Origin of the sequence: Salmonella bongori NCTC 12419 (genome assembly GCF_000252995.1) — a bacterium.
GTDB lineage: Bacteria > Pseudomonadota > Gammaproteobacteria > Enterobacterales > Enterobacteriaceae > Salmonella > Salmonella bongori.
On sequence record NC_015761.1, the window covers coordinates 403,700 to 461,370 of the forward strand.

The 57,671-nt window shown below is 52.2% G+C and carries 53 protein-coding genes (2 of these 53 running past the window's edge); 29 read left to right on the plus strand and 24 right to left on the minus strand.

The window, feature by feature from the left end; all coding sequences use genetic code 11:
- Positions 1-10, minus strand: partial view of a recombination-associated protein RdgC gene (gene rdgC / locus SBG_RS01810; protein ID WP_000964299.1) — the start only. The gene continues 902 nt to the left of window position 1, outside the view; 10 of the gene's 912 nt are visible here — the first part of the coding sequence; the start codon lies at positions 8-10; its stop codon lies beyond the left edge, outside the window.
- A gap of 124 nt (positions 11-134) precedes the next feature.
- Here rdgC and mak point away from each other — a divergent pair, with 124 nt between their 5' ends.
- Positions 135-1,043, plus strand: a complete 909-nt coding sequence (gene mak, locus SBG_RS01815) for a fructokinase (RefSeq protein WP_001219257.1) — start codon at positions 135-137, stop codon at positions 1,041-1,043.
- Positions 1,044-1,069: 26 nt separating this feature from the next.
- Here mak and araJ read toward each other — a convergent pair whose 3' ends face one another.
- The 3 genes from araJ to sbcD all read right to left on the minus strand — a co-directional run bounded on the left by araJ (position 1,070) and on the right by sbcD (position 6,738).
- A complete protein-coding gene (gene araJ / locus SBG_RS01820; protein WP_000755612.1) occupies positions 1,070-2,242 on the minus strand; it encodes an MFS transporter AraJ in 1,173 nt (390 codons plus the stop codon).
- A 156-nt stretch (positions 2,243-2,398) separates the two neighbouring features.
- Complete coding sequence (gene sbcC / locus SBG_RS01825; RefSeq protein ID WP_013991380.1) at positions 2,399-5,539, minus strand: exonuclease subunit SbcC; 3,141 nt, start codon at positions 5,537-5,539, stop codon at positions 2,399-2,401.
- Positions 5,536-6,738 carry an exonuclease subunit SbcD gene (gene sbcD, locus SBG_RS01830; protein ID WP_001221240.1) on the minus strand — a complete coding sequence of 401 codons (1,203 nt, stop codon included), beginning with the start codon at positions 6,736-6,738 and terminating at the stop codon, positions 5,536-5,538. The genes sbcC and sbcD overlap by 4 nt, the downstream gene beginning before the upstream one ends.
- A 214-nt stretch (positions 6,739-6,952) precedes the next feature.
- Between sbcD and phoB the strand changes: the two genes are divergently transcribed.
- The 5 genes from phoB to malZ all read left to right on the plus strand — a co-directional run bounded on the left by phoB (position 6,953) and on the right by malZ (position 14,173).
- Positions 6,953-7,642, plus strand: a complete 690-nt coding sequence (gene phoB, locus SBG_RS01840; RefSeq protein ID WP_000113942.1) for a phosphate response regulator transcription factor PhoB — start codon at positions 6,953-6,955, stop codon at positions 7,640-7,642.
- Positions 7,643-7,713: 71 nt separating this feature from the next.
- Complete coding sequence (gene phoR / locus SBG_RS01845) at positions 7,714-9,009, plus strand: phosphate regulon sensor histidine kinase PhoR (RefSeq protein WP_000893651.1); 1,296 nt, start codon at positions 7,714-7,716, stop codon at positions 9,007-9,009.
- A gap of 408 nt (positions 9,010-9,417) precedes the next feature.
- Complete coding sequence (gene brnQ, locus SBG_RS01850) at positions 9,418-10,737, plus strand: branched-chain amino acid transporter carrier protein BrnQ (RefSeq protein WP_000149616.1); 1,320 nt, start codon at positions 9,418-9,420, stop codon at positions 10,735-10,737.
- A 74-nt stretch (positions 10,738-10,811) separates the two neighbouring features.
- On the plus strand, positions 10,812-12,185 hold the full coding sequence (gene proY, locus SBG_RS01855) for a proline-specific permease ProY (RefSeq protein WP_013991381.1): 1,374 nt from the start codon (positions 10,812-10,814) through the stop codon (positions 12,183-12,185).
- Positions 12,186-12,355: 170 nt separating this feature from the next.
- Entirely contained in the window at positions 12,356-14,173 is a 1,818-nt protein-coding gene (gene malZ / locus SBG_RS01860) for a maltodextrin glucosidase (protein ID WP_000910066.1), read from the plus strand.
- A gap of 71 nt (positions 14,174-14,244) precedes the next feature.
- On the opposite strand, the gene SBG_RS01865 is transcribed toward malZ, so the two are convergent.
- Positions 14,245-14,847: a peroxiredoxin gene (locus SBG_RS01865; RefSeq protein WP_000244730.1), complete on the minus strand. Its 603-nt coding sequence runs from the start codon at positions 14,845-14,847 to the stop codon at positions 14,245-14,247.
- Between the two features lie 206 nt (positions 14,848-15,053).
- Positions 15,054-15,635: an ACP phosphodiesterase gene (acpH, locus tag SBG_RS01870; RefSeq protein WP_013991382.1), complete on the minus strand. Its 582-nt coding sequence runs from the start codon at positions 15,633-15,635 to the stop codon at positions 15,054-15,056.
- A 351-nt stretch (positions 15,636-15,986) separates the two neighbouring features.
- Between acpH and queA the strand changes: the two genes are divergently transcribed.
- The 6 genes from queA to yajD all read left to right on the plus strand — a co-directional run bounded on the left by queA (position 15,987) and on the right by yajD (position 22,041).
- Positions 15,987-17,051, plus strand: coding sequence for a tRNA preQ1(34) S-adenosylmethionine ribosyltransferase-isomerase QueA (gene queA, locus SBG_RS01875; protein ID WP_001266517.1), 1,065 nt, complete (start codon positions 15,987-15,989; stop codon positions 17,049-17,051).
- A 209-nt stretch (positions 17,052-17,260) separates the two neighbouring features.
- On the plus strand, positions 17,261-18,388 hold the full coding sequence (gene tgt / locus SBG_RS01880; RefSeq protein WP_000667309.1) for a tRNA guanosine(34) transglycosylase Tgt: 1,128 nt from the start codon (positions 17,261-17,263) through the stop codon (positions 18,386-18,388).
- Between the two features lie 22 nt (positions 18,389-18,410).
- Entirely contained in the window at positions 18,411-18,743 is a 333-nt protein-coding gene (yajC, locus tag SBG_RS01885; RefSeq protein ID WP_000007630.1) for a preprotein translocase subunit YajC, read from the plus strand.
- 27 nt (positions 18,744-18,770) lie between these two features.
- A complete protein-coding gene (gene secD / locus SBG_RS01890) occupies positions 18,771-20,618 on the plus strand; it encodes a protein translocase subunit SecD (RefSeq protein ID WP_000934805.1) in 1,848 nt (615 codons plus the stop codon).
- 10 nt (positions 20,619-20,628) lie between these two features.
- Positions 20,629-21,600, plus strand: coding sequence for a protein translocase subunit SecF (gene secF, locus SBG_RS01895; RefSeq protein WP_000046647.1), 972 nt, complete (start codon positions 20,629-20,631; stop codon positions 21,598-21,600).
- Positions 21,601-21,693: 93 nt separating this feature from the next.
- A complete protein-coding gene (gene yajD / locus SBG_RS01900; RefSeq protein WP_000974819.1) occupies positions 21,694-22,041 on the plus strand; it encodes an HNH nuclease YajD in 348 nt (115 codons plus the stop codon).
- A gap of 76 nt (positions 22,042-22,117) precedes the next feature.
- On the opposite strand, the gene SBG_RS01905 is transcribed toward yajD, so the two are convergent.
- Positions 22,118-22,981, minus strand: coding sequence for a nucleoside-specific channel-forming protein Tsx (locus tag SBG_RS01905; RefSeq protein WP_000751945.1), 864 nt, complete (start codon positions 22,979-22,981; stop codon positions 22,118-22,120).
- Between the two features lie 297 nt (positions 22,982-23,278).
- A complete protein-coding gene (locus SBG_RS01910; RefSeq protein WP_000198493.1) occupies positions 23,279-23,818 on the minus strand; it encodes a SadB/YajI family lipoprotein in 540 nt (179 codons plus the stop codon).
- Between the two features lie 150 nt (positions 23,819-23,968).
- On the opposite strand from SBG_RS01910, the gene nrdR reads away from it, so the two are divergent.
- From nrdR to pgpA, 6 genes are all read left to right on the plus strand, one after another.
- Positions 23,969-24,418 (plus strand): transcriptional regulator NrdR, encoded by a 450-nt coding sequence (nrdR, locus tag SBG_RS01915; protein WP_000543533.1) that lies wholly within the window; start codon positions 23,969-23,971, stop codon positions 24,416-24,418.
- A gap of 3 nt (positions 24,419-24,421) precedes the next feature.
- On the plus strand, positions 24,422-25,525 hold the full coding sequence (gene ribD, locus SBG_RS01920; RefSeq protein ID WP_001150236.1) for a bifunctional diaminohydroxyphosphoribosylaminopyrimidine deaminase/5-amino-6-(5-phosphoribosylamino)uracil reductase RibD: 1,104 nt from the start codon (positions 24,422-24,424) through the stop codon (positions 25,523-25,525).
- Positions 25,526-25,613: 88 nt separating this feature from the next.
- Complete coding sequence (gene ribH, locus SBG_RS01925; protein WP_001021369.1) at positions 25,614-26,084, plus strand: 6,7-dimethyl-8-ribityllumazine synthase; 471 nt, start codon at positions 25,614-25,616, stop codon at positions 26,082-26,084.
- Between the two features lie 20 nt (positions 26,085-26,104).
- Entirely contained in the window at positions 26,105-26,524 is a 420-nt protein-coding gene (nusB, locus tag SBG_RS01930; protein WP_000801128.1) for a transcription antitermination factor NusB, read from the plus strand.
- 78 nt (positions 26,525-26,602) lie between these two features.
- Positions 26,603-27,580 carry a thiamine-phosphate kinase gene (gene thiL, locus SBG_RS01935; protein ID WP_000752143.1) on the plus strand — a complete coding sequence of 326 codons (978 nt, stop codon included), beginning with the start codon at positions 26,603-26,605 and terminating at the stop codon, positions 27,578-27,580.
- The gene (pgpA, locus tag SBG_RS01940) at positions 27,558-28,073 is read left to right on the plus strand and encodes a phosphatidylglycerophosphatase A (protein ID WP_000154069.1); all 516 of its coding nucleotides are present in this window, start codon (positions 27,558-27,560) and stop codon (positions 28,071-28,073) included. Before thiL ends, pgpA begins: the two co-directional genes overlap by 23 nt.
- Before the next feature lie 121 nt (positions 28,074-28,194).
- Here the strand turns inward: pgpA and SBG_RS01945 are convergent, their stop codons facing one another.
- Genes SBG_RS01945 through xseB form a run of 4 tightly spaced genes read right to left on the minus strand, consistent with a single transcriptional unit; the run spans position 28,195 to position 32,253 of the window.
- The gene (locus tag SBG_RS01945; protein ID WP_001199770.1) at positions 28,195-29,169 is read right to left on the minus strand and encodes an aldo/keto reductase; all 975 of its coding nucleotides are present in this window, start codon (positions 29,167-29,169) and stop codon (positions 28,195-28,197) included.
- Positions 29,170-29,224: 55 nt separating this feature from the next.
- On the minus strand, positions 29,225-31,087 hold the full coding sequence (gene dxs / locus SBG_RS01950) for a 1-deoxy-D-xylulose-5-phosphate synthase (protein WP_000006838.1): 1,863 nt from the start codon (positions 31,085-31,087) through the stop codon (positions 29,225-29,227).
- Between the two features lie 23 nt (positions 31,088-31,110).
- The gene (gene ispA / locus SBG_RS01955) at positions 31,111-32,010 is read right to left on the minus strand and encodes a (2E,6E)-farnesyl diphosphate synthase (protein ID WP_000347018.1); all 900 of its coding nucleotides are present in this window, start codon (positions 32,008-32,010) and stop codon (positions 31,111-31,113) included.
- Positions 32,011-32,253: an exodeoxyribonuclease VII small subunit gene (gene xseB, locus SBG_RS01960; protein WP_001124945.1), complete on the minus strand. Its 243-nt coding sequence runs from the start codon at positions 32,251-32,253 to the stop codon at positions 32,011-32,013. It abuts the gene before it with no gap.
- A 209-nt stretch (positions 32,254-32,462) separates the two neighbouring features.
- Here xseB and thiI point away from each other — a divergent pair, with 209 nt between their 5' ends.
- Complete coding sequence (gene thiI / locus SBG_RS01965; RefSeq protein ID WP_000668640.1) at positions 32,463-33,911, plus strand: tRNA uracil 4-sulfurtransferase ThiI; 1,449 nt, start codon at positions 32,463-32,465, stop codon at positions 33,909-33,911.
- A 94-nt stretch (positions 33,912-34,005) separates the two neighbouring features.
- Here the strand turns inward: thiI and yajL are convergent, their stop codons facing one another.
- Positions 34,006-34,596, minus strand: coding sequence for a protein deglycase YajL (gene yajL, locus SBG_RS01970; protein WP_001275812.1), 591 nt, complete (start codon positions 34,594-34,596; stop codon positions 34,006-34,008).
- A complete protein-coding gene (panE, locus tag SBG_RS01975) occupies positions 34,559-35,470 on the minus strand; it encodes a 2-dehydropantoate 2-reductase (RefSeq protein ID WP_000705827.1) in 912 nt (303 codons plus the stop codon). Before panE ends, yajL begins: the two co-directional genes overlap by 38 nt.
- A gap of 172 nt (positions 35,471-35,642) precedes the next feature.
- On the opposite strand from panE, the gene SBG_RS01980 reads away from it, so the two are divergent.
- Positions 35,643-36,134, plus strand: coding sequence for a YajQ family cyclic di-GMP-binding protein (locus SBG_RS01980; protein WP_001138915.1), 492 nt, complete (start codon positions 35,643-35,645; stop codon positions 36,132-36,134).
- 49 nt (positions 36,135-36,183) lie between these two features.
- Here SBG_RS01980 and SBG_RS01985 read toward each other — a convergent pair whose 3' ends face one another.
- The 9 genes from SBG_RS01985 to SBG_RS02025 all read right to left on the minus strand — a co-directional run bounded on the left by SBG_RS01985 (position 36,184) and on the right by SBG_RS02025 (position 46,593).
- Entirely contained in the window at positions 36,184-37,548 is a 1,365-nt protein-coding gene (locus SBG_RS01985) for an MFS transporter (RefSeq protein WP_001000918.1), read from the minus strand.
- 499 nt (positions 37,549-38,047) lie between these two features.
- A complete protein-coding gene (locus tag SBG_RS01990; RefSeq protein ID WP_013991383.1) occupies positions 38,048-38,917 on the minus strand; it encodes a hypothetical protein in 870 nt (289 codons plus the stop codon).
- Between the two features lie 333 nt (positions 38,918-39,250).
- Positions 39,251-40,141 (minus strand): heme o synthase, encoded by an 891-nt coding sequence (cyoE, locus tag SBG_RS01995; protein ID WP_000971354.1) that lies wholly within the window; start codon positions 40,139-40,141, stop codon positions 39,251-39,253.
- Positions 40,142-40,152: 11 nt separating this feature from the next.
- Positions 40,153-40,482 carry a cytochrome o ubiquinol oxidase subunit IV gene (locus tag SBG_RS02000; protein WP_001016762.1) on the minus strand — a complete coding sequence of 110 codons (330 nt, stop codon included), beginning with the start codon at positions 40,480-40,482 and terminating at the stop codon, positions 40,153-40,155.
- Positions 40,482-41,096, minus strand: a complete 615-nt coding sequence (locus SBG_RS02005; RefSeq protein ID WP_000179833.1) for a cytochrome o ubiquinol oxidase subunit III — start codon at positions 41,094-41,096, stop codon at positions 40,482-40,484. The genes SBG_RS02000 and SBG_RS02005 overlap by 1 nt, the downstream gene beginning before the upstream one ends.
- Positions 41,086-43,077 (minus strand): cytochrome o ubiquinol oxidase subunit I, encoded by a 1,992-nt coding sequence (cyoB, locus tag SBG_RS02010; RefSeq protein ID WP_000467165.1) that lies wholly within the window; start codon positions 43,075-43,077, stop codon positions 41,086-41,088. The genes SBG_RS02005 and cyoB overlap by 11 nt, the downstream gene beginning before the upstream one ends.
- 10 nt (positions 43,078-43,087) lie before the next feature.
- Positions 43,088-44,044 (minus strand): cytochrome o ubiquinol oxidase subunit II, encoded by a 957-nt coding sequence (gene cyoA, locus SBG_RS02015; RefSeq protein WP_001239451.1) that lies wholly within the window; start codon positions 44,042-44,044, stop codon positions 43,088-43,090.
- 451 nt (positions 44,045-44,495) lie between these two features.
- On the minus strand, positions 44,496-45,971 hold the full coding sequence (gene ampG / locus SBG_RS02020) for a muropeptide MFS transporter AmpG (protein WP_001132830.1): 1,476 nt from the start codon (positions 45,969-45,971) through the stop codon (positions 44,496-44,498).
- Positions 45,972-46,014: 43 nt separating this feature from the next.
- Positions 46,015-46,593, minus strand: coding sequence for a lipoprotein (locus tag SBG_RS02025; protein WP_013991384.1), 579 nt, complete (start codon positions 46,591-46,593; stop codon positions 46,015-46,017).
- Between the two features lie 303 nt (positions 46,594-46,896).
- Here SBG_RS02025 and bolA point away from each other — a divergent pair, with 303 nt between their 5' ends.
- The 9 genes from bolA (at position 46,897) to SBG_RS02075 (ending at position 57,340) form a co-directional block, all read left to right on the plus strand.
- Positions 46,897-47,214, plus strand: a complete 318-nt coding sequence (bolA, locus tag SBG_RS02035; protein ID WP_000973434.1) for a transcriptional regulator BolA — start codon at positions 46,897-46,899, stop codon at positions 47,212-47,214.
- Between the two features lie 347 nt (positions 47,215-47,561).
- Positions 47,562-48,860 carry a trigger factor gene (gene tig, locus SBG_RS02040; protein WP_001198399.1) on the plus strand — a complete coding sequence of 433 codons (1,299 nt, stop codon included), beginning with the start codon at positions 47,562-47,564 and terminating at the stop codon, positions 48,858-48,860.
- A gap of 246 nt (positions 48,861-49,106) precedes the next feature.
- Entirely contained in the window at positions 49,107-49,730 is a 624-nt protein-coding gene (clpP, locus tag SBG_RS02045; RefSeq protein ID WP_000122257.1) for an ATP-dependent Clp endopeptidase proteolytic subunit ClpP, read from the plus strand.
- Positions 49,731-49,856: 126 nt separating this feature from the next.
- Positions 49,857-51,128 (plus strand): ATP-dependent protease ATP-binding subunit ClpX, encoded by a 1,272-nt coding sequence (gene clpX / locus SBG_RS02050; RefSeq protein WP_000130293.1) that lies wholly within the window; start codon positions 49,857-49,859, stop codon positions 51,126-51,128.
- A 185-nt stretch (positions 51,129-51,313) separates the two neighbouring features.
- Positions 51,314-53,668, plus strand: coding sequence for an endopeptidase La (gene lon, locus SBG_RS02055; protein ID WP_001067726.1), 2,355 nt, complete (start codon positions 51,314-51,316; stop codon positions 53,666-53,668).
- Between the two features lie 190 nt (positions 53,669-53,858).
- On the plus strand, positions 53,859-54,149 hold the full coding sequence (gene hupB, locus SBG_RS02060; protein ID WP_254888479.1) for a nucleoid-associated protein HU-beta: 291 nt from the start codon (positions 53,859-53,861) through the stop codon (positions 54,147-54,149).
- Positions 54,150-54,440: 291 nt separating this feature from the next.
- Positions 54,441-56,312 (plus strand): peptidylprolyl isomerase, encoded by a 1,872-nt coding sequence (gene ppiD, locus SBG_RS02065; protein ID WP_000969419.1) that lies wholly within the window; start codon positions 54,441-54,443, stop codon positions 56,310-56,312.
- A 149-nt stretch (positions 56,313-56,461) separates the two neighbouring features.
- Positions 56,462-56,836, plus strand: coding sequence for a helix-hairpin-helix domain-containing protein (locus tag SBG_RS02070; RefSeq protein ID WP_000680329.1), 375 nt, complete (start codon positions 56,462-56,464; stop codon positions 56,834-56,836).
- 105 nt (positions 56,837-56,941) lie between these two features.
- The gene (locus SBG_RS02075) at positions 56,942-57,340 is read left to right on the plus strand and encodes a YbgC/FadM family acyl-CoA thioesterase (RefSeq protein WP_001194549.1); all 399 of its coding nucleotides are present in this window, start codon (positions 56,942-56,944) and stop codon (positions 57,338-57,340) included.
- A 108-nt stretch (positions 57,341-57,448) separates the two neighbouring features.
- Here SBG_RS02075 and queC read toward each other — a convergent pair whose 3' ends face one another.
- On the minus strand, positions 57,449-57,671 hold the end of the coding sequence (queC, locus tag SBG_RS02080) for a 7-cyano-7-deazaguanine synthase QueC (RefSeq protein WP_000817215.1). It continues 473 nt past the right edge of the window; only the last 223 of its 696 coding nucleotides appear in the window; the start codon falls outside the window, past its right edge; the stop codon is at positions 57,449-57,451.

A 57,671-nucleotide genomic window follows, 5' to 3' on the forward strand; every position in this document is an offset into this window, starting at 1 on the left:
ACCACAGCATGATAATTTCCACGGCCTTGTCGTTAAATCCAGACGGTATAGTAACGAATTGTCGGCAGGCTTGCATTGCCAATCAGAACGGTGGGTTCTACCCTGTTGATATTCCCAAAAATGAGGAGCGGTATGTGCGTATTGGTATCGATTTAGGCGGCACAAAAACGGAAGTCATTGCGCTGGATGATGCAGGAGAGCAGCGGTTTCGCCATCGTCTGCCTACGCCGCGGGAGGATTATCAGCAAACGATAGAAACCATTGCTGCGCTGGTCGACATGGCGGAACAGGCGACCGGCCAGACCGGTAGTGTCGGCATTGGCATTCCTGGGTCTATCTCGCCTTACACTGGTGTTGTAAAAAATGCCAACTCTACGTGGCTTAACGGCCAACCGTTCGATAAAGATATGAGCCGTCGCCTGAACCGCGAGGTGCGTTTGGCCAACGATGCCAATTGTCTGGCGGTCTCAGAGGCGGTAGACGGTGCGGCGGCAGGAGCGCAAACGGTGTTTGCGGTGATTATCGGCACCGGGTGCGGCGCGGGCGTAGCGCTAAATGGCCGGGCGCACATCGGCCGCAACGGTACGGCAGGCGAATGGGGCCATAATCCGCTGCCGTGGATGGATGAAGACGAGTGGCGTTACCGCGAAGAAATCCCGTGTTATTGCGGTAAACAAGGCTGTATCGAAACCTTTATTTCTGGTACGGGGTTTACCACGGATTACCAGCGTTTGGGCGGTAAGCAACTAAAAGGTGATGAAATTATTCATCTGGTTAAGGAGCAGGATGCGGTGGCGGAACTGGCGTTAAGCCGTTATGAGCGACGGCTGGCGAAAGCGTTAGCCCACGTGGTGAATATTCTTGATCCGGATGTGATTGTGCTGGGTGGAGGCATGAGCAACGTTAAACGCCTGTACAGCACGGTGCCTTCATTGATGAAATCGTTTGTTTTTGGCGGCGAATGCGAGACGCCGGTGCGTAAGGCGCAGCATGGCGATTCAAGCGGCGTGCGCGGCGCGGCCTGGTTATGGCCTCTGGCGTAATGTTGTTTACTGGATAAGCGTTGGTGTCATTCGGCAACAGGTGCAACGGGGGACCGCTTGCGCCTGTTGCTACCGTAGGCCAGCAGCGAAGACATGGCGGAAAAGGACAGCAGTGCGGCGGGAAGCGCCACGTAGTTGTACGCTAACCCCAGTGTCAGCATCAGCCCGCCGCACCAGGCGCCAATCGCGCTGCCAAGATTAAACGCGATTTGCCCTCCCGCCGCGCCCAGCAACTCGCCGCCTTTGGCATTTTGCAGTAACAAGATTTGCAGCGGAGCAGAGAGCGCAAACAGGCCGGCACAGCAGATAAATGCAAAAGTCAGTGATGCCATTTTGAACTCGCCGAAGAAAAAGAGCGCTGCCAGAGAGAGGACGATAACGAGGTCAGTCACCGCCGCAATACGTAGCGGGGTATATCTGCCGGAGAGTTTACCGCTTAACAGATTACCCAGCACCATCCCCAGCCCGACCAGCATCATAATTAACGTCATCAGTGTTTCCGAAAAACCGGAGATATACAACATAAACGGCTTGATATAGCTGAACCAGGCAAAGACGCCTGCATTACCGAACATAGTAGCGGCAAAGATGAGCCATGGCGCGAGACTGCGCAAAAAGTGGAATTGTTCACGCAGGCTGTTTTTGGCTTCGTCGCGAATATCCGGCACCCAGAAGAAAATGGCGGTAAGGACGGCTATGTTGAAAATTGCGATCAGCAAAAAGGTGTAGCGCCAGCTAAATTCTTGACTCAGGTAAGTACCGAACGGGATACCAACCAGATTCGCTACCGTCATCCCGGAAACCATACCCGCGACGGCGGCGGTGACTTTCCCGGGGCGAATAATCTTTGACAGGACGATGGCGCCGACGCCAAAAAAGGCACCGTGGGGAAATCCGGAAACCAGCCTGCCGATGGCGAGCATCAGATATGACGATGAAAGGGTAAACATGGCATTGCCAATCACACACAGAGTGACCAGAAACAGCAGAATAGATTTAAGCGAAAAGCGGTTGGAAAAAAGCGCCATAATAGGGGCGCCCAGCACCACTCCGCAGGCGTAAAACGAGATCATATGCCCGGCTGCGGGAATGGATATGCCAGCATCGCGCGCCAGTTCCGTCAGAACGCCCATAATGCCAAATTCGGCCATTCCCAGTCCGAACGTACCCAGCGCCAAAGAAAAAATGACTTTTTTCATACCACCTGCCGAAAATAAAGGCGCATACGCCGCGGCTGTGAACCGTCGCAGCCAATCAACGTATAGCTTGCGGATAATCGTAAGGTAATACCATTCCTTATCCGCCTTTGTGTATTCATTATTATGCTACGTCACCAGGTGGTGTCGTGCGTGTTGCTACTCTACTGCAAATGTTTTGTCCAGTTTGCTATAACCAAGACCATTGATTTTTTTCACTTTTATTTGCACTGGAATACGTTCTTTCATGGCTTCCACATGGCTAATAACGCCTATGGTCTTCCCGGTGGCATTCAGAGCGTCGAGCGCATCCAGCGCGGCGTCCAGTGTTTCGCTATCGAGCGTGCCGAAGCCTTCGTCCAGGAACAAGGAATCAATGCGCGTTTTATGGCTTACCAAATCGGATAACGCCAGCGCCAACGCCAGGCTGACCAGGAAACTTTCGCCGCCGGAGAGCGTACGCGTATCGCGTACGGCGTCGGCCTGCCAGGTATCCACGACTTCCAGCTCCAGCGCGTCGCTGGCTTTGCGTTGTAATAAATAACGGCCATGCAGACGGGTGAGCTGATGATTCGCCAGCCAGACCAGATTATCCAGTGTGAGTCCCTGGGCGAATTTACGAAATTTATCGCCCTCTTTAGAGCCGATAAGCGCATTGAGATAACCCCAGTCTTCAACCTGCTGAGAGGCCTTTTCAATGGCCGCCATTAGATTCCGGTGATGCTGCCGGTTATCCACATCCTGTTTAATTTGTTGGCGAATTTCTCCCTGACGCGTGGTGGTGTCACGCAGTTGCTGCGCCAGTTGCGTCAGTATCACCGGGATATGCTCCGCGGGACTGGTCGGATCAAGCCCGGCGGGCGGGTGTTGTTGGTGTAGAGCCAGCGCCTGCGCAGATTGCGCGCTTAACGCCTTCGCTTGTTGTAACTGGCTTTCCAACGCCTGCTGCTGTTTTTCCAGACGAGCGATCGTCTCTTCATCCAGCAGAGCCGCCAGAAACGCGGCCTGGTTGTCAAATGGGCTCTTTGTTAGCGCGGCGTCAAAATGCGCTGTCGCTTCAAGGGCGCGCTGCTGTTCCTGCGACGCTTGCTGCTGTAAGGTGTGTAACTGGCTTTGCAATGATACGCACTCATCATGTACCTGTCGCCAGTTATCCAGCGGCAGGTCGTCGTCCGGCGTTATGGTATCCGTCTGCGGCAGCGTTTCCAGCAGTGGGGAAAGCCGGTCGATCTGCATTTGTAAATCAGCCAGCTCCGCCTGGCGTTGCTGCCACATTTTGGCGTCTTCGGCACGTGTGTGCAGCCACAGCGACTCGTCTTCTGGTGCAGGAAAAGGAAGTTTATATCGTGATAACTCGGCCATCAGCGCCATCTGACGCTGTGCAATTCGCGCCGTAAACTGGGCTACCTGTCCGGTATGGGCGGCGATTTGCGATTGTAGAGCGTGGCGCTGGCTTAGCTGATAGAGTTGCTGTTCATGTTCTTCCGCGGCAGCCAGCCAGCCAGAAAGATCCTCCAGCGGCTGAAGCTGAACGCCCAGCGCGGCGCATAGCGTTTGCCATGCTTCAGTAAGTGCTTGCTCCTCCTGCAAAAGCGAACGCGCCTCGCTTTCGTCCCGCTGTAATTGTTGTGTTAAGGCGTCTAATTGCCCTCGCAGCGCTGCACCTTCTTCCGCCAGAGTGTTGACCTCTTTTTCCAGCGTTTCGCGGCGGGTTTGGTTTACGCTTAATTCCAGATCCCGATAGGCGGCGACGGCAGGGTGCGTCGTTGATCCGCAAAGGGGACACGGCTGGTCCGGCTGTAAACGCGCCCGCTGGCTTTCCAGATCTTTGATGCGAGTTTCCTGTTCGCAAATTATACGCACATCCGCAAGTTCCTGCGCTTTGGCTTTATAACGTTGTCGCTTATCCGTCAGCCGCTGGGTGAAGTGCGCCTGTTCCTGCTGATAACGCGCGATGGCTGCCTGTAGCAGCGCCTGGCGCTTTTGGTTCGGCGCGATTTGCCCCTGAAGCGCGGCGAGACGCTGGCGTAGCGGACGTTGTCTGGTATGTAATGCTTTGGCTTCAGCCAGCGTTTGTGGCGTGAGGTTGAGTGTGGTTGGCGGCAGTGTGTCAAGTTGCCGGGTATCGGCTGCCAGTTGCTGTTGCCATTGGCGCAACTGTTCCCTGTCGCTGGATTGCTGCGTTAATAACGCCCGCCAGCCTGCCAGTTCGCTGTGCCACTCGCGAATACCATCGTGTTCCTCCAGCCATGCTTTTAGCTGCTGTCCGGCGACCTCCAGCAGTGCGGATTGCCGATGCGCACAGGCGCGGATACGCTGGCGCTGACGAAGCGTGTTTTGTAAGCGAGCGTTTACTTCATTAATTTGCTGACGCACCCGCTCAACGGCGATGGTTTGTTCCTGAATGCGTTCCCAGTGTGGGCGCAACTGGCGGGCAGGTTGCGCCAGTGTCAGCGCCGCTAACTGGGGCTGCGCTTTTTCGTGTGCCTCTTGTACTGCGTACTGCGTTTGTTGCCGGGCGTGTAACTCAGTCTGCAATTCATTTCTTCTGGTCAGCCAGTGAAGATGCTGTTGCTGCGTCTGCTGGCGGGCCAGCAGACGTTTCTCTTCGTCAGTAAGCGCCTGCAAACTGACTTCAAGCTGTTGTAATTGTTCTTCTGCCAGCAGCGATACGCCGTTGGCCTGCGCCTGTAACTTTTCCAGTTCGAGACGGGCGGCTTTGTGTCTCTCAAACACTTGTGCGGAAATCTGCCCGTAAATCTCAGTGCCCGTCAGTTCCTCCAGCAGCTCCGCGCGCTCTTTCGCTTTGGCGTTAAGAAAGGCGGCGAACTGCCCCTGCGATAACAGCATCGAACGGGTAAAGCGACCATAGTCCAGCCCGGTCAGGGCGGCGGTCATCTCCAGCTTATCCTTGACCTTATCTGCAAAAATTTTCCCGTCTGAACAGCGCGCCAGCTCTACGCGCGGGGCTTGTAGATTGCCGTCAGGCTGATTACGGGCGCGATTCTGGCTCCAGAAGGCGCGCCAGGCTTCGCCTTTGACCTCAAATTCCACTTCAGCCAGACACTCTGCCGTATCGCGTGTCATTAAATCGTTCTGCGACTGCGATACCGTATTCAGGCGCGGCGTTTCGTGGTACAGCGCCAGGCAGATGGCATCAAGCAGGGTTGTTTTTCCTGCGCCGGTCGGGCCGGTAATGGCGAATAATCCATTACTGGCAAAAGGTTCGGCGGTAAAGTCGACCTTCCATTCTCCTTTCAGCGAGTTTAGATTTTTCAGCCGCAAACTGAGAATTTTCATGCCTCATGCTCCTCGTTCAGCGCGTAGAGCGTGGTGGAAAAGAGCTGATTCAGGCGCTCTCGTTGCGGAGTGTCTAATGTTTCCAGCGCCAGGCGCCGCGCAAAAACGTCTTCTACACTCAGCTCGCTTAACGTTTCCCGACGTTCGTTCGCCAGGGCGCGTTCACGCTGCTCGCGGCTACGGCGCACCAGTAACACGTCTACCGGCAGGGACTCCGTTAGTGCCTGAATTTTTCGCTGAATATCATGCAGATAGTTATCGGTAGTGATTTCAATATCCAGCCAGACGGGAGGTGATTGTTCCACGCCGCGCCATTGCTCAAGCTGTTCAGTAATTGACGCCAGATCGCCTTTTAACACCGCCAGCGGCTGAGTTACAGGAATGGGCAGACTCTCGGTGCTTTTCCATTTCCCCTCGTCGAACGTCACCAGGTGTACACATTTGCTTTTGCCGCACTCATCAAAGCTGAGTGCGATGGGGGAGCCGCAATACCGGATATGCTCCGTACCGCCGACACATTGCGCGCGATGAATATGTCCCAATGCGATATAATCCGCTGGCGGGAAATGCTGTGCCGGAAAGGCATCCAGCGTGCCGATATAAATGTCGCGCACCGCATCGCTTTTACTGGCGCCGACGGTAGTTAAATGCCCTGTCGCAATAATTGGCAACGTCCTGTCGCCGCGCAGTTGGCAAGCTTGCTGGTACTGCTGCTGGTAATAATCGGCGATCGCATGAAGAAGCTGTTGCTGTTTTTCGTGGCCGGACAATCCGGCCTGACTGGTGATAATGTCGCGCGGGCGCAAAAAGGGAATAGGACACAGTACAGCACCAGGCGAGCCATCGCGACAATGAAGGAGTCGCGGCGCATAGCCCGCGCTGGCGATCACGGTTGTATTGAGAAACGCCAAAATTTCACGCGACTCGTTTAACGTGGCGACGGAGTCATGATTACCGGCCAGTACCACCAGATGGCAGCCTGTTTGCTGTAAATTGACGACAAACCGGTTATAAAGTTCCCGGGCATAGCTTGGCGGTGAACCGGTATCGAAGATATCGCCTGCGACGATAATGGCATCCACCTGGTGGGATTGCGCGGTATCCAGCAGCCAGTCCAGAAAAGCCTGATGCTCCGCGGCGCGGCTTTTGCTGTAAAAGTTTTGTCCCAGATGCCAGTCAGAGGTGTGGAGGATGCGCATAACGGTTCCATGCAAAAAAAGCGTGAGCGCGATTATACACGTCATCTCCTCTCTTTTTGGGCGCAATTTATCGTTTGTACTTTGTCATGAAGTGTTTTAACTGTGTCATAAATCATCAACATGCAGTCAATACCGCTGCTTTTTTTCATAAATCTGTCATAAATCTGACGCATAATGGCGCGGCATTGATAACTAACGACTAACAGGGCAAATTATGGCGAGACGTATTCTGGTCGTAGAAGATGAAGCGCCGATTCGTGAAATGGTGTGCTTCGTGCTCGAGCAAAATGGCTTTCAGCCCGTAGAAGCCGAAGATTATGACAGTGCAGTGAGTCAATTGAATGAACCCTGGCCGGATCTCATCCTTCTTGACTGGATGCTCCCCGGCGGGTCAGGGCTACAGTTTATTAAACATCTCAAACGTGAGGCTATGACCCGGGATATTCCGGTGGTTATGCTGACGGCAAGAGGGGAAGAAGAAGATCGCGTGCGCGGTCTGGAAACCGGCGCCGACGATTACATTACCAAGCCGTTTTCCCCTAAAGAACTGGTGGCGCGCATTAAGGCCGTTATGCGGCGAATCTCGCCGATGGCGGTCGAAGAGGTGATTGAGATGCAGGGATTGAGCCTCGATCCTGGCTCTCACCGTGTGATGACCGGCGACAGTCCGCTGGATATGGGGCCGACCGAATTCAAATTACTCCATTTCTTTATGACGCACCCGGAGCGTGTTTACAGTCGTGAACAGCTACTTAACCATGTCTGGGGCACCAATGTGTACGTCGAAGACCGGACTGTCGACGTACATATTCGTCGTTTGCGTAAGGCGCTCGAGCACAGCGGCCATGACCGGATGGTGCAAACGGTACGCGGGACAGGGTATCGTTTTTCGACCCGCTTTTAATGCCTTTTCCGACCGCAGAACCAGTGTGTTCCTGGCGGAGAAGGCTTTCCATTCTTGAGGGAGTATGACGCGTGCTGGAACGGCTGTCATGGAAAAGGCTGGTGCTGGAGCTGGTGCTCTGTTGCATCCCCGCGCTTATCCTTAGCGCTTTTTTGGGTTATCTGCCATGGTTTTTACTGGCGGCGGTGACAGGGCTGCTTGTCTGGCATTTCTGGAATTTATTACGTCTCTCCTGGTGGTTATGGGTTGACAGGAGTATGACGCCGCCGCCGGGACGGGGAAGCTGGGAACCGTTGTTATACGGTTTACACCAGATGCAATTACGCAATAAAAAGCGTCGCCGCGAGCTGGGTAATTTAATTAAACGCTTTCGCAGCGGCGCGGAGTCGCTACCTGATGCGGTCGTACTGACCACGGAAGAGGGCGGTATTTTTTGGTGTAATGGTTTAGCGCAACAGATACTGGGGCTACGCTGGCCGGATGACAACGGGCAGAACATTCTCAACCTGCTGCGTTATCCTGAGTTTACGCAGTATTTAAAAACGCGGGATTTTACCCGTCCGCTCCATCTGGTGCTGAATACTGGGCGGCATCTGGAGATCCGTGTTATGCCCTATACCGATAAGCAGCTCCTGATGGTGGCGCGCGATGTGACGCAAATGCACCAGCTCGAAGGGGCGAGGCGTAACTTTTTTGCCAACGTTAGCCATGAGTTGCGTACGCCCTTGACGGTACTGCAGGGGTATCTGGAAATGATGCAGGAACAGGCGCTGGAAGGGGCGACGCGCGAGAAAGCGCTGCATACAATGCGCGAGCAGACGCACCGCATGGAAGGGCTTGTAAAACAATTACTTACGTTGTCTAAAATTGAGGCGGCCCCGGCGCTGTTGTTAAATGAAAAAGTAGATGTACCGATGATGCTGCGGGTTGTGGAACGCGAAGCGCAGACGTTAAGCCAGCAGAAGCATACTCTTACGTTTGAGATAGACGATAGCCTTAGTGTATTAGGCAATGAAGAGCAGTTGCGCAGCGCGATCTCAAACCTGGTGTATAACGCGGTAAACCATACGCCGGCGGGGACGCATATTACAGTGAGTTGGCGCCATGCTGCGCAGGGCGCCGAGTTTTGCGTACAGGATAATGGCCCGGGAATCGCCGCTGAGCATCTTCCTCGCCTGACCGAACGCTTTTATCGCGTCGATAAAGCGCGTTCGCGGCAAACAGGCGGTAGCGGCCTGGGGCTGGCGATTGTCAAACATGCTCTGAATCATCATGAATGCCGTCTGGAGATCGATAGTTCACCTGGAAAAGGAGCGCGATTTAGTTTTGTTTTGCCGGAACGTTTAATTGCCAAAAATAGTGATTAATTGCCTTTTGTAAGTATAACTTTCCATAAGCCAGCGGATGCTGGCTTATTTTCTTTGCAGCTAATACGGGCTCGCTAAAATTTTCGACGTCTGGTGATTTTTTGTTCGCATGATTAGCCATAACTTTTTCGTGAGAATGGTGTTTTATTCTGGTTGTAAATTTCATATCGCTATATTCATCTGGTTTTTAGATCCCGCCTTGCTTTAAAACGTTATAAGCGTTTAAATTGCGCTTCAGGTGCTGTCATTACGACTGCATTTTTGCGGTAAATCGAAAAACAATTCTTCGCCGCATCGGTCCGGGAGTTTTTCCCGCTGAAATTGATAAAAAACGCCGCGCTATACTCCTCCGGGAAAGGCAAAAATTTTAATGTTTACAACATCACCATCCACAGGCAGTAAGACTTTATGACCCATCAGTTAAAATCGCGCGATATCATCGCCCTGGGCTTTATGACATTTGCGCTGTTCGTTGGCGCAGGCAATATTATCTTTCCTCCTATGGTCGGTTTACAGGCGGGGGAACACGTCTGGACAGCGGCTATTGGCTTCCTGATTACCGCCGTTGGCTTACCGGTTCTTACCGTTATCGCGCTGGCGAAAGTTGGCGGCGGCGTAGACAGCCTGAGTACGCCGATTGGTAAAGTGGCGGGCATACTGCTGGCGACCGTCTGCTATCTGGCCGTCGGGCCGTTATTTGCCACGCCGCGCACCGCGACGGTATCGTTTGAAGTCGGTATCGCGCCGCTGACCGGCGATTCCGCAATGCCGCTATTGATTTACAGCCTGATTTATTTCGCTATCGTTATTCTGGTTTCGCTTTATCCAGGTAAATTGCTGGATACAGTAGGGAATTTCCTTGCGCCGCTGAAAATTATCGCGCTGGTTATCCTTTCCGTCGCGGCTATCGTCTGGCCTGCCGGCTCGATCAGCCATGCTATGGACGCTTATCAGAATGCGGCCTTTTCCAACGGGTTTGTGAACGGCTATCTGACAATGGATACGCTGGGCGCGATGGTGTTTGGTATCGTGATTGTTAACGCGGCACGCTCTCGTGGCGTGACTGAAGCGCGTCTGCTGACCCGTTATACGGTGTGGGCTGGCTTGATGGCAGGCGTAGGGCTAACGCTGCTTTACCTTGCCTTGTTCCGCTTAGGGTCTGACAGCGCGACGCTGGTCCATCAGTCTGCGAACGGCGCGGCGATTCTTCATGCCTACGTGCAGCATACTTTTGGCGGTGCGGGAAGCTTCCTGCTGGCAGCACTGATCTTTATCGCCTGTCTGGTGACGGCGGTGGGGTTGACCTGCGCCTGTGCTGAGTTCTTTGCGCAGTATATTCCGCTGTCTTACCGGACTCTGGTCTTTATCCTTGGCGGCTTTTCGATGGTGGTGTCAAACCTCGGGCTGAGCCACTTGATCCAAATCTCCATTCCGGTACTGACAGCTATCTATCCGCCGTGTATCGCACTGGTTGTATTAAGTTTTACCCGCTCATGGTGGCATAATTCCACCCGCGTCATCGCACCGGCGATGTTTATCAGTCTGCTTTTTGGTATCCTTGACGGCATCAAAGCATCTGCGTTTGGCGATGTGCTGCCAGCCTGGAGCCAGCATTTGCCGCTGGCTGAACAGGGGCTGGCGTGGTTGATGCCAACGGTGGTGATGGTGATCCTGGCGATTATCTGGGATCGCGCGGCGGGTCGACAGGTGACCTCCAGCGCTCACTAAGATCGCTGACATATGTGTACACCACGGGGCTTAACGCCCCGTGGTTTTTTATTGTGTTGATAGGTCAGAAATTGATGGAAAGCAATAATAAGCTAAAGCGTGGGCTGAGCACCCGGCACATTCGCTTTATGGCATTAGGTTCGGCAATCGGCACCGGCCTGTTTTACGGTTCGGCGGACGCCATTAAAATGGCGGGGCCGAGCGTTCTGTTGGCCTATATTATTGGCGGGGTCGCGGCGTATATCATTATGCGCGCATTGGGGGAAATGTCCGTTCACAACCCTGCCGCCAGCTCTTTTTCGCGCTATGCGCAGGAAAACCTCGGCCCGCTTGCAGGTTATATTACTGGCTGGACCTACTGTTTTGAAATCCTGATCGTCGCCATCGCCGATGTAACCGCCTTCGGCATTTATATGGGCGTCTGGTTCCCCGCCGTGCCGCACTGGATTTGGGTTCTTAGCGTAGTGCTGATCATTTGCGCCATCAACCTGATGAGCGTCAAGGTGTTTGGCGAGCTGGAGTTTTGGTTCTCCTTCTTCAAAGTCGCCACCATCATTATCATGATTGTTGCGGGTATCGGTATCATTATTTGGGGGATTGGCAATGGCGGCCAGCCGACCGGTATTCATAACTTGTGGAGCAACGGCGGGTTCTTCAGTAATGGCTGGCTGGGGATGATAATGTCGCTGCAAATGGTGATGTTCGCTTACGGCGGGATTGAGATTATTGGCATCACCGCCGGGGAAGCGAAAGACCCGGAAAAATCTATTCCGCGTGCTATTAACTCCGTACCGATGCGTATCCTGGTCTTCTATGTCGGTACGCTGTTCGTCATTATGTCTATCTATCCGTGGAATCAGGTCGGCACTGACGGTAGCCCGTTTGTGCTGACGTTCCAGCATATGGGGATTACGTTTGCCGCCAGCATTCTGAACTTTGTCGTCTTAACCGCCTCGCTTTCCGCTATTAACTCCGATGTGTTTGGTGTAGGCCGAATGCTGCACGGTATGGCGGAGCAGGGGAGCGCGCCGAAAATCTTTGCCAAAACGTCACGCCGCGGTATTCCGTGGGTCACCGTTCTGGTGATGACCATTGCGCTTTTGTTTGCGGTTTATCTGAACTACATCATGCCAGAAAATGTTTTTCTGGTGATTGCCTCGCTGGCGACGTTCGCGACGGTATGGGTGTGGATTATGATTCTGCTGTCGCAAATTGCCTTCCGTCGCCGTTTGCCGCCGGAAGAGGTTAACGCACTAAAATTTAAGGTGCCGGGTGGCGTCGCCACGACGGTAGCTGGGCTGATCTTCCTGGTCTTTATTATTGGGCTTATCGGTTATCATCCGGACACCCGTATCTCGCTGTACGTCGGTTTTGCGTGGATTATTTTGCTGCTGATTGGCTGGATGTTTAAACGCCGTCGCGACCGTCAACTGGCGCAGGCACAGTAGTTTTTTTACTGCCTTATCCTGCCTGCAGGCAACTGTAGGCAGGATAAGTGTAGCGCTATCCGGACAGTGTCTCCTCCCCCGAACTCCTCCCCTAATAAACGCTCCGGTGATGAGTTATCCTTTAAATCGCTGTGGCAAGGTGGCCTCATTTTCAGCAGAGGGGATACGTGATGTTGAAGGCCTGGCACCTACCGGTTGCCCCGTTTGTTAAGCAACACAACGATAAATTAACCATTTCATTGTGGCTGAGTGGCGAAAACCCGCCAGCTCGCGTGATGTTGCGGTCTGAATTTGATAATGAAGAAATTTCGCTGGCGATGCATAAACAGCGCCGCCAGCCGCAACCAGGCGTAACGGCATGGCGGGCGACGCTCGACGTTGCGTTGGGACAGCCCCGTCGTCGCTACAGCTTTAAATTACTTTGGCATGACCGCCAGCAATGGTTCACACCGCAGGGATTTAGCCGCTTTCCACCCGCTCGTCTGGAACAATTTGCCGTAGATGTTCCGGATAGCGGCCCCCAGTGGGTTGCCGATCAGATTTTTTATCAAATTTTCCCGGATCGTTTTGCCCGCAGCGAGACGCGTGAGGCGGAGCAGGATCGGGTGTATTACCATCATGCTGCCGGCCAGAAGATTGTATTGCGCGACTGGGACGCCCCCTTAACCGCGCAGGCAGGGGGTTCTACGTTCTATGGCGGTTGTCTGAATGGCATTTGCGAGAAGCTACCCTATCTGAAAAAACTGGGCGTCACGGCGCTATATCTGAATCCGGTATTTACCGCGCCGAGCGTCCATAAGTACGACACGGAAGATTATCGCCGTGTCGATCCGCAATTTGGCGGCGATCGGGCGTTGTTACGCTTACGGCATGAGACGCAATCGCGGGGAATGCGGCTGGTACTGGATGGCGTGTTTAACCATAGCGGCGATTCACACGCCTGGTTTGACAGACATAAACGCACTAATAGCGGCGCGTGTCACCACCCGGAATCGCCGTGGCGCGACTGGTATTCCTTTTCACAGGAAGGCGTGGCACTGGACTGGATGGGCTATTCGAGTCTGCCGAAACTTGATTATCAATCAGAAGCTCTGGTGGATGAGATCTATCGCGGTGAGGACAGTATTGTGCGTCACTGGCTAAAAGCGCCGTGGAATATGGACGGCTGGCGGCTGGATGTTGTGCATATGTTGGGCGAGGCTGGCGGTGCGCGTAACAATTTGCAGCACGTCGCCGGAATGACCCGGGCGGCAAAAGAGGCGCAGCCTGAAGCCTATATGGTGGGAGAACATTTCGGCGATGCGCGGCAGTGGCTACAGGCCGATGCGGAAGATGCCGCCATGAATTATCGCGGCTTCACCTTCCCGCTGTGGGGATTTCTCGCCAATACCGATATCGCTTACGAGCCGCAGCATATTGATGCACAAACCTGCATGGCCTGGATGGAGAGCTACCGCGCCGGATTATCACACCAACAGCAATTGCGCATGTTTAATCAACTCGACAGCCATGATACCGCGCGTTTTAAAACCCTGTTAGGGAAAGACGTGGCGCGTCTACCGTTAGCGGTAGTCTGGCTATTTACCTGGCCCGGCGTGCCGTGTATTTATTACGGTGATGAAGTAGGCGTGGATGGCGAGAATGATCCAATGTGCCGCAAACCATTTCCGTGGGATGAAAGCAAGCAGGACGGGAACGTGCTGGCGTTATATCAGCGTATGGCGAAATTGCGTCATCGCAGTCTGGCGCTGCGTCGCGGCGGATGCCTGGTGCTGTATGCTGAAGGTGATGTGGTTGTATTCGTTCGGGTCTGTCAGCAGCAGCGGGCGCTGGTGGCGATTAACCGGGGAGACGTCTGCGAAGTAGCGCTGCCAGCCTCGCCGTTGCTTAACGTGACGGGTTGGCAAGGTAAAACAGGACAGGGCACCATCTGCGGGGGAAGGCTTACTTTACCGGCCATTTCCGCCACGGTATGGATGAATCGCTGAGGTCGCTGTAGTCCGTAACTTTCACGCATGAAAAAGGCTCGCCGTAGCGAGCCTGTTGTCAATACACTGGCTTACAGATTGGAGATGTTCTCTGCCAGATATTTCGCGACGCCGTCCGGAGAGGCATTCATGCCTTCTTTGCCTTTTTCCCACTGCGCCGGGCAAACATCGCCGTGCTCTTCGTGGAACTGCAGCGCGTCAACCATACGCAGCATTTCATCAATGTTACGACCCAACGGCAGATCGTTTACGACCTGGTGGCGAACAATGCCGTTAGCGTCAATCAGGAAAGAGCCGCGCAGCGCAACGCCTTCGTCCGGATGTTCGATGCCGTAAGCTTTTTGAATTTCGCGTTTTACGTCAGCGACCATCGCGTATTTCACCGGCCCAATGCCGCCTTTATCGACAGGGGTGTTACGCCACGCGTTGTGAACAAATTCAGAGTCGAAAGACACGCCGACCACTTCAACGCCGCGCTTCTGGAATTCTTCATAACGTTTATCAAAGGCGATCAGCTCAGACGGGCAAACAAAAGTGAAGTCCATCGGCCAGAAGAACAGAACGGTGGTTTTACCATTGGTGTGCTGTTTGAAGTTGAATTTATCAACAATCTCACCGCTACCCAGTACCGCTGCTGCGGTGAAATCCGGGGCCTGACGAGTAACCAGTACCATAATAATTCTCCTGCAATATTAAGGGTTTTAGAACGCAACGCGGGCAGTATAGGAAGGGCGAAGCGACAAAACAATGCGGTCTTGACAATCAATGAGAAAGCTTTTGCCTATCGATCGGATCATTATATACCACGAAGATGACCCCTTTATGACAGTGCGATCGGTTGCCAATGGGGCATCTGACGCTTGCCTTCGCTATCAGGCAATCAAAGCGCTTTGTGCGCGGCCAGTTCCATCATGCGCGGATAGAAATGCCAGAAGCGTTCTTCTAACGCGTCGTAGTGCGCGTCCAGATCGTACCAGGAATCACGCAGGGCATCCAGACGAGGGCGACGATTCGCCATGCCATGCAGCACGTTTTGGATGAAATCCATATCGCGATAGCGTTCCAGCCAGTTTTCTGACCATAAATAATGGTTCAGATTGACAAAACGCGGTGGAGAGTCCGGTAAAATCGTGGCAACCTGCGCGCGTGCATAGCCGACAAATGCCGGTAACGGGAAGTCAGGGGAGAGGACGGGCCAGTGGCGCGACAGAAAATGGTCCCACATCACGTCGAGGGTAATGGGGGCGACGCGACGTGTTTCGCGGCGAAACCATTCCCGTGCTTCGCGCACTTCTGGCAAATTGTCGGTCATCATATCAATACGCCGATGCATGAAGATGCCTTCCACCACGTCAGGAGGAAAGTGTGTCTCGGGGTTTCCCCGTACAAAATCGGCCAGCAGATTGCCGGACAACGAACTATCCGCCAAATGCGCTAAGTGAAGGTGTGCAAGAAAATTCATAATAGTCGTCATACTTCAAGTTGCAGGTGTGTTGGCTTCTGAGTGACTCGCCGCATCCACGAGACTCTCCCTTCCTTGCGGGCTGTCGCCAGGCAACGTTCAAATTTGTTCCTGACAAATTTGTCCTTCTTTCCGGTGACTTAGTTACCTGAGCTCCCGGTATTCTCTCAGTTGCCGCGTTATTCGGCCTGTAGCCTCGCTCCTGTGGGGCAAGCGCTGTTCAGGGCACAAGTACCTTGTCCTGCAACATGAATTATTTAGAGTATTATAACTCTACGGCGGGGTAAAGGTTGCAGGGAGAGCGCCCCGGCACTAGACTACCCGCCTCTTATTTTAGTCTGAGTCAGAGTCATGCGCGTTACTGATTTTTCCTTTGAACTACCCGAATCCCTGATAGCCCACTACCCACAGCCGGAGCGGAGTCGCTGCCGTTTACTGTCATTAGATGGGCCGACGGGCGCGCTGACACACGGTACTTTCACCGATCTGCTCGACAAGCTTAACCCCGGAGACCTGCTGGTCTTTAACAACACCCGCGTCATTCCGGCTCGCCTGTTTGGTCGTAAGGCCAGCGGCGGCAAAATTGAGGTGCTGGTCGAGCGTATGTTGGATGACAAACACGTCCTGGCGCATATTCGTGCCTCAAAAGCGCCAAAACCGGGTACGGAACTACTGCTGGGCGATGAGGAAAACATTCATGCGACCATGATCGCCCGTCATGGCGCGCTGTTTGAAGTTGAGTTTAATGACGAGCGCCCGGTGTTGGATATTCTCAACGCCATCGGCCATATGCCGTTGCCGCCCTATATCGCCCGCCCGGATGAAGATGCCGACCGCGAGCTGTACCAGACCGTCTATAGCGAAAAACCGGGGGCCGTCGCCGCACCGACTGCCGGGTTGCATTTCGATGAACCGCTGTTAGCCAGACTGCGCGACAAGGGCATTGAGATGGCCTTTGTAACGCTGCACGTTGGGGCGGGCACTTTCCAGCCGGTACGCGTGGAGACCATTGAAGATCACATTATGCACTCCGAATACGCTGAAGTGCCGCAGGATGTCGTTGATGCGGTACTGGCGGCGAAAGCGCGCGGTAATCGGGTGATAGCCGTCGGTACCACCTCTGTGCGCTCGCTGGAGAGCGCGGCGCAGGCGGCGAAAGATACGCTGATTGCGCCGTTCTTCGGCGATACGCAAATCTTTATTTATCCAGGTTATCAATACAAAGTGATTGATGCGCTGGTCACCAACTTCCACCTGCCTGAATCCACGCTGATCATGCTGGTTTCGGCATTTGCGGGTTATAAACACACCATGCACGCTTACCATGAGGCGGTTAAAGCCGAATATCGCTTTTTTAGTTACGGCGATGCCATGTTTATCACGTACAATCCGCAGGCCATTACTGAGGTACCTTAAGCAAGGCTCTCTCACTTGTCATTTTGACGTCGGGCAGTGCTCGCCATCCTTACGTACTGTGTGTGCGTTCCGGGGACTGTGCGCTGGCTGACGCCAGACGGGTTGCGCCAATTACGCCTTTGTGCGGGCGCGACTAAATTTTTGCACTATGGAATGCTTCCATAGCGAGTGTTTAACCATCAGACTGTTTCTCTGATGCAGGAGATAGAATGAAATTTGAACTGGATACCACCGACGGTCGCGCACGCCGTGGTCGCCTGGTGTTTGATCGTGGCGTAGTGGAAACGCCTGCTTTTATGCCCGTAGGAACCTACGGTACCGTGAAAGGCATGACGCCGGAAGAAGTAGAAGCCACCGGCGCGCAAATTATCCTCGGTAATACTTTCCATCTGTGGCTGCGTCCGGGCCAGGAGATCATGAAGCTGCACGGCGATCTGCATGACTTTATGCAGTGGAAAGGACCTATTCTGACCGATTCTGGCGGCTTTCAGGTGTTCAGCCTCGGCGATATCCGTAAGATCACTGAACAGGGCGTCCATTTCCGCAACCCGATCAATGGCGATCCGATTTTCCTCGATCCGGAAAAGTCGATGGAGATCCAGTACGATCTCGGTTCCGATATCGTGATGATTTTTGATGAATGTACCCCGTACCCGGCAGACTGGGACTATGCTAAACGTTCAATGGAGATGTCATTGCGTTGGGCGAAGCGTAGCCGCGAGCGCTTTGACTCGCTCGGCAACAAAAATGCGCTTTTTGGCATCATTCAGGGCAGCGTTTACGAAGATTTACGCGATATCTCAGTGAAAGGTCTGGTAGAGATTGGCTTTGATGGCTACGCTGTCGGCGGTTTGGCTGTCGGCGAGCCGAAAGAAGATATGCACCGCATTCTGGAGCACGTCTGCCCGCAGATCCCGGCTGACAAACCGCGTTACCTGATGGGCGTTGGTAAACCGGAAGATCTGGTAGAAGGGGTGCGCCGCGGTATTGATATGTTTGATTGTGTCATGCCAACGCGAAACGCCCGTAATGGTCATCTGTTTGTGACCGACGGCGTGGTGAAGATTCGTAATGCGAAGCATAAAAGCGATACCAGCCCGCTTGATGCCGAGTGTGATTGCTACACCTGTCGCAATTATTCACGCGCTTACTTGCATCATCTTGACCGTTGCAACGAAATATTAGGCGCGCGTCTCAATACCATTCATAACCTGCGTTACTACCAGCGTTTGATGGCGGGTTTACGCAGGGCTATTGAAGAGGGTAAATTAGAGAGCTTCGTCACTGAGTTTTACCAACGTCAGGGGCGACCCGTTCCACCTTTGAACGTTGATTAATTTTAATAATGAGGGAATTTGAATGAGCTTTTTTATTTCTGATGCGGTAGCGGCAACAGGTGCTCCGGCGCAGGGCAGCCCGATGTCTCTGATTTTAATGCTGGTGGTGTTTGGTCTGATTTTCTATTTCATGATCCTGCGCCCACAGCAGAAGCGCACCAAAGAGCACAAAAAGCTGATGGACTCCATTGCGAAAGGTGATGAAGTACTGACGAATGGCGGTCTGGTTGGCCGTGTGACCAAAGTAGCGGAATCCGGCTACATTGCCATTGCGCTGAATGACACCACGGAAGTGGTTATCAAACGTGACTTCGTAGCTGCCGTTCTGCCGAAAGGCACCATGAAGGCGCTGTAATATTTCGTTTTCCCAAAGGGAACTGCCGTGTTAAACCGTTATCCTTTGTGGAAGTACATCATGCTGGTCGCCGTGATTGTCGTCGGCCTGCTTTACGCACTTCCCAACCTGTATGGTGAGGATCCGGCTGTTCAAATCACTGGCGTGCGCGGCGTCGCCGCCAGTGAGCAAACGCTGATCCAGGTCCAGAAAACGTTACAAGAAGAAAAAATTCCCGCTAAGTCTGTGGCACTGGAAGAGGGCGCTATTCTTGCGCGCTTCGACACCACTGATACCCAGTTGCGCGCCCGTGAAGCTCTGATGAGCGTGCTGGGTGACAAATATGTCGTGGCGCTTAACCTTGCGCCGGCAACGCCGCGCTGGTTGGCGGCTATTCATGCTGATCCAATGAAGCTGGGCCTTGATTTGCGCGGCGGCGTTCACTTCCTGATGGAAGTGGATATGGATACCGCGCTGGGTAAACTCCAGGAACAAAATATTGACAGCCTGCGCAGCGATCTGCGTGAAAAAGGCATTCCTTATACGACCGTTCGTAAACAAGATAATTACGGGCTGAGCATCACGTTCCGTGACGGCAAAGCGCGTGATGAAGCGATAGCGTATCTGACACCACGCCATCGTGATTTGGTGATTTCCAGCCAGGGCGACAATGCGCTTCGTGCGGTAATGACCGATGCGCGACTGAGCGAAGCACGGGAATACGCCGTTCAGCAGAACATTAATATCCTGCGTAACCGTGTTAACCAACTGGGTGTGGCGGAGCCTGTCGTACAACGTCAGGGCGCTGACCGCATTGTGGTTGAGTTGCCAGGCATTCAGGATACCGCACGTGCGAAAGAAATTTTGGGTGCTACTGCCACGCTGGAATTCCGTCTGGTGAATACCAATGTTGACCAGGCCGCAGCCGCCTCCGGGCGCGTTCCGGGCGACTCCGAAGTGAAACAGACACGTGAAGGACAGCCGGTTGTGCTGTACAAGCGCGTGATCCTGACCGGCGATCATATCACCGACTCCACTTCCAGCCAGGACGAATATAACCAGCCGCAGGTTAACATCTCGCTGGATAGCGCGGGTGGTAACATCATGTCCAACTTCACCAAAGACAACATTGGCAAGCCGATGGCGACCTTGTTCGTGGAGTATAAAGACAGCGGCAAGAAAGATGCTAACGGTCGCGCTGTACTGGTGAAACAGGAAGAGGTGATTAACATCGCCAATATTCAGTCTCGTCTGGGTAACAGCTTCCGTATTACCGGTATTAGCAATCCGAATGAAGCGCGTCAGTTATCGCTGTTGCTGCGTGCCGGCGCGCTGATTGCGCCGATTCAGATCGTTGAAGAGCGCACCATTGGCCCAACGCTTGGGATGCAAAACATCAAGCAGGGGCTGGAAGCGTGTCTGGCCGGTCTGGTGGTCTCTATCCTGTTCATGATCTTCTTCTATAAGAAGTTCGGTTTGATTGCGACCAGTGCCCTCGTCGCCAACCTGGTGTTGATTGTCGGTATTATGTCGCTGTTGCCGGGGGCAACGCTCAGTATGCCAGGTATCGCGGGGATTGTCTTAACCCTTGCGGTCGCGGTCGACGCCAACGTTCTGATTAATGAGCGTATCAAAGAAGAGTTGAGCAATGGCCGCACAGTACAGCAGGCTATTGATGAAGGCTATAAGGGCGCGTTTAGTTCCATCTTCGATGCGAACATCACGACACTGATTAAAGTCATCATTCTGTATGCCGTTGGTACCGGGGCTATTAAAGGGTTCGCGATCACAACCGGTATCGGTGTGGCGACGTCGATGTTCACTGCGATTATCGGTACGCGTGCTATCGTAAACCTGCTATATGGCGGCAAGCGCGTCACTAAGCTGTCAATCTGAGGAGTGCGATGTGGCACAGGAATACACTGTTGAACAACTAAACCACGGCCGTAAAGTCTATGACTTTATGCGCTGGGACTACTGGGCATTCGGCATCTCCGGGTTACTGCTGATCGCGGCCATTGTGATTATGGGCGTGCGCGGATTTAACTGGGGGCTGGATTTTACCGGCGGTACGGTGATTGAAATCACGCTGGAAAAACCGGCTGAACTGGATGTGATGCGCGAGGCGCTGCAAAAAGCGGGCTTCGAAGAACCGCAGTTGCAGAACTTTGGCAGCAGTCACGACATTATGGTGCGTATGCCGCCAACCGAAGGTGAAACCGGCGGTCAGGTATTGGGCAGTAAAGTGGTGACTATCATTAATGAGGCCACCAACCAGAACGCCGCTGTGAAGCGTATTGAATTTGTGGGGCCAAGTGTCGGTGCCGATCTGGCGCAAACCGGCGCGATGGCGCTACTGGTGGCATTGATCTCTATCCTGGTTTACGTCGGTTTCCGCTTTGAGTGGCGCCTGGCGGCTGGGGTGGTCATCGCGCTGGCGCACGACGTAATCATTACGCTTGGGATACTGTCGCTGTTCCATATCGAGATTGACCTGACCATTGTGGCATCGCTGATGTCGGTCATTGGTTACTCGTTGAACGACAGTATCGTGGTCTCTGACCGTATTCGTGAAAACTTCCGCAAAATCCGTCGCGGGACGCCTTACGAAATTTTTAACGTGTCGCTGACCCAGACGCTACACCGTACGTTGATTACCTCCGGTACGACGTTAGTGGTGATTCTGATGCTGTACCTCTTCGGTGGTCCGGTACTGGAAGGCTTCTCGCTGACGATGCTGATCGGTGTCTCTATCGGTACTGCATCTTCTATCTATGTCGCATCAGCGCTGGCGCTGAAGCTCGGTATGAAGCGCGAGCATATGCTGCAGCAGAAAGTCGAAAAAGAAGGGGCGGATCAGCCGTCCATTCTACCATAAGCTGGTGTTAACATGACTGAAAAAAGCCGCAACATCGCAGGGTGCTGCGGCTTTTTATTATCCAGAATAAACTCGATTGCATGAGGAACTATCATGGCTATCATCCCCAAAAACTATGCGCGGCTGGAAAGCGGCTATCGCGAAAAGGCGCTGAAGCTGTTTCCGTGGGTGTGCGGACGCTGTTCCCGTGAGTTTGTGTATTCAAATCTGCGTGAATTAACGGTGCATCATATCGATCATGACCACACCAATAACCCGGAAGACGGCAGCAACTGGGAGCTGCTGTGCCTCTATTGTCACGATCATGAGCATTCCAAATATACCGAAGCCGATCAGTACGGCACGACGGTCATCGCCGGGGAAGATGCGCAAAAAGATGTCGGTGAGGCGACTTATAACCCGTTTGCCGATCTGAAAGCGATGATGAATAAGAAGAAGTGAGAACAAAGATGCCGGAGCGCGATCTGTCCGGCGTGTTATGGTTAATACGCCGGCGATGCCCGGCGTATTACGCGAATCAGAAGTTGTAGCCCACAACCAGGTAGCCGCCCCAGCCGGTAGATTTCGCACTGAAATCACCGTCGCCCCAGTTTAGTTTAGCGCCATTCTGCCACTGGCCGCCGTTATGGAAGTAACGTGCCACGACTGAATAGTGCCAGTGATCATAGTTCAGCGCCAGAATATGGCTGGAAGCGATAGAGTTGCTGGTACGGTTCGGATCGTCACCTAAGTCAGATCCCCAGTCAAAGTTGGTAAAGCCGATATAGCTTAGTTTACCGCCCCACAGGTCGGTGATGGGAACGAAGTACTTCACTTTGAAACGGTAGCCGTCCCACTCATTTTCGTTGGAGGCGCCGTAGTTTTGCCACTGATATTTCGCATACACGTTCAGTGACAGGCCCATTGGCAGACCGGTGTCGATATCGGTCCCCAGACCCATATACCACGTGCTCTGGCGGCTGGCTTTGTTATCGCCCATATCGTAGATGTAGTTGTTGGCGAAATACCACTCTTTAAACGGGCCGAAACCCAGGTTGACGCCGGTTAGCTTATCAATCGAGAAACGCGGTTCGATTTCCATAAACATCGGGGAGCCGTCATCCCATGCGCCTTTATCGTTGCCATTACCCCAACCAAAGGTTTTTGGAATGTCGATATAGCCATAGAAATCAAACCAGTCTTTTTTGGCAAAAGCTTCATATTCCAGATAGACGTCGTTGTTCAGTTTCGGCGAGAAGCGGGTATGGTAGCTGCCTACTACGTTTACGCTCTGATGCCACCAGTCGGAAAGATACTGCGGCTGATCATTTTCTGCTGCGTTAACAGTAAAAGATGAAGTGAGCGCCAGCGCTGCGCTGGCTGCAAGTAAAGTTTTTTTCATATGTATGCCACTGTTTGAAATCCCTTACGGGAGTGAAAAAAGCGCAATTTGCGTTTCTAAATATTTCGTGTTTCTGCGGAGCCTATTATAAAAATCATTGCTCACAAAAATATGTCTTGTTTCACATATCTATCATTTACGTAATCGATTGCGTTCACGTTTGCGCACTTTGGGTATAATGAGAGGGCTGCTTTAGTGAATGTATCCCATAAGTGCTATAAATGTTGAAAATGTCATGAGAACAACAAAAGGGCGCAAGACATGTTGCGGAACGCACAAAATGTTCCGCGAAGACGTTTATTGATTAACAGGTTGGATGTCGTGAATGCGGATAAAGCCTAACTGCTCCGGCGTAAGCCCCTTTAACTGTAACGGAATGTTGACATCACTGGGCGCAAGCAGGCTGGCGGGCGCATTTACCAGCAGGCTTTTCACATTCACCTCCTGATAGTTCTCTGTCGTGCCCTGAATTTGCCCATACTCTACGGTAGCGCTAAAGGCTGGCAACGGATCGCGTGATTCGCCCTGAATTTGTAACATGGCGTGGGCACCATCATTAACTGATGTAATATCCCGCAATGCCATACGTAGTGTACCGATTTGACTTTCCAGGCGGGCTGGCGTATTTGCGCCAGGCAACAGATAAACGCCGCGCGTTGAATTCGCATTCAGCGTATTTTGTTGGGTAATTTTTACCGTTTCCTGATTCAGCTGATTCATCTCTTTATTCAATGTGCTAATGTTTTGGTGCATCTGACGAACGTCGCTTTGCGGTACGCAGGCGGTCAGGCTCAGGAGACTTCCCAGCAGGAGCATTCTTGGGTAACGTCTTGTCATGTCGATTATTTCCTTCATAGTCCGATAGCGTAATGGTAGTTTGCTATATGAACAAAGGCACCGATCCTTTGTCTCAAATTTGCTCTGCCTTTGTTGTCGCGTCAGTTCAGGGTAAAATAGACTTTTCTAAACCACTGGTCAGGACGTCGTATGCATTGCCCATTTTGTTTCGCCGTAGATACCAAAGTCATTGACTCTCGTCTTGTAGGCGAGGGCTCGTCCGTACGCCGCCGCCGGCAGTGCCTGGTTTGTAATGAACGTTTTACAACATTTGAAGTGGCCGAGCTGGTTATGCCGCGCGTGATAAAAAGTAACGATGTGCGCGAACCCTTTAATGAAGATAAGCTGCGCAGCGGTATGTTAAGAGCACTGGAAAAAAGGCCAGTCAGCGCGGACGATGTTGAAATGGCATTGAACCATATTAAGTCACAATTACGCGCCACAGGGGAGCGTGAAGTTCCCAGTAAGATGATTGGCAATCTGGTCATGGAACAGCTGAAAAAGCTCGACAAAGTCGCGTATATTCGCTTTGCCTCCGTCTATCGTAGCTTCGAAGATATCAAAGATTTTGGCGAAGAAATTGCTCGCCTACAGGACTAAGCCATGCAGGATGAGTTTTACATGGCGCGAGCGCTAAAACTAGCGCAGCGTGGACGTTTCACCACTCACCCGAACCCTAATGTCGGCTGTGTCATTGTTAACAATGGCGAAATTGTCGGCGAAGGTTATCACCAGCGTGCCGGAGAGCCGCACGCCGAGGTCTATGCGCTGCGGATGGCAGGCGCCAAAGCCAGGGGCGCAACCGCCTATGTTACGCTTGAACCCTGTAGCCATCATGGACGAACGCCGCCATGCAGCGATGCGCTGATTGCGGCTGGCGTCGCGCGTGTTGTCGCCGCGATGCAGGACCCGAACCCACAGGTCGCCGGACGTGGGCTGTATCGCCTGCAACAGGCGGGTATTTCAGTTAGCCATGGGTTGATGATGAGTGAAGCAGAGGCGCTCAATAAAGGCTTCCTCAAGCGGATGCGTACCGGGTTCCCTTATCTTCAGCTTAAACTGGGCGCCTCTGTGGACGGACGGACGGCGATGGCCAGCGGCGAAAGCCAATGGATCACCTCGCCGCAGGCCCGGCGCGACGTTCAGCGCTTGCGTGCGCAAAGCCACGCGATCTTAACCAGTAGCGCTACGGTATTGGCTGACGATCCGGCCTTGACGGTGCGTTGGGCGGAGTTAGACGCATCTACGCAGGCTTCTTACCCGCAGGAAAATCTGCGTCAGCCGGTGCGAATTGTTATCGACAGCCAAAATCGGGTAACGCCTGCGCACCGTATAGTGCAGCAGCCAGGCGAAACCTGGATTGCGCGTACTCAGGAAGATAGCCGCGCGTGGCCCGACTCGGTTCGTACTATCAGCGTGCCGGCGCACAACGGACATTTGGATCTGGTTGTGCTGATGATGCAATTAGGCAGGCAGCAGATTAATAGTATTTGGGTTGAAGCCGGGCCGGGGCTGGCGGGCGCGTTGCTGCAAGCCGGGCTGGTGGATGAACTAATTGTCTATGTCGCGCCTAAATTGTTGGGAAGCCAGGCGCGGGGATTATGCGAATTGCCAGGGCTTGAGAAGCTTACCGACGCGCCGCAATTCACCTTCAGCGAAATACGTCATGTTGGGCCGGATGTTTGCCTGCATATGGTGAGCGCATGAGTTCTCCCGTCGAAAGGGGAGCAGCGCTCAAATTATTATGATAAAATCCGCCCCCCTGCGGGGCTAAATGGACCCTGGAAGAGAAAATATGAACATTATTAAAGCTAACGTTGCAGCCCCTGACGCGCGCGTCGCCATCACTATTGCGCGTTTCAACCAGTTTATCAACGACAGCCTGCTGGATGGCGCAGTCGATGCGCTGACACGTATTGGCCAGGTAAAAGATGATAATATTACCGTAGTATGGGTGCCAGGCGCCTATGAACTCCCGCTGGCGACCGATGCGCTGGCGAAAAGCGGTAAATATGACGCCGTGATTGCGCTGGGAACTGTCATTCGCGGCGGCACTGCACACTTTGAGTATGTGGCAGGCGGCGCCAGCAATGGTCTGGCAAGTGTTGCCCAGGACAGCGGCGTGCCGGTAGCCTTTGGTGTTCTGACCACCGAAAGTATTGAACAAGCCATCGAACGTGCTGGCACAAAAGCCGGTAACAAAGGCGCAGAAGCTGCGCTGACCGCGCTTGAAATGATTAATGTATTGAAAGCCATTAAGGCCTGATTTTTTGTAAGGGGAATTCCGTGAAACCTGCTGCTCGTCGCCGCGCCCGTGAGTGTGCCGTCCAGGCGCTTTACTCCTGGCAGTTGTCCCAGAACGACATCGCTGATGTTGAATACCAGTTCCTGGCGGAACAGGACGTAAAAGACGTCGACGTTCTCTATTTCCGTGAACTGCTGTCCGGGGTGGCGACTAACAGCGCGTACCTGGATGGTTTAATGAAACCTTACCTGTCCCGCCTGCTTGACGAGCTGGGACAGGTTGAGAAAGCTGTGTTGCGTATTGCTCTGTTTGAGTTGTCAAAACGCAGCGATGTGCCTTACAAGGTCGCTATCAATGAGGCGATTGAACTGGCGAAAACCTTTGGCGCTGAAGACAGCCATAAATTCGTCAACGGCGTACTGGATAAAGCAGCTCCTGTGATTCGTCCCAACAAAAAGTGATTCACAGGCCGGAAAGATAGCGGGCCAACGCTGCCCGTTGTCTCCGGCCTTTTCTTTTTTACAGCTGAGGCATAACGTATGGCATGTGGCGAGTTTTCCCTGATTGCCCGTTATTTTGATCGTGTAAGAAGCTCTCGTCTTGATGTTGAAACCGGTATTGGCGACGATTGCGCGCTCCTGAATATTCCTGAAAAGCAGACTCTGGCGATCAGTACCGATACGTTGGTCGCGGGCAACCACTTTCTTCCTGATATCGATCCTGCCGATCTGGCTTATAAAGCTCTGGCGGTAAATTTAAGCGATCTGGCTGCGATGGGAGCCGATCCGGCATGGTTGACTCTGGCGTTAACGTTGCCGGAAGTGAACGAATTGTGGCTTGAGGCTTTTAGCGACAGTCTGTTTGCGTTATTGAACTACTACGATATGCAACTTATCGGCGGCGATACCACGCGTGGGCCGTTGTCAATGACGCTGGGTATTCATGGCTATGTGCCGACTGGTCGGGCGCTTAAACGCTCCGGCGCGAAGCCGGGCGACTGGATTTATATTACCGGTACGCCGGGTGACAGCGCTGCCGGGCTGGCGGTTTTGCAAAATCGACTCCAGGTGTCAGAGGAGGCAGATGCTCATTATTTTATTAAACGTCATTTACGCCCGACGCCGCGTATTTTACATGGCCAGGCGTTGCGCGATCTGGCCAGCGCCGCTATCGATCTCTCTGACGGTTTGATTTCTGATCTGGGGCATATTGTCAAGGCCAGCGGTTGTGGCGCAAGGGTGGATGTGGATGCGCTACCTAAATCTGATGCGATGAGGCGTCATGTTGATGCCGGGCAGGCGCGGCGCTGGGCGCTTTCCGGCGGCGAAGACTACGAGTTGTGTTTTACGGTGCCGGAACTGAATCGCGGCGCGCTGGATGTCGCTATTGGTCAACTGGGGGTTCCCTTTACCTGTATTGGACAAATGAGCGCGGACATTGAAGGGCTGAATTTCGTATGTGACGGAGTGCCTGTCACCTTTGACTGGAAAGGATATGACCATTTTGCCGCGCCTTAAAGATGTTGCGAAAAGCCGCCTGAATTTGCGCAATCCGTGGCATTTGCTTGCCACCGGGTTTGGTAGCGGGCTGAGTCCCGTGGTGCCGGGAACGATGGGATCGCTGGCGGCGATCCCTTTCTGGTATCTGATGACGTTTCTGCCGTGGCAGCTCTATTCGCTGGTGGTGATGTTTGGGATTTGCATCGGCGTTTATCTTTGCCACCAGACGGCAAAAGATATGGGGGTACACGACCACGGCAGTATTGTCTGGGATGAATTTATCGGCATGTGGATAACGCTGATGGCGTTGCCGACAACGGACTGGCAGTGGGTGGCTGCCGGCTTCGTTATTTTCCGTATTCTGGATATGTGGAAACCCTGGCCGATCCGTTGGTTTGATCGTAACGTACATGGCGGAATGGGGATTATGATCGATGATATTGTCGCCGGGGTGATATCCGCCGGGATTTTATACTTTATTGGTCACCATTGGCCGATCGGGGTGATTTAACCCTTTTCAGGGATCTGTGGTTGGCCCGATAAGCATAGCGCCCAGCGGGCAATCAGTGCCGGATGACGATATAATCTTTATCCGGCTTACAACCGAGCGCAGCGCCATCGGGCTCCGGCCTTTATTTAAATCCCACCACTGGATGCTGTTTGTACGGCGTTTCAAGTTCGGCAATCTGCTCCGGTTTCAGCGTTAAATCAACGGCATTCAGCAACTCATCTAACTGTTCTTCACGCGATGCACCAATAATAGGGGCGGCAATGCCTGGTTTGCTTAGCAGCCAGGCCAGCGCTACCTGGGCTCGCGTCGCGCCAAGTGCCTCGCTGACCCCAGCCAGTCGCTCCGCTATCTGCGCGTCGTTTTTATCGCTTTCATCGTATAAGTTTTTGCCCACTTCATCGGAGACCAGGCGGGCCGTGGTTTCTCCCCAGGGGCGAGTTAAGCGCCCACGCGCCAGCGGACTCCACGGAATCACGGCGACGCCTTCCTGCCAGCACAGCGGCAACATCTCGCGCTCTTCTTCGCGGTAAATCAGGTTGTAGTGATCCTGCATTGTCATAAACGGCGCCCAGTTGTGCTGCTTTTGTAACGCCAGCGCCTGGGCAAACTGAGAGGCGTGCATTGAAGAGGCGCCGATATAGCGGGCTTTCCCCGCCTTCACTACGTCGTTTAGCGCGTCCAGAGTTTCTTCTATCGGCGTGTTGTAGTCCCAGCGGTGAATTTGCAGGATATCGACATACTCCATCCCCAAACGCCGCAGGCTGTCGTCAATGGAGCGCATAATCTGCGCGCGGGACAAGCCCTCTGCCAGATCGCCGACGCGATGGAAGACTTTCGTTGCTACCACAACTTCATCACGATGGGCAAAATCGCGCAGAGCACGACCCAAAATCTCTTCACTGCTGCCGTCGGAGTAGCTGTTGGCGGTATCAAAAAAATTAATGCCGCCTTCCAGCGCACGTTTAATAAGGGGGCGACTACTCTCTTCGGGAAGCGTCCAGGCGTGATGGCCGCGGCTCGGTTCACCGAACGTCATACAGCCCAGACAAAGTCGGGAAACCCGGAGGTCTGTTTTTCCCAGTAAGTTGTATTGCATGTGATTACTCCTGCTATGCTCGTCGGTATTAAGCATAGCAGGAGCGGAGAGGGGATTATGCCAGCCAGGTCTTGATCCTGGCTTCAATGCCTGCGGCGTCAAGTCCCAGTTCAGCACGGGCTTCTTCCTGCGTCCCTTGCGGGATAAAGAAATCCGGGAGGCCAATATTCAGTACTGGTACCGGTTTACGATGCGCCATTAGCACTTCGTTTACGCCGCTGCCAGCGCCGCCCATAATGGCGTTTTCTTCCAGTGTGACCAGCGCTTCATGCCGCGCGGCCATCTCCAGAATTAACGTGTCGTCCAGCGGTTTTACAAAACGCATATCAACCAGCGTGGCGTTCAGAGTTTCGGCCACTTTTGCGGCTTCTGGCATTAATGTGCCAAAGTTCAGAATCGCCAGTTTTTCACCATGACGTTTTATGAGACCTTTACCAACAGGCAGTTTTTCCAGTGGTGTTAGCGCCACGCCCTGCGCAGTACCACGTGGATAACGTACTGCCGTCGGGCCATCGTTATAGTGATAGCCGGTAAACAGCATCTGGCGGCACTCGTTTTCGTCGCTTGGCGTCATGATAACCATATCCGGGATGCAGCGCAGATAAGAGAGATCGAACGCGCCCTGGTGCGTTTGTCCGTCCGCGCCCACGATGCCAGCGCGATCGATAGCGAACATGACCGGCAGTTTCTGGATCGCAACATCATGAATGACCTGATCGTAGGCGCGCTGCAGGAAGGTGGAGTAGATCGCAACGACAGGCTTATAACCGCCAATCGCCAGACCTGCGGCGAACGTGACGGCATGTTGTTCGGCAATCGCCACGTCAAAGTAACGATCGGGGAATTTACGCGAAAACTCGACCATACCGGAGCCTTCACGCATCGCTGGCGTGATCGCCATCAGCTTGCTGTCCTTGGCGGCAGTTTCACACAGCCAGTCACCGAAGATTTTTGAATACCCCGGCAGACCGCCGCTGCTTTTCGGCAGACAGCCACTGGAGGGATCGAATTTTGGCACCGCATGAAAAGTGATGGGGTCTTTTTCCGCCGGTTCATAGCCGCGGCCCTTTTTGGTCATAATATGCAGGAACTGTGGACCTTTCAGGTCGCGCATGTTCTTCAATGTGCTGATAAGCCCCATGACATCGTGACCATCTACCGGCCCGATGTAGTTAAAGCCCAGCTCTTCGAACAAGGTTCCCGGCACCACCATGCCTTTAATGTGCTCTTCGGTACGCTTGAGCAGCTCTTTGATTGGCGGTACGCCGGAGAAGACCTTTTTTCCGCCTTCGCGCAGGGATGAGTAAAGTTTGCCGGAGAGTAGCTGCGCCAGATGGTTATTGAGCGCGCCGACGTTTTCTGAAATCGACATTTCATTGTCGTTCAGAATGACCAGCATATCAGGCCGGATATCGCCGGCGTGATTCATGGCTTCAAACGCCATACCGGCGGTAATTGCCCCGTCGCCAATCACGCAGACGGTGCGGCGATCTTTGCCTTCTTTCTCTGCCGCTACCGCAATACCGATACCGGCGCTAATGGAGGTAGAGGAATGCCCGACGCTCAGCACATCGTATTCGCTTTCGCCACGCCACGGGAAGGGGTGCAGGCCGCCTTTCTGGCGAATTGTGCCGATTTGGTCGCGACGACCGGTAAGAATTTTGTGCGGATAAGCCTGGTGACCCACATCCCAGATCAACTGGTCAAATGGGGTGTTGTAGACATAATGCAGCGCCACGGTAAGTTCCACTGTGCCCAGCCCGGAAGCAAAGTGTCCGCTGGAACGGCTTACGCTGTCGAGTAAGTAGCGGCGTAGCTCGTCGCAGAGTTTCGGCAGACTCTCTTTCGGTAACAGTCGTAACTCCTGGGTGGAGTCGACTAATGCCAGGGTAGGGTATTTGGCTATATCAAAACTCATCGCAAGCTCATTGGATATGGGGTTTATTTATCACGCTGGATTATGTAGTTCGCTAGCGCTTCCAGTGCCGAGGTGTCCAGTGATTGTGCGGCCAGTTGATTTAACGACTGACGGGCGTCCTCTATCAGGTCCCGGGCTTTATTCCGGGCTTGCTCAAGACCCAGAAGTGCAGGGTAGGTACTTTTGCCAAGCTGCTGGTCTGCGCCCTGACGTTTACCTAACGTTGCAGTATCGCCCACCACATCCAGAATGTCATCCTGAACCTGGAAGGCAAGGCCAATACTTTCTGCGTAGCGGTCAAGTATCGGCAGAGCGTTCCGCCCCTTATCGCCAGCACTTAACGCGCCAAGACGCACAGCGGCGCGAATGAGCGCGCCGGTCTTATGGCGATGAATTCGCTCCAGCGCGTCCAGGGATATTTGCTGGCCTTCTGCCGCCAGATCTAACGCCTGGCCGCCGCACATTCCGGCGATACCGCTGGCATTCGCCAGTTCGGCGATCATCGCGATACGATCGCGATCGGCCACTTCCGGCATCGGCGCATTGCTGATAATGGCAAACGCCAGCGTTTGCAACGCGTCTCCCGCCAGGATCGCATTGGCTTCGCCAAATTTAATATGGCAAGTCGGCAGACCGCGGCGCAAATCGTCATCATCCATCGCTGGCAGGTCGTCATGGATCAGCGAATAGGCATGGATGCATTCAACCGCAGCGGCTGGCGCATCCAGCGTTGCCGTGCTAACGCCAAACATCTTTCCAGTCGCGTAAACCAGAAACGGACGCAGGCGTTTACCACCTAATAGTGCGCCGTACTGCATGGCTTCGACCACGGGAGTGTTCTGAAAGGGCAGTGGCGTGATAAAACGGCTTAGCGCCAGATTCGCTTGTGTAACGCAAGCCTGAAGCTGCTGCATAAAATCCATTTATTCATTATCCGCGATAAAAGGCTCGGGTGAAGCCGCTTCATTATCAGACAGCAAAATTTGCACGCGCTGTTCTGCCTGCTGTAGTTTTGCCTGCCCCTGACGCGCCAGCTGTACGCCACGCTCAAATTCATTTAGCGCATCTTCCAGCGGCAGGTCGCCGTTTTCCAGGCGGGTAACAATCTGTTCCAGCTCGCTCAGCGCTGTTTCAAAGCTGGCGGGCGCCTCATTTTTCTTCGGCATGATGACTATTTGACTCTCTGTAATGGCAGCACAAGTCTATGGTAACGGACTCACACTGATAAGCAAATAACGCGCAATGGTAAGGGGAAATGCACAAGATGTCCGTGATAGTGATATACTTCCGCGCCTGGATGCAGCCGTAGATATGGGCTGCTGTACTATTTCTCCACGACAAGCCTTAGATGGCTTGCTAAAGAACCATTGCCGCCATGAAGTTTATCATTAAATTGTTCCCGGAAATCACTATCAAAAGCCAATCTGTGCGTTTGCGCTTTATAAAAATTTTAACCGGGAATATCCGTAACGTTTTAAAGCACTACGATGAGTCCCTCGCGGTTGTCCGTCACTGGGATAACATTGAAGTTCGCGCCAAAGATGAAAACCAGCGTCTGGCGATCCGCGATGCGCTGACCCGTATTCCGGGAATTCACCATATTCTCGAGGTCGAAGATGTGCCGTTCACCGATATGCACGACATTTTTGAGAAAGCGCTGGTGCAATATCGTGATCAGATTGAGGGCAAAACTTTCTGCGTGCGCGTAAAACGCCGCGGTAAACATGAGTTTAGCTCTATTGAGGTAGAGCGTTACGTTGGCGGCGGTTTAAATCAGCATGTCGAATCCGCTCGGGTAAAGCTTACTAACCCGGAAGTGACGGTACATCTTGAAGTGGAAGATGATCGCTTGTTGCTGATTAAAGGGCGTTATGAGGGTATTGGCGGTTTCCCCATTGGCACTCAGGAAGATGTGCTGTCGCTGATCTCCGGCGGCTTTGACTCGGGGATTTCCAGCTATATGCTGATGCGTCGTGGTTGTCGCGTACACTACTGCTTCTTTAATCTCGGCGGTGCAGCGCATGAAATCGGCGTGCGCCAGGTGGCGCATTATCTGTGGAACCGTTACGGCAGCTCGCACCGCGTCCGTTTTGTCGCCATCAACTTTGAGCCGGTAGTTGGCGAGATTCTGGAGAAAGTTGATGACGGTCAGATGGGCGTTGTGCTCAAACGCATGATGGTGCGCGCGGCGTCGAAAGTGGCGGAGCGCTATGGTGTGCAGGCGCTGGTCACAGGGGAAGCGCTGGGGCAAGTTTCCAGCCAGACGCTGACGAATCTGCGTTTGATCGATAATGTGTCTGACACACTGATCCTGCGCCCACTGATCTCGTACGATAAAGAGCACATTATCAATATTGCGCGTGAGATCGGTACGGAAGATTTTGCCCGCACCATGCCGGAATATTGCGGCGTGATCTCGAAAAGCCCGACGGTAAAAGCCATTAAAGCAAAAATTGAAGCGGAAGAAGAAAATTTCGACTTTAGCATTCTTGATAAGGTGGTAGAAGAAGCGAACAACGTCGATATTCGAGAAATCGCCCAGCAGACTCAGCAGGAAGTCGTGGAAGTGGAAACCGTCAGCGGCTTTGGCCCCAACGACGTGATTCTCGATATTCGCTCTGTCGATGAACAGGATGACAAACCGCTGAAAGTTGAAGGCATTGATGTGGTTTCGCTGCCGTTCTACAAACTCAGCACCAAATTTGGCGACCTTGACCAGAGCAAAACCTGGTTGCTGTGGTGCGAGCGCGGTGTGATGAGTCGGCTACAGGCACTCTATCTGCGCGAGCAGGGGTTTGCCAATGTGAAGGTGTACCGTCCGTAACACTTTTGCTGGATGGCGGAATAACCGCTTTATCCGGCCTACAGATTATGCGATCTTGTCGGCCGGATAAACGTAGCGCCAGTCGGCAAGCAAATCATTCGTAATAATTATAAATCCCCGCGGCCATCACCAGCTGCGAGGCCACTTCATGCGCTTTTTCACGACTAACCAACAAATCGATGATTTTCAAGCCAAAATCGATAGCGGTACCCGGCCCCTGGCTGGTTAATAGTTTTACCCGCGCATCCCACACCACGCGCTTATCCTGCCACTGTTCTGCAGGAATCTTATCTTTCAGTGCCGGAAAGCCGGTCATATTGCCGATGGGGAAGATATTGTGCGGAACCAGCACCGTGGCGGCGGCCGCGCAAATGGCAGCAACAATACGGCCAGATCGGTGAAACTGTTTCACGGTTTCGACCAGCAACGGGCTATCACGGAAGCATTCCGCCCCCTTAATACCGCCGGGTAGCACGATAATGTCATAATCGCCGTCGGCCACTTCCACTAGCGGCGCATCCGCCAGTAGCTTCACCCCGCGCGAGCAGGCTATCGTGAGGCTTCCATCGCTGGCGACGCTGGCAGTGGTTACGTTGATTCCGCCGCGAACCAGCAGATCGATAGTGGTGACCGCCTCGGTCTCTTCACTACCAGGGGCGAGGCATACCAGTGCCTGAGCGCTCATATTCACTCTCCTTTCGCTTTATCATTTCAAACAGGCGGCTATTTTCCGGAACGGCGATACCATGCACGCGCGCGCGCTTTAGTAAGTAACCAGTAATGTAGTCAATCTCGGTGTGGCGCATGGCGCGTACGTCCTGCAACATAGATGAGATATTTTCTGCCGTGCTGTCAATAACTTGTTCTACATAATAACGTAAATCGTCTGCTGATGTGTGGTAGCCTTCACGTTCAATTACGGCGGCAACTTCTTCGCATATCCCCTTGATTTCATCAGGATGATGGCGTAGCTCGCCGTTTGGACAGCTCCATAGTGCGGTGAGCGGATTAATGACACAATTAACCGCCAGTTTACGCCACATCTCGGCGCGGATATTGTTGTGCCAGGCGACGTCGGGCAGTACTTCCTGCAGGATATCGGCGAGATAACTGTAATCACCGTCCTGCTCGCGCGCCGGGCCAATATGCGTGGTACCGCTGGCAACGTGAACAATGATATTGCCGTCGCGACGCGCCGCATGGGTAATGGTTCCCATCAGCATCGGCTGTGGGATATTGTGTAGCTCTTCTATGGTTCCCATACCATTATGAATGAGCAGAATCGGTGACGTCACTGGCAGAATTGACGCCAGGGCTCGTACAGCGTCGGAAACCTGCCATGCTTTCAGCGTGACGAGCAGGAGTTCGCTCTTTGCCAGAAAATCCGGGTCGTTTGCCGTCAATGATTCGTTGAAAAAGGAACCATCGGTGTCGATCAGATTTACGCTACAATAAGGTTGTGGCACACGTAGCCAGCCCTGTACGTCATGTCCGTGTTTGCACAGAGCCGTAAGCCAAAGTTGTCCTAAGGCTCCGCATCCCAGTACAGTAATTTTCATTCTTCCTCCTCACCTGCAACAGCGCCAGGTGTTAATCCATACGGGCTGTGTCCCGGATGTCCATGAACGCCAATGCCACATACTATAACGAGACACAGCCTAGTATAGCGCTGTCTGTTGAGTCACTTTGCAGGTATTATGCTTCGCATCAAAAACAGAGGGAGAGGAAAAGATGCCATCTTTCGATATTGTTTCTGAAGTTGATCTTCAGGAAGTCCGTAACGCAGTTGATAATGCGACTCGTGAACTGGCCACGCGCTTCGATTTTCGCAACGTTGAAGCCTCCTTTGAGCTTAACGATAAAAATCAGACCATCAAGGTACTGAGTGAGTCCGATTTTCAGGTTAACCAGCTACTGGACATTTTGCGGGCGAAGCTGCTGAAACGTGGGATTGAAGGTAGCTCCATTGAGGTGCCGGAAGAGTTTATCCACAGTGGCAAAACCTGGTTCGTCGATGCCAAACTGAAGCAGGGCATTGAAAGCGCGACGCAGAAAAAAATCGTCAAGCTGATTAAAGACAGCAAACTGAAAGTACAGGCGCAAATTCAGGGTGAGGAGATTCGCGTGACCGGGAAATCACGCGACGATCTGCAATCGGTAATGGCGTTGGTACGCGGCGGCGATCTGGGCCAGCCGTTCCAGTTCAAAAACTTCCGCGATTAAAGCGTTATGCCGGGTGGCGGCGCTTTGCCGCCACCCGGCAATTCTGCGTTCACTTCTGGTTGATGACCTGTTCAACTTCAACGCGATTTGTCACTTTGCTGTCGATTTTGATATAAGCAAAATGCTCTTCCGCCACGATGAGCGCCTCGCTGACGCCCTTCAGTGCCAACAGGCGCTGTCTTAATTTGTCGTCAGCGGCAATCGTCGCGGGTATTTCCACGCGCAGGCTACTGACATAGGGCGGCTCTTTCATTGTACTGGCCACCGCCAGCCATACCATCGCCAGTACGGCTCCGGCAAGAAATACAGTTTGCCCGTCAAACGCGCCGTCTATCCAACCACCCAGCGAACCGCCAAGCGCTACGCCAAGAAACTGGCTGGTAGAATAAACGCCCATCGCTGTCCCTTTGTATCCTGCGGGCGACTCTTTGCTGATAAGGGAAGGCAGTAGCGCCTCCATCAAATTAAAGGCGAGAAAGAAGAGTTGTACGCCAATCACCAGTTCCCAGAAATGCTGGCCCGCTCCCCACAACACAATTTCTGCGACGATAATGAGCCCCACGCAGAACAAAAATACCTGCTTCATCCGCCGTTTGACTTCAGCATAGATAATAAAGGGGACGACGGCGGCAAAAGCGATCACCATGGTCGCCAGATAAATTTTCCAGTGTTCAGCGGCTGGGAAACCGGCATCGGCAAGCTGGCCGGGTAGGGCGACAAAGGTGGACATCAATAAAATATGCAGGCACATGATACCGAGGTTGAGCTTTAGTAACCGGGGCTCCGCCAGTACTTTACTGAAGCTGCCTTTTACCATACCGGATTCACGGTTTAGCACATGATTTGTACTGTCAGGCACTACCCAGATCGTCAGAATAATACCCAGGGTAGCGAGGGCGGCGATCATCCAGAACAGCGCATTCAGCCCCAGTTTATGGGTGACGATGGGCCCTAGTACCATTGCAATGGCGAAGGTAATACCAAAGCTGATGCCGATAAACGCCATCGCTTTGGTGCGGTTTTGCTCTCGGGTTAAGTCAGACAGCAGCGCCATGACCGCGGCGGCAATAGCGCCGGACCCCTGTAGCGCGCGTCCCAGAATAATACCCCAGATTGAGTGAGAGAGGGCGGCGATGACGCTACCTGCGACAAATACAACCAGCCCGCCGACAATCAGTGGCTTACGGCCAATGCGATCAGAAAGTAATCCGAGCGGAATTTGAAAGATGGCCTGCGCCAGGCCATAAATGCCAATAGCTATCCCGATAAGCGCTTCGCTGGCACCCTGAAGCGCCATGCCGTATGTGGTCAGCACTGGCAGGACCATAAACATGCCAAGCATACGCAGCGAAAAGACGGCCCCTAAACCCCAGGTGGCACGCAACTCCCCTGGCGTCATTTTGTAATCGTTCATTCCCACCTCTGTATAAAATTCGCACCTAGTGTAAAGGGCTACGTTGGTTGGGTAAATATGCGCTTTATTAACAAATGTTGTGGTGGTATGGGGCTGAATCTGAAAATGCCGGATGGCGATACTCACGTATCTTACCCGGCCTACAGGTAACGTGCTTTTGTAGGCAGAATAAGGCGTCAGTCCCATCCGGCACCGAAGGTGTGACGATTTACTGTGAATATAAAATATTCACTGCAACAAATACCTTAATGTTGTTTAGGCACTTTCACCCGAAAAGGTGAAAGTACCTGTATTGACAAATAAGTAGATGATTAACCTTTCTGCATCAGTCGCAGATTTTTCAGTGTCTGATAATCAGTAGATTGGTTTGGATAGATAATTTGAATATCCAGCTCAATATCTTTCTCTGGAGCGATAACGTGGCCTGGTTCACTATCCAGATAGACGTTGCCATTAACTGATTTTTCGGTATTTAACTGAACCCAACTGCTTTCAGTTTCTAACCATTCAGGGATACTTCGGCCCCGTCAGGTAATAAGAAAGACAGCTCCCATTTATCAACATCAGTATCAGCAGAACTGAGAATAAGTTTATAACTATAAATATAATTGGTGCTCGGCCATGTATCCGCCCAGTCCCCTGCAAAGGATTGAGTCACTTTTAATGCGCGAGATTCACTTACGGTAACAGTGGTTTGTGTCATATTGTTGCCACTGTTAATAATACCCAAAGGCATTGTAAGCTGGCAGGTGAGCGTTGCTTTGCCCTGACCTTTACCCTCTACAGGAATACGTACATTGACCGTTTCATTGCCCGGAATATTCAGAGTTTGTGAATAAAATTCAGCAGAAAAAACGGCAGAGTTACTGGAAGATGCCGAGACTGTCACGCCCTCCACAGCTTCACTGGTATTGTTTTGGATTTGCAGTAGTGCAGAATATTCTTCTCCCTCCTCCAGCACAATTTCACTTTCGATACTCATGCTTAAATCAACGTTGCGGGTGCCTGCGGACACAACGGAGTTCACCTCATCGTTCCAGTTTCCCGAAGCCAAAGGAAAATTAATAAGAGAGGATATGCGGAGCCCCGGCGAAACTGCCAAAGTCGCTCCGTCAAGGTACAGACCGGCAACCAGCGTGGCATCCTGATCCATATTATTGACAACGGAGGAAACACCATCATGTTCACCAACGATAAAACCATAACCTTCCAGGTCTTGTTTAGTCAGTGCGATATTGGGTGAAATAATTAAGATGTCACCCATTTCCTCCCCATTAAAATCGATATTGGTATAAAGTGCCAGTTTGCCTGATGGACATTTATCGGCACCAGATTCGTTTTTAATTAAATAGACATCTTGCTCGCTCATAAGAAACTCCTGTTTATCAAATTGAAATTGTATGGATTATTAATTAACGGAGAGAGTAACTCTGCCGTGGAATTACTTTATGTCCATTCCGTCGATATACAGGAATCATTTGAGATAAATATATATAACAGCGTGTATAAGCTAATGAATTTTATTTTTATCATATCTAAAATTAACAGTGATAAGTAGATAAAATTCATAATTTGTCTGAGTTTTAAACGAAAAATGCCGGATGACGATACTCACGTCTCTTATTCTGCCTACAAGTAACGTGCTTTTGTAGGCAGAATAAGGCGTCAGTCGCCATCCGGCATAGAAGGTGTGACGATTAACTTACCAGACGTAAGCCAGCAAGTTTTGAGAGCTCGGCACCATAAAATCGACGGACATCATAATGCTCAGCGCGGTAATGGCAATGATAGAGAAACCGAACAGCTTGCGCGCCCAGACTTTATCATCTTCCACTTTGTAACCGCGCAGCGCCATGCCAAGCCACCAGACGCTGACCGCTGCCGCGACCACCAGATATTTATAACCTGCGTAGCCGCCCAGGGTCAGCATTAGCGTGGCAACCGCAAACGCAATGATATACAGCGTAATGTGGTTTTTCGCCACAGAAATCCCTTTTACCACCGGTAAAACCGGGATATTGGCTGCCTGGTAATCTTTAAAGCGGAAAATGGCGATGGCGTAAGAGTGCGGCATCTGCCACAGGCTGAAAATCGCCAGCAGAATAGCTGCGCCGCTATCGAAGTCGCCCGTTACGGCACAGTAGCCAATCACCGGCGGCGCTGCGCCGGAGAGAGAACCAATCAGAGTCCCGTAGACGGAGTGGCGTTTCATGTACAAACTGTACACCCCAACGTAGACCACGAAGCCCATCACCCCCAGCCAGCAGGCCAGAGGATTGGCGCCAAACCACAGCAGCATAAAGCCAGCAATACCCAGCAGGGTGGCGTATACCAGCGAGACGCCAGGAGAAATCAGGCCTTTGACCAGCACCCGATTCTTGGTCCTTTCCATCTTCCTGTCGATATCCCTGTCGATGTAGTTGTTAAATACACAACCCGACGCCACAACCAATGACACCCCGACCAGCGTGTAGATAAACAGGGGATAGTCAATGCTGCCTTTTGAAGCCAGCAGGAATCCCCCAATCACCGAGATCAGGTTGCCAAAGATGATGCCTGGTTTCGTTACTTGCAGGTATTGCTTAAACATCATACTCGCCGCTCTTAGTGCATCATCATGTTGTAGTTGAGGTTCCACATGATCCAGATGGAACCCACAACCAGGATGGCGATGATTAGCACGGTAAAGATAAAGGCCGTCATGTTCCAGCCCTCATCAGATTTGGTGTTCATGTGGAGGAAACACACCAGATGCACCAGAATCTGTACCACTGCCATCGCCAGGATAGTTCCCAGAATAACGGCCGGAGAGGCAGCGCCGGTCATCACCATCCAGAATGGAATCACTGTCAGGATGACCGACAGGATAAAACCTGTCATGTAGGTTTTTACGCTGCCGTGGGATGCGCCGCCGTGATCGGTAGAATGATTCATTACATCGCCCCCATCAGATAAACCACAGTAAACACACAGATCCAAATCACATCCAGGAAGTGCCAGAACAGGCTCAGACACATGATGCGGGTACGGTTAGTGCTGGTCAGCCCGCGACGGGCGACCTGTACCATCAGCACTGCCATCCAGATCAAACCGGAAGTGACGTGCAGACCGTGCGTACCGACCAGCGCGAAGAACGCAGACAGGAAGCCGCTGCGATCCGGACCCATACCATTAACAATCAGGTGATGGAATTCATAGAGTTCCATCCCGATAAAGCCGGCTCCGAACAAGAAGGTCAACGCCAGCCAGGAGATCACCTGGCTCTTGTTGTTCTTGTGCATAGCGATCGCCGCCATGCCGTAGGTAATGGAACTGAATAACAGTAAGAAGGTTTCGACCAGAACGAACGGCAGTTCGAAAATGTCCTTACCTGTGGGGCCGCCAGCGGTGCCGTTCACCAGAACGGCATAGGTAGCAAACAGGATAGAGAACAGAATGCAGTCGCTCATCAGGTAGACCCAAAATCCAAAGATTTTGTTCTGGCCTGCATCATGGTGCCCGTGTTCGTGCGCGTGGGCAGTCGCGTGCGTTAAAGTATCAGTTGCCATTTTTCAGCCCTGCCTTAGTAATCTCATCGAAATGCTGGTTTTCCAGTTTTTCGACGTCGCGAACCGGCACGTAGTAATCCACATCTTCATCAAAGCTTTTCACAATCCAGCTGATGATCATGCCTGCGAAACTGGCTATCGCCAGCCACCAGATATGCCAGATCATGGCGAAGCCAAAGACCGTTGCGAAGGCGGCAATAACAATGCCGGCACCGCTATTTTTCGGCATATGGATCTCTTCATACTGTGCAGGCTGTTGGTACGCTTCGCCTTTTTCTTTCATTTCCCAGAAGGCGTCACGTTCGTGAACGTGCGGCACAACGGCAAAGTTATAGAACGGCGGTGGGGAGGAGGTTGACCACTCCAGCGTACGGCCACCCCACGGGTCACCAGTCAGATCGCGGTTCTGATCGCGGTCGCGAATAGAAACGAAAATCTGAATCAGCTGGCACAGAATACCCAGCGCAATCAATGCGGCTCCGCCGGCGGCAACCATCAGCATCGTATGGAACTGCGGATCAATTTGCTGGCTGAGACGACGGGTCATCCCCATGAAGCCCAGTGCATACAACGGCATAAATGCGACAAAGAAGCCGATAATCCAGAACCAGAAGGCGCGTTTACCCCAGGTTTCGTTCAGCTTGAAGCCAAACGCTTTCGGCCACCAATACGTCATACCGGCAAAGCAGCCAAACACCACGCCGCCGATGATGACGTTATGGAAGTGCGCAATCAGGAACAGACTGTTGTGCAGGACAAAGTCCGCGCCCGGTACGGCCAACAGAACGCCGGTCATCCCGCCGACTGAGAAGGTCACGATGAAGCCGATAGTCCACATCATTGCAGAGTGGAAGACGATGCGGCCCTGATACATGGTGAACAGCCAGTTGAAGATCTTCACCCCGGTCGGGATGGCGATAATCATGGTGGTGATACCAAAGAAGGCGTTAACGTTCGCGCCTGCGCCCATGGTGAAAAAGTGGTGCAGCCAGACGATAAACGACAGTACGGTAATACAGACGGTCGCCCATACCAGCGAGGTGTAACCAAACAGACGTTTACGCGAGAAGGTTGCGGCGATTTCAGAGAACACCCCGAAGACCGGCAGAATCAGAATGTACACTTCCGGATGGCCCCAGGCCCAAATCAGGTTGATGTACATCATCATGTTGCCGCCCATATCGTTGGTAAAGAAATGGGTGCCCAGATAACGATCCAGGGTCAGCAACGCGACGGTAACCGTCAGAATCGGGAAAGAGGCGATGATCAGTACGTTGGCGCACAGAGAGGCCCAGGTAAATACCGGCATTTTAAACATCGTCATACCCGGCGCACGCATCTTCAGAATCGTCACGAAGAAGTTAATACCGGTTAACGTGGTGCCAATACCGGAGAGCTGAAGACTCCAGATCCAATAATCGACCCCCACGCTGGGACTGTACTCTATTCCCGATAGCGGCGGATATGCCAGCCAGCCCGTCTGCGCGAATTCACCCACGCCCAACGAAAGGTTAACCAGGATAACGCCGACAACGGTGAACCAGAAGCTCAGGTTGTTCAGGAACGGGAACGCCACGTCGCGCGCGCCGATCTGCAGTGGAACGACCAGGTTCATCAGACCGATAACGAAGGGCATCGCCACGAAGAAGATCATGATCACGCCGTGAGCGGTAAAAATCTGATCGTAGTGGTGCGGCGGTAGAAAACCGGCTTCGCCTGCGGAGGCAAGCGCCTGCTGGCTACGCATCATAATGGCGTCGGCGAAACCACGTAACAGCATCACAATTGCGACGATGATATACATGATACCGAGGCGTTTATGGTCAACTGACGTTAACCACTCTTTCCATAGGTAGGTCCACTTACCGAAGTAAGTAATCGCTGCCAGTATCGCCAGTCCCCCGACGATAATTGCAGCGATCGTTACCATGACGATAGGTTCATGGAACGGTACTGCATCCAGTGATAATTTTCCGAACATCTTATCTTCCTCAACCCTTGGAGTTGGCGGATTGCGCGTGGCTCATGTCCATACCTTCCATCCCTTCATGCGAGCTATGCTCACCTTCAGGTTGGGTCATGTCCATGCTCTTACCGTGGCCCATGAATTTGTTAATCACGTCCTTAAACAAATCCGGTTTCACGCTGGAGAAATATTCCACCTTGTTATACTCGCTTGGCATTGCCACTTTCTCGAACGCCGCCATATCATTCATGGTGTTCGGAGACTGCTTCGCTTTCGCGACCCACTGGTCGAATTCGGCGCGGTCCCTGGTGGCAATAGCTTTAAACTTCATACCGGAGAAACCCGGGCCGCTATAGCTGGCGGAGATGCCATCATAGGTGCCGGGTTCGTTGGCGATCAGATGCAAACGGGTTTGCATACCGGCCATGGCATAAATCTGGCTACCCAGACGCGGGATAAAGAAGGAGTTCATCACGGAGTTGGAGGTCACTTTGAAATATACCGGCGTGTTCGCCGGGAAGGCGATCTCGTTGACGGTGGCGATACCTTGCTCCGGATAGATGAAGAACCATTTCCAGTCCATGGAAACCACTTCGATGGTGATAGGTTTTTCGTCATGCGCCAGTGGTTTGCTTGGTTCAAGCGCGTGCGTGGTTTTCCAGGTCAGTACGGCAAGGAAGATGATGATTAAGATAGGCACCGTCCAGACCACCGCTTCCACTTTATTGGAGTGTGACCAGTTCGGGCTATACTTCGCATCCTTATTACTCGCACGATACTTCCAGGCGAAACCAACAGCCATCAAGATGGCGGGAATAACGACAATCAACATCAGGCCAAACGCCGTCAGTATCAATGAACGTTGCTCCAGTCCAATCTGTCCTTTGGGATCCAGTAGCGCAGAATTACAGCCACTGAGTAAGGCAGTGCCTGCAATTAATGACAACCATCCCAAACTTTTATTGTATTTCCTGAGTCTCATTTAACGACCTCAATTCCACGGGACCTGGTGGCGTTTAAAGTGTAGGGGCATTTTACGGTAAGGTTACATTACTGTAAACATGATTGGTTCTGTGTTACTGACTTCTGCCGCACGTGTCACACATGTTGCCAATTGTGTCGGAATAACTTTAAGACACTGTTGTAATTTTGCGTTATAACAGATGCGGCCTATAAATAGAGCACGGGAGGGTAATTGGTATAACCAATGTAAAAATAAAACAATTGGTTAACAATTCATTATCAATAAAAAGACAATTAGTGGAGAGAATTAAAATTTAGCGGGCTGAATCGTGTAAGGAAAATAGGTATCGCAAAAATTGCTAATAATTTCCGAAATTCTGTTGCGCACAAAAAGATAAATATATTTTTATCAATTGATGTTTATTTAGCCGTTATAATTCCGTGTGGTGATTACAACGGCGAATAATTTCTCAGGCGAGGCGTGTTTTTCGTAATGCCAGGTAGTCCAGCAGTCCGCCAAACACAATGCCGCATACGGCAACGACTACCGCCGTCTCAAGCAATTCCGGCAGGAATGAGAAGTGGGTGTAATCTACGGCGTTCATGGTCAGCAGAAGTATCCATACCGCCAGCAAGGCAACGCCCACAAGCAGTACTGAAAGCGCCAGATTGTAGGCGCCGCGGTATTCCGTTCGGGGAATGAAACGTTCGCTCTGCCAGCTATATTCCAGTGTTTGCCGACAGACCAGCAATAGCATGAGTCCTGGAATGGCAGCAACCACCGAGAAGAGATAGAAGGTCGACCAGCCATGCGCTTCAACGAACCAGCCCGCCACGGGGCCGACGTAAACGCGGCCTACCGCAGAAAGGGCCGAAAGCAGGGCAAATTGCGTCGCGGAAAACGACTTATTACATAGCGTCATTAATAAGGCGACAAAGGCGGCGGTGCCCATCCCACCGCAGAGATTTTCGAAAAATACCGCAGCACCCATGCTAAACATGTTCTTATCGGTAATCGAGAGCAGCCAGTAGCCCGCGTTAGAGGCACCCTGCAGAATGCCGAAAATCAGCAGCGCGCGGAACAGAGAAAGCCGCTGCATTAAAATGCCGCCATACAGCGCGCCGACTATCGTCGCCAGTAGCCCCAGCGTTTTATTGACCATACCCACTTCACCTGCATCAAAGCCAACGCCGCGAATCAAAAAGGTCGTGGTCAGGCTCATGGCGAAGGCGTCGCCCAATTTATAAAGCACGATAAGCAGTAAAATCAGCCAGGCGTTATTGCGGCCAAAAAAGTCACGTAACGGCGCGACGACTGCCTGTTCCAGCGATTTTGGGGCAGGAATGGTATCAGTGGGTTCCGGTGCCAGTAAGGTAGCGATAATGCACGGGATCAGGAGTGCCGCCATCAGCCAGTACATCCCTTGCCAGCCGAGCCAGCGATCTGCCAGCCACAGCGCCAGACCGCCGGAAACCAGCATACCCAGGCGGTAGCCAAGCACGCTGATTGCCGCGCCTGCGCCGCGTTCTTCGGCGGGTAAAACATCGGTTTTCCAGGCGTCGAAGACGATATCCTGCGAGGCGGAGCAAAACGCGATTACCACTGCCAGCGCCGCCATCCAGCGTAGCTGGGTGCCGGGTTCAAGAAAACCCATCGCCGCAATCGCAACCAGTAACAGCAGTTGAGTGGCGAGTAGCCAGCCGCGACGTCGGCCTAAAAAAGGCGGCGTGTAACGGTCCATCAGAGGGGACCAGAGAAACTTAAAGACGTAGGCCTGGCCGACCAGCGAGAAGAAGCCGATCGTTTTAAGATCAATATTCTCGACGGTCATCCACGCCTGTAGCGTACCGGAGGTGAGCGCCAGCGGGAGACCGGAAGCGAAGCCTAATATCAGCAGGATTGCTGAACGCGGTTGCTGGAAAATACGTAAGTAATGATTTGGCATAGGCTGCTGCAGGCCCGGCTTACGCCGGGTCTTACCGTTGTAATTAACGGGCGTTTTGCTTAATGAAATCGTGAATGCTGGTGTCCTGGGACATATCAGCGATGGTATCGGTCAGAACGCTGTTCACTGCGTCGGCAATATTTTTGTTAGAGGCCTGGAACGCCCCTTCGATAGAGTAGCTGGCGCGATAGTTTTTGGTCATTTTGTTACCATTGGCGGCGGTTGCAATAATCGCAATATCCGCTTTGGTGGCGATGTTGTAACGCACGCTGCCCTGGGAAACATCAGCATACAGTTGGTTAACAATAATCTGCAGATTTACCGCGCCGTTAGGCCCGATCATATAGCCCCGCGCCGTCATCTGTTTTTCCAGCACTTCTTGTAACAGGAAGCGTAAATCACGGGAGGCGGTTAACGTCACCAGTTGGTTGTTACGGGTGACCTTCGCTAACGCCTGATCCTGACGTTGGTCCGCACCGTTAATGCTAACGGTAACGCCCATCAGGCTTGGATCCTGCTGCGGTAAGGTAATCTTCGGCGCGACGTCGATGGTTGTTGGCGGTGTGGCGCATCCTGCCAGCATAAACAGAGCGACTAATGGAAAGAGAAGTTTTTTTAACATATTCAGGCTCTCAATGACGCTTAAAACGTAATAGGTAAAAATTCCCGCCATCATAACACCGCTAACGGCGAGGGGAAGTGGTCAACGCAGGTAAATTCGTTGCAGGAGCCGATTTATTCTTGTTTACAGCGTGGGCGGACCTTTTGGCCGCTAAGCGGATGATTAAGTCAGTAAACTTCATACGTTTGGTTGAAATAATCAGACGAAAGCTAAATTTTTGTTGTCATGCTGTAATGGAAACGGTAAAAGCGGCTAGTATTTAAAGGGATGGGTGACATCACAGCGTTGTCGGAGGAGATTTTCATGATGATACGTGAGCAAATAGAAGAAAAATTAAGGACAGCGTTCGACCCCGTGTTTCTCGAAGTTGTGGATGAAAGCTATCGCCACAATGTGCCTGCAGGTTCGGAAAGCCATTTTAAGGTCGTGCTGGTGAGCGATCGCTTTACAGGCGAACGTTTTCTTAATCGTCACCGGATGATTTACGGTACGTTAACGGTGGAACTCTCCACAACCGTTCATGCGCTGGCCCTGCATACTTATACCCTCAAAGAGTGGGAAGGGTTGCAGGATACTATCTTCGCATCGCCTCCTTGTCGCGGTGCGGGAAGCATTGCGTAGCAAAACGGATTTGCAACTACCTCCGCTTTTCCAGTATGTTGCTACAGAATTATGTGAAAACGGCCTGCGGGCCGTTTTGTTTTGTCTGAATGTTGAGCGTGCCGTACAGTATTCAGACAAAAATTAGCCGGGAATTGTGAAAAACGCCGCAGCATCGCGCAATCACCGTTCTCGACTCACAAAAGTGATGCCGCTATAATGCGCCGTCTTACTATATGAACGTCTTCGGGATGATTCTGACGACAGGGAATGTGATTGATTATGAGAACATCCCGGTTCCGCGAAGCAAATAGCATGTGCTTGCGGAGTAGAGTTGACCGAGCACTGTGATTTTTTGAGGTAACAAGATGCAAGTTTCAGTTGAAACCACTCAGGGCCTTGGCCGCCGTGTCACGATTACAATCGCTGCTGACAGCATCGAGACCGCTGTAAAAAGCGAGCTGGTCAACGTAGCGAAAAAAGTACGTATTGACGGTTTCCGTAAAGGCAAAGTACCGATGAATATCGTGGCTCAGCGTTATGGCGCTTCTGTTCGCCAGGACGTGCTGGGCGATCTGATGAGCCGCAACTTTGTTGACGCGATCATCAAAGAAAAAATTAACCCGGCAGGCGCGCCGAACTATGTTCCGGGTGAATACAAAGTGGGCGAAGACTTCACCTACTCCGTAGAGTTTGAAGTTTATCCGGAAGTTGAGTTGACGGGTCTGGAGTCCATCGAAGTTGAAAAACCGGTTGTGGAAGTCACCGATGCTGACGTTGACACAATGCTGGATACCCTGCGTAAGCAGCAGGCAACCTGGAAAGAAAAAGATGGCGCTGCTGATGCGGAAGACCGCGTAACTATCGACTTTACTGGTTCTGTAGACGGTGAAGAGTTCGAAGGCGGTAAAGCGACCGATTTCGTTCTGGCGATGGGCCAGGGCCGTATGATTCCGGGCTTTGAAGACGGCGTTAAAGGTCACAAAGCAGGCGAAGAGTTCACCATCGATGTGACCTTCCCGGAAGAATATCACGCGGAAAACCTGAAAGGTAAAGCGGCTAAATTCGCTATCAACCTGAAGAAAGTTGAAGAACGCGAACTGCCGGAGTTGACTGAAGAATTCATCAAACGTTTCGGCGTAGAAGATGGTTCCGTAGCCGGTCTGCGCGCTGAAGTGCGTAAAAACATGGAACGTGAGCTGAAAGGCGCCGTACGTAACCGCGTTAAATCTCAGGCGATCGACGGTCTGGTGAAAGCGAATGACATCGACGTTCCGGCTGCGCTGATCGACAGCGAAATCGACGTTCTGCGTCGTCAGGCTGCCCAGCGTTTCGGCGGCAACGAGAAACAAGCGCTTGAATTACCGCGTGAATTGTTCGAAGAGCAGGCTAAACGCCGCGTTGTTGTTGGTTTGTTGCTGGGCGAAGTTATTCGCACCAATGAGCTGAAAGCTGACGAAGAACGCGTTAAGGCACTGATCGAAGAGATGGCTTCTGCTTACGAAGATCCGAAAGAAGTAATTGAGTTCTACAGCAAAAACAAAGAGCTGATGGACAACATGCGTAACGTCGCGCTGGAAGAACAAGCTGTTGAAGCGGTTCTGGCGAAAGCGAAAGTGTCTGAAAAAGCCACTTCCTTCAACGAATTGATGAATCAACAGGCGTAATTTGTTACGTTAAAAGCACGAAACTCGTACAAAAACCCGTCACCTTTCTGTGGCGGGTTTTTTTTGTCACGCATTTTGCATGGTAAGGGTGCGAAAACCGTGTTTCAGTGTTAGCGTTAGAACAAAAGATTGTTATGCTTGAATTATGGCGATGCCGTACCCATTACAGAGGGACTGGCTGATAATCCGTCCATCAGGTTACAATCAGTACAGCAGGTTTTTTCAATTTTTATCCAGGAGACGGAAATGTCATACAGCGGAGAACGAGATAATTTGGCCCCTCATATGGCGCTGGTGCCGATGGTCATTGAACAGACCTCACGCGGTGAGCGCTCTTTTGATATCTATTCTCGTCTACTAAAGGAACGTGTCATTTTTCTGACCGGCCAGGTCGAAGACCATATGGCTAACCTGATTGTGGCGCAGATGCTGTTCCTGGAAGCGGAAAACCCGGAAAAAGATATCTATCTGTACATTAATTCTCCTGGCGGCGTAATTACTGCGGGGATGTCCATTTATGACACCATGCAGTTTATTAAGCCAGATGTCAGCACCATTTGTATGGGACAGGCGGCCTCAATGGGGGCGTTTCTGCTGACTGCCGGGGCGAAAGGCAAACGTTTCTGCTTGCCTAACTCTCGCGTCATGATCCACCAGCCGCTGGGCGGTTACCAGGGCCAGGCGACGGATATTGAAATTCACGCCCGTGAAATTCTGAAAGTAAAAGGGCGTATGAATGAACTTATGGCGCACCATACGGGTCAATCTCTTGAGCAGATTGAACGTGATACCGAGCGCGATCGCTTCCTTTCCGCGCCTGAAGCGGTAGAGTACGGTTTGGTTGACTCAATTTTGACCCATCGTAATTGATGCCCTGGACGCAAGTGTGCCGCTATAATAGCTAAAGGCGGCACAACGCTGACTAGCGGCTTGCGCCTGAGAATGGCATTTGCGTCGTCGTGTGCGGCACAAAGAACAAAGAAGAGGTTTTGACTCATGACAGATAAACGCAAAGATGGCTCAGGCAAGTTGTTGTACTGCTCTTTTTGCGGCAAAAGCCAGCATGAAGTGCGCAAGCTGATTGCCGGTCCATCCGTGTATATCTGCGACGAATGCGTCGATTTATGTAACGACATCATTCGCGAAGAAATTAAAGAAGTTGCACCGCACCGTGAACGCAGCGCGTTGCCAACACCGCATGAAATTCGTATCCATCTGGACGATTACGTTATCGGTCAGGAGCAGGCGAAAAAAGTGCTGGCGGTTGCGGTATATAACCACTACAAGCGTCTGCGTAACGGTGATACCAGCAATGGCGTCGAGTTAGGCAAAAGTAACATTCTGCTGATTGGACCGACCGGTTCCGGTAAAACGCTGCTGGCAGAAACACTGGCGCGCTTACTGGACGTTCCTTTCACCATGGCGGATGCTACCACCCTGACCGAAGCGGGTTACGTGGGTGAAGACGTTGAGAATATTATTCAGAAATTGTTGCAGAAATGTGACTACGACGTGCAGAAAGCGCAGCGCGGTATTGTTTACATTGATGAGATCGACAAGATTTCGCGTAAATCAGACAATCCGTCCATTACCCGCGACGTTTCCGGTGAAGGTGTACAGCAGGCATTGCTGAAACTGATTGAAGGCACTGTCGCCGCGGTTCCGCCGCAGGGCGGGCGCAAACATCCGCAGCAGGAATTCCTGCAGGTCGATACCTCGAAGATCCTGTTTATCTGCGGCGGTGCGTTTGCCGGTCTGGATAAGGTCATCGCCAACCGTGTGGAAACCGGCTCCGGCATTGGTTTTGGCGCCACGGTGAAAGCGAAGTCCGATAAAGCCAGCGAAGGTGAATTGCTGTCGCAGGTTGAGCCGGAAGATCTGATTAAATTTGGTCTGATTCCTGAGTTTATCGGCCGTCTTCCGGTTGTCGCGACGTTGAATGAATTGAGCGAAGAGGCGTTGATTCAGATCCTGAAAGAGCCGAAAAACGCGCTGACCAAACAGTATCAGGCGCTGTTTAACCTCGAAGGTGTGGATCTGGAATTCCGTGATGAAGCGCTTGATGCTATCGCCAGAAAAGCGATGGCGCGTAAAACTGGCGCCCGTGGCTTGCGTTCTATCGTTGAAGCGGCATTACTGGATACCATGTACGATCTGCCTTCCATGGAAGACGTTGAAAAAGTGGTTATCGACGAGTCTGTTATTGACGGTCAGAGTAAGCCGTTACTCATTTACGGCAAACCGGAAGCACAGGCTTCTGGCGAATAATTAAACATTCATACAATTAGTTAGCCAAAAAAGGGGAGATTTTATCTCCCCTTTCGTTTTTCCTGTAAACACGCCGTTGAATGTGTGGGAAACATCCCCATATACTGACGTACATGTTAAAGGTGGTATGGAGCACAGCTATACCATCTGATTACCTGGCGGACACTAAACTAAGAGAGAGCTCTATGAATCCTGAGCGTTCTGAACGCATTGAAATCCCCGTATTGCCATTGCGCGATGTGGTGGTTTATCCGCACATGGTCATACCCTTATTTGTAGGGCGGGAAAAATCTATCCGTTGTCTGGAAGCGGCTATGGACCATGATAAAAAAATCATGCTGGTCGCCCAGAAAGAAGCATCAACGGATGAGCCGGGTGTAAACGATCTTTTCACCGTCGGGACCGTGGCCTCTATTTTGCAGATGCTGAAACTGCCTGACGGCACCGTAAAAGTGCTGGTTGAGGGGTTACAGCGCGCGCGCATTTCCGCGCTGTCTGATAACGGCGAACATTTCTCTGCGAAGGCGGAGTACCTTGATTCGCCAGCGATTGATGAGCGTGAACAAGAAGTGCTGGTACGTACCGCTATCAGCCAGTTTGAAGGCTATATCAAGCTGAACAAAAAAATCCCGCCAGAAGTGCTGACGTCGCTCAATAGCATTGATGACCCTGCACGTCTGGCTGACACCATTGCTGCGCATATGCCGCTAAAGCTGGCAGATAAACAGTCCGTACTGGAGATGTCCGACGTTAACGAACGTCTGGAATATCTGATGGCGATGATGGAGTCTGAAATCGATCTGTTACAGGTTGAGAAACGTATTCGCAACCGCGTGAAAAAGCAGATGGAGAAATCTCAGCGCGAGTACTATCTGAACGAGCAAATGAAAGCGATTCAGAAAGAACTTGGCGAGATGGATGATGCGCCGGATGAAAACGAAGCGCTGAAGCGTAAGATCGACGCGGCGAAAATGCCGAAAGAGGCGAAAGAGAAAGCGGAAGCAGAACTGCAGAAGCTAAAAATGATGTCGCCGATGTCGGCGGAAGCCACCGTGGTGCGCGGCTACATCGACTGGATGGTGCAGGTGCCGTGGAATGCGCGTAGCAAGGTCAAAAAAGACCTGCGTCAGGCGCAAGAAATTCTCGATACCGATCATTATGGTCTGGAGCGCGTCAAAGACCGCATCCTTGAGTATCTCGCGGTACAAAGCCGTGTGAACAAAATCAAGGGACCCATCCTGTGTCTGGTTGGGCCGCCGGGGGTGGGTAAAACGTCGTTGGGTCAGTCCATCGCCAAAGCGACAGGACGTAAATACATCCGTATGGCGCTGGGCGGCGTCCGTGACGAGGCTGAAATTCGTGGTCACCGCCGGACTTACATCGGCTCTATGCCGGGTAAACTGATCCAAAAAATGGCGAAAGTGGGGGTTAAAAACCCGCTGTTCCTGCTCGATGAAATCGACAAGATGTCCTCGGACATGCGTGGTGATCCAGCGTCGGCGCTGCTTGAAGTACTGGATCCTGAGCAGAACGTGGCCTTCAGCGATCACTATCTGGAGGTGGATTACGATCTCAGCGATGTCATGTTCGTGGCCACCTCTAACTCCATGAACATTCCGGCACCGTTGCTGGATCGTATGGAAGTGATTCGTCTTTCTGGCTATACCGAAGACGAGAAGCTGAACATTGCTAAACGCCACCTGCTGCCGAAGCAGATCGAGCGTAACGCGCTGAAAAAAGGCGAATTGACGGTCGACGATAGTGCCATTATTGGTATTATTCGTTACTACACCCGTGAAGCGGGCGTGCGTAGTCTGGAACGTGAAATCTCCAAACTGTGCCGTAAAGCCGTTAAGCAGTTATTGCTGGATAAGTCGCTGAAACACATTCAGATCAATGGCGACAATCTGCACGATTATCTTGGCGTACAACGCTTTGACTATGGCCGTGCGGATAGCGAAAACCGCGTAGGTCAGGTGACGGGGCTGGCATGGACGGAAGTGGGTGGCGATTTGCTGACCATTGAAACCGCCTGTGTGCCGGGTAAAGGGAAATTGACCTATACCGGTTCGCTCGGTGAGGTAATGCAGGAGTCCATCCAGGCTGCGCTGACTGTGGTGCGTGCACGTGCGGAAAAACTGGGGATTAACCCGGACTTCTATGAAAAACGCGACATTCACGTTCACGTCCCTGAAGGGGCGACGCCGAAAGATGGTCCGAGCGCCGGTATCGCGATGTGTACTGCGCTGGTCTCATGCCTGACTGGCAATCCGGTTCGCGCCGACGTGGCGATGACTGGCGAGATTACGCTGCGTGGCCAGGTACTGCCGATTGGCGGCCTGAAAGAAAAACTGTTGGCGGCGCATCGCGGCGGGATTAAAACAGTCTTAATTCCATTCGAAAATAAACGCGATCTGGAAGAGATCCCGGACAATGTGATTGCCGACCTGGATATTCATCCGGTGAAGCGTATTGAGGAAGTTTTAACGCTTGCTTTGCAAAACGAACCGTCTGGAATGCAGGTTGTAACTGCAAAATAGTGACCTCGCGCAAAGAGCGCTAATAAAAACAGGGCTGGCAGGCTATTTCGGACTTGCCAGCCTTTTTTTGTATAGCTAATTTAGATGGTTGATTGGGTCTGCCGCCATTAACGGGTGTTGTAAGGGCGTGGCAGGCCTGATATAACTGCTGCGCGGTCGTACTTCGAAGGATTCAGGTGCGATATAAATTATAAAGAGGAAGAGAAGAGTGAATAAATCTCAACTGATCGAAAAAATTGCTGCAGGGGCTGATATCTCTAAGGCTGCGGCTGGACGTGCGTTAGATGCGATTATTGCTTCTGTTACCGAATCTCTGAAGGAAGGGGATGACGTTGCACTGGTAGGTTTTGGTACTTTTGCTGTTAAAGAGCGTGCTGCCCGTACTGGTCGCAACCCGCAAACAGGTAAAGAGATCACCATCGCCGCAGCCAAAGTGCCGAGTTTCCGTGCAGGTAAAGCACTGAAAGACGCGGTAAACTAAGCGTGATCCCCTCGGGGGATGTGACAAAGTACAAGGGCGCATCAACTGATGTGCCTTTTTTATTGGCGATTCGGGAATTTCTGTGCGTTGCAGGCTGACAATTGCCCTCATTTCTTGTCACAATAGGCTTTTGCGCGCAACGTTCAGAAAAAGCGATGCCGCGCGAAGTATATATACGTAAATCATTCAAGTCGCATTGACGCGGCAACTGAGCGAATCACTCGGTAGCCAGCAGAGAAGTCGTCTGAAAGATAAAGTGTAAAGTCACCTACAGCGGAGTGTGGTTACACCATGATGGACAGCTTACGCACGGCTGCAAACAGTCTCGTGCTCAAGATTATTTTCGTTATCATTATCGTGTCGTTCATTTTGACCGGCGTTAGTGGTTACCTGATTGGCGGAAGCAATAACTACGCCGCAAAAGTGAATGGCCAGGAAATCAGCCGGGCACAGTTTGAGAATGCGTTTAACAACGAACGTAACCGTATGCAGCAGCAGCTGGGCGACAGGTATTCTGAACTGGCGGCCAACGAAGACTATATGAAAAGCCTGCGCCAGCAGGTGCTGAATCGTCTGATAGACGAAGCGTTGTTGGATCAATATTCCCGCGAATTGAAACTGGGCATTAGCGATGAGCAGGTGAAGCAGGCGATTTTCGCGACTCCCGCTTTTCAGGTAGACGGTCAGTTTGATAACAACCGCTATAACGCGATTGTTAACCAGATGGGCATGACCGCCGATCAGTATGCTCAGGCGCTGCGTAATCAGCTTACCACTCAGCAACTGGTCAACGGCGTGGCGGGTACCGATTTTATGCTGAAAGGAGAAACCGACGAGCTGGCGGCATTAGTTTCTCAACAGCGTATAGTGCGTGAAGCCACTATTGATGTAAACGCGTTGGCAGCGAAACAGCCGGTGACTGATCAGGATGTGTCCAGCTACTACGATCAGAACAAAACCCGCTTTATGACGCCGGAGCAGTTCCGCGTGAGTTATATTAAGCTGGATGCCGCGACGATGCAGGCGCCAGTTAGCGATGCGGATATTCAGGCCTATTATGACCAACATTTGGATCAGTTTACCCAGCCGGCGCGTAATCGATACAGCATTATTCAGACCAAAACGGAAGCTGATGCTAAAGCGGTCCTGGATGCGCTGAACAAGGGTGAAGATTTCGCTACGCTGGCGAAAGAGAAATCCACCGACATCATCTCTGCACGTAATGGTGGCGATATGGGGTGGTTGGAAGACTCCGCGACGGTGCCGGAGTTGAAAAACGCGGGTCTGAAACAGAAAGGCCAGATATCTGGCGTAATTAAATCGTCCGTAGGGTTCCTGGTAGCCCGCCTGGATGACGCTCAGCCTGCCAAAGTGAAACCGTTAAACGAAGTACGTGACGATATCGCTGCAAAAGTGAAGCAGGAAAAAGCGCTGGATGCCTACTATGCGCTGCAGCAGAAAGTGAGTGATGCGGCAAGCAACGACAATGAATCATTGGCCGGCGCTGAACAGGTCGCGGGCGTAAAAGCGGTTGAAACCGGCTGGTTCAGCCGTGATAACTTGCCAGAAGCGTTAAATTTCAAACCGGTAGCCGATGCTATCTTTAATGGTGGTCTGGTGGGCGAAAACGGTACGCCGGGGCCGAATTCAGACATTATCACTGTGGATGGCGACCAGGCTTTTGTCGTGCGCGTGAGCGAACATAAACCTGAAGCCGTTAAGCCGTTGGCAGAGGTGAAAGAACAGGTCACCGCCCTTGTGAAACATAATAAAGCGGAACAACAAGCGAAACTGGACGCAGAAAAACTGCTGGTTGAATTGAAGGCAGGTAAAGGCGCAGAAGCGATGAAAGCGGCAGGTTTGAGTTTTGGTGAACCTAAAACGTTAAGCCGTACCAGCCAGGATCCTGTAAGCCAGGCGGCCTTTGCGTTAAGCCTTCCGACGAAAGATAAGCCGGTTTACGGCGTGGCAAACGATATGCAGGGCAATGTCGTCCTGCTGGCGCTTGACGAAGTGAAAGCGGGTACCATGCCGGAAGCGCAGAAAAAAGCGATGGTGCAGGGTATCACGCAGAACAATGCGCAAATTGTCTTCGAGGCGCTGATGAGCAATCTGCGTAAAGAGGCGAAAATCAAAATAGGTGATGCGCTGGAACAACAGTAATCGCCGAGGCGCTTCGCAAAATATTGCAAAAAGTTGTATCTCACAAAGGCCGCTTTCGCGGCCTTTTCCATTTCTGAAAATTGCCGTTTGTTCGTTTTTCTCTGTTCCGCTATCGTGATTTCGCTGTTAACAAACAAGGAGAAAACAGTATGAAACACGGAATTAAAGCTCTGCTTATTACGCTTTCTTTAACCTGCGCAGGCACGACCCATAGCGCACTGGCGGCGACGCCTGTCGCAAAAAATGCGGTGGTAGAAACGAAAACTGATACCGCCTCTTCGGCCTCCGCTAAAGCAACATTACCCGCTAAAGCCAGCGATGATGAAGGCACCAGGGTGAGCATTAATACCGCCTCAGCAGACGATCTGGCACGGGTGATGAACGGCGTGGGACTAAAAAAAGCGCAGGCCATCGTGAGCTATCGGGAGGAGTATGGCCCTTTTAAAACGGTAGAGGACTTAAAACAGGTACCGGGAATGGGCAGCGCGCTGGTAGAGCGTAACATGGCAGTTTTAACATTGTAATAACTTGCACAGTGGCAAAAATTTGCCAGACTAAGAGAGGTCATACCAGTTGTGGCCTCTGTATATGTCGTTTATCTATAACAACAACGTAAGGTTTAGTGCGCTATGCAAACACAAATCAAAGTTCGTGGTTATCATCTTGATGTCTATCAGCACGTTAATAATGCCCGTTACCTGGAGTTTCTGGAAGAAGCTCGTTGGGATGGGCTGGAAAGCAGCGATAGCTTCCAGTGGATGACGGCCCGCAATGTGGCGTTTGTGGTGGTCAATATCAATATAAACTATCGCCACCCGGCAGTATTGAGCGATCTGCTGACCGTCACCAGCCAGGTACAGCAGCTTAACGGTAAAAGCGGTGTGTTAAGCCAGGTCATCACGCTGGAGCCGGAGGGGCAGGTGGTGGCGGATGCGCTAATTACTTTTGTTTGCATTGATTTAAAAACGCAAAAAGCGTTACCGCTGGAAGGCGAATTGCGTGAAAAGCTGGAAAAAATGGTGCAATAACGTCTTGAAGCCTGATGGCGCTATGCTTATCAGGCCTGCACGCCCTTTGGTTTTACAGGCCGGATAAAACGCATTAGCGTCGCCATCCGGCAACATAAGTGGATTATATTATTTCAGACCCGTTTTCTGCTTCATTGCCGCCATTATCGCAGCTTTATCCGACAGATAATGGTTCAGACCGTTGGCGCGCAGATTACAGGCCGCGCAATGGCCGCAGCCGTCACCTTTAATGCCGTTATAACAGGTCAGCGTCTCTTCGCGAACCAAATCCAGCTTACCCCAGTAATCAGCCAGCGCCCAGGTTTCAGCTTTATCGATCCACATTAATGGC

Coding starts and splice junctions, on each gene's coding strand:
- acpH (WP_013991382.1), bottom strand. CDS start 15,635: ATGAATTTTCTTGCACACCTTCACTTAGCGCATTTGGCGGATAGTTCG.
- SBG_RS02025 (WP_013991384.1), bottom strand. CDS start 46,593: ATGTTAAAAAAACTTCTCTTTCCATTAGTCGCTCTGTTTATGCTGGCA.
- dxs (WP_000006838.1), bottom strand. CDS start 31,087: ATGAGTTTTGATATAGCCAAATACCCTACCCTGGCATTAGTCGACTCC.
- SBG_RS02005 (WP_000179833.1), bottom strand. CDS start 41,096: ATGGCAACTGATACTTTAACGCACGCGACTGCCCACGCGCACGAACAC.
- malZ (WP_000910066.1), top strand. CDS start 12,356: ATGTTGAAGGCCTGGCACCTACCGGTTGCCCCGTTTGTTAAGCAACAC.
- ribD (WP_001150236.1), top strand. CDS start 24,422: ATGCAGGATGAGTTTTACATGGCGCGAGCGCTAAAACTAGCGCAGCGT.
- cyoE (WP_000971354.1), bottom strand. CDS start 40,141: ATGATGTTTAAGCAATACCTGCAAGTAACGAAACCAGGCATCATCTTT.
- araJ (WP_000755612.1), bottom strand. CDS start 2,242: ATGAAAAAAGTCATTTTTTCTTTGGCGCTGGGTACGTTCGGACTGGGA.
- SBG_RS01910 (WP_000198493.1), bottom strand. CDS start 23,818: ATGACAAGACGTTACCCAAGAATGCTCCTGCTGGGAAGTCTCCTGAGC.
- ribH (WP_001021369.1), top strand. CDS start 25,614: ATGAACATTATTAAAGCTAACGTTGCAGCCCCTGACGCGCGCGTCGCC.
- thiI (WP_000668640.1), top strand. CDS start 32,463: ATGAAGTTTATCATTAAATTGTTCCCGGAAATCACTATCAAAAGCCAA.
- SBG_RS02070 (WP_000680329.1), top strand. CDS start 56,462: ATGAAACACGGAATTAAAGCTCTGCTTATTACGCTTTCTTTAACCTGC.
- SBG_RS01945 (WP_001199770.1), bottom strand. CDS start 29,169: ATGCAATACAACTTACTGGGAAAAACAGACCTCCGGGTTTCCCGACTT.
- sbcC (WP_013991380.1), bottom strand. CDS start 5,539: ATGAAAATTCTCAGTTTGCGGCTGAAAAATCTAAACTCGCTGAAAGGA.
- yajL (WP_001275812.1), bottom strand. CDS start 34,596: ATGAGCGCTCAGGCACTGGTATGCCTCGCCCCTGGTAGTGAAGAGACC.
- brnQ (WP_000149616.1), top strand. CDS start 9,418: ATGACCCATCAGTTAAAATCGCGCGATATCATCGCCCTGGGCTTTATG.
- ampG (WP_001132830.1), bottom strand. CDS start 45,971: ATGCCAAATCATTACTTACGTATTTTCCAGCAACCGCGTTCAGCAATC.
- SBG_RS01980 (WP_001138915.1), top strand. CDS start 35,643: ATGCCATCTTTCGATATTGTTTCTGAAGTTGATCTTCAGGAAGTCCGT.
- queA (WP_001266517.1), top strand. CDS start 15,987: ATGCGCGTTACTGATTTTTCCTTTGAACTACCCGAATCCCTGATAGCC.
- sbcD (WP_001221240.1), bottom strand. CDS start 6,738: ATGCGCATCCTCCACACCTCTGACTGGCATCTGGGACAAAACTTTTAC.
- clpP (WP_000122257.1), top strand. CDS start 49,107: ATGTCATACAGCGGAGAACGAGATAATTTGGCCCCTCATATGGCGCTG.
- phoB (WP_000113942.1), top strand. CDS start 6,953: ATGGCGAGACGTATTCTGGTCGTAGAAGATGAAGCGCCGATTCGTGAA.
- cyoA (WP_001239451.1), bottom strand. CDS start 44,044: ATGAGACTCAGGAAATACAATAAAAGTTTGGGATGGTTGTCATTAATT.
- nrdR (WP_000543533.1), top strand. CDS start 23,969: ATGCATTGCCCATTTTGTTTCGCCGTAGATACCAAAGTCATTGACTCT.
- SBG_RS01865 (WP_000244730.1), bottom strand. CDS start 14,847: ATGGTACTGGTTACTCGTCAGGCCCCGGATTTCACCGCAGCAGCGGTA.
- tig (WP_001198399.1), top strand. CDS start 47,562: ATGCAAGTTTCAGTTGAAACCACTCAGGGCCTTGGCCGCCGTGTCACG.
- proY (WP_013991381.1), top strand. CDS start 10,812: ATGGAAAGCAATAATAAGCTAAAGCGTGGGCTGAGCACCCGGCACATT.
- xseB (WP_001124945.1), bottom strand. CDS start 32,253: ATGCCGAAGAAAAATGAGGCGCCCGCCAGCTTTGAAACAGCGCTGAGC.
- SBG_RS01905 (WP_000751945.1), bottom strand. CDS start 22,981: ATGAAAAAAACTTTACTTGCAGCCAGCGCAGCGCTGGCGCTCACTTCA.
- ispA (WP_000347018.1), bottom strand. CDS start 32,010: ATGGATTTTATGCAGCAGCTTCAGGCTTGCGTTACACAAGCGAATCTG.
- lon (WP_001067726.1), top strand. CDS start 51,314: ATGAATCCTGAGCGTTCTGAACGCATTGAAATCCCCGTATTGCCATTG.
- SBG_RS01990 (WP_013991383.1), bottom strand. CDS start 38,917: ATGAGCGAGCAAGATGTCTATTTAATTAAAAACGAATCTGGTGCCGAT.
- cyoB (WP_000467165.1), bottom strand. CDS start 43,077: ATGTTCGGAAAATTATCACTGGATGCAGTACCGTTCCATGAACCTATC.
- bolA (WP_000973434.1), top strand. CDS start 46,897: ATGATGATACGTGAGCAAATAGAAGAAAAATTAAGGACAGCGTTCGAC.
- SBG_RS01985 (WP_001000918.1), bottom strand. CDS start 37,548: ATGAACGATTACAAAATGACGCCAGGGGAGTTGCGTGCCACCTGGGGT.
- panE (WP_000705827.1), bottom strand. CDS start 35,470: ATGAAAATTACTGTACTGGGATGCGGAGCCTTAGGACAACTTTGGCTT.
- yajD (WP_000974819.1), top strand. CDS start 21,694: ATGGCTATCATCCCCAAAAACTATGCGCGGCTGGAAAGCGGCTATCGC.
- SBG_RS02000 (WP_001016762.1), bottom strand. CDS start 40,482: ATGAATCATTCTACCGATCACGGCGGCGCATCCCACGGCAGCGTAAAA.
- yajC (WP_000007630.1), top strand. CDS start 18,411: ATGAGCTTTTTTATTTCTGATGCGGTAGCGGCAACAGGTGCTCCGGCG.
- clpX (WP_000130293.1), top strand. CDS start 49,857: ATGACAGATAAACGCAAAGATGGCTCAGGCAAGTTGTTGTACTGCTCT.
- pgpA (WP_000154069.1), top strand. CDS start 27,558: ATGACCATTTTGCCGCGCCTTAAAGATGTTGCGAAAAGCCGCCTGAAT.
- thiL (WP_000752143.1), top strand. CDS start 26,603: ATGGCATGTGGCGAGTTTTCCCTGATTGCCCGTTATTTTGATCGTGTA.
- ppiD (WP_000969419.1), top strand. CDS start 54,441: ATGATGGACAGCTTACGCACGGCTGCAAACAGTCTCGTGCTCAAGATT.
- SBG_RS02075 (WP_001194549.1), top strand. CDS start 56,942: ATGCAAACACAAATCAAAGTTCGTGGTTATCATCTTGATGTCTATCAG.
- tgt (WP_000667309.1), top strand. CDS start 17,261: ATGAAATTTGAACTGGATACCACCGACGGTCGCGCACGCCGTGGTCGC.